General features: G+C 38.3%; 51 protein-coding genes and 2 pseudogenes (2 of these 53 running past the window's edge). All 53 read right to left on the minus strand.

The window, feature by feature from the left end; genetic code table 11:
* Positions 1-789, minus strand: the 5' portion of a protein-coding gene (ymdB, locus tag KFZ56_RS11190; protein ID WP_222642010.1) for a 2',3'-cyclic-nucleotide 2'-phosphodiesterase. Its footprint begins 9 nt before the window's first position; 789 of the gene's 798 nt are visible here — the first part of the coding sequence; it begins with the start codon at positions 787-789; the stop codon falls past the left edge of the window.
* A gap of 107 nt (positions 790-896) precedes the next feature.
* The gene (gene rny / locus KFZ56_RS11195) at positions 897-2,462 is read right to left on the minus strand and encodes a ribonuclease Y (protein WP_222642011.1); all 1,566 of its coding nucleotides are present in this window, start codon (positions 2,460-2,462) and stop codon (positions 897-899) included.
* Positions 2,463-2,710: 248 nt separating this feature from the next.
* Positions 2,711-3,766 carry a recombinase RecA gene (gene recA / locus KFZ56_RS11200; protein ID WP_222642012.1) on the minus strand — a complete coding sequence of 352 codons (1,056 nt, stop codon included), beginning with the start codon at positions 3,764-3,766 and terminating at the stop codon, positions 2,711-2,713.
* Between the two features lie 176 nt (positions 3,767-3,942).
* On the minus strand, positions 3,943-5,187 hold the full coding sequence (locus tag KFZ56_RS11205; protein WP_222642013.1) for a competence/damage-inducible protein A: 1,245 nt from the start codon (positions 5,185-5,187) through the stop codon (positions 3,943-3,945).
* A complete protein-coding gene (pgsA, locus tag KFZ56_RS11210) occupies positions 5,187-5,765 on the minus strand; it encodes a CDP-diacylglycerol--glycerol-3-phosphate 3-phosphatidyltransferase (RefSeq protein WP_222642014.1) in 579 nt (192 codons plus the stop codon). The genes KFZ56_RS11205 and pgsA overlap by 1 nt, the downstream gene beginning before the upstream one ends.
* Before the next feature lie 80 nt (positions 5,766-5,845).
* The gene (locus KFZ56_RS11215) at positions 5,846-6,763 is read right to left on the minus strand and encodes a helix-turn-helix domain-containing protein (protein WP_222642015.1); all 918 of its coding nucleotides are present in this window, start codon (positions 6,761-6,763) and stop codon (positions 5,846-5,848) included.
* 17 nt (positions 6,764-6,780) lie between these two features.
* Entirely contained in the window at positions 6,781-7,575 is a 795-nt protein-coding gene (locus KFZ56_RS11220; RefSeq protein WP_222642016.1) for a YmfK family protein, read from the minus strand.
* Positions 7,576-7,745: 170 nt separating this feature from the next.
* Positions 7,746-8,006 (minus strand): DUF3243 domain-containing protein, encoded by a 261-nt coding sequence (locus tag KFZ56_RS11225; protein ID WP_222642017.1) that lies wholly within the window; start codon positions 8,004-8,006, stop codon positions 7,746-7,748.
* Positions 8,007-8,105: 99 nt separating this feature from the next.
* A pseudogene (locus tag KFZ56_RS11230) lies at positions 8,106-8,804 on the minus strand (SDR family oxidoreductase); the annotation flags it as partial.
* Positions 8,805-8,813: 9 nt separating this feature from the next.
* Positions 8,814-10,097, minus strand: coding sequence for an EF-P 5-aminopentanol modification-associated protein YfmH (yfmH, locus tag KFZ56_RS11235; RefSeq protein WP_222642018.1), 1,284 nt, complete (start codon positions 10,095-10,097; stop codon positions 8,814-8,816).
* The gene (gene yfmF / locus KFZ56_RS11240) at positions 10,090-11,376 is read right to left on the minus strand and encodes an EF-P 5-aminopentanol modification-associated protein YfmF (RefSeq protein ID WP_222642019.1); all 1,287 of its coding nucleotides are present in this window, start codon (positions 11,374-11,376) and stop codon (positions 10,090-10,092) included. Before yfmF ends, yfmH begins: the two co-directional genes overlap by 8 nt.
* A 121-nt stretch (positions 11,377-11,497) precedes the next feature.
* Positions 11,498-12,457 carry an ABC transporter permease gene (locus KFZ56_RS11245; protein ID WP_222642020.1) on the minus strand — a complete coding sequence of 320 codons (960 nt, stop codon included), beginning with the start codon at positions 12,455-12,457 and terminating at the stop codon, positions 11,498-11,500.
* The gene (locus tag KFZ56_RS11250) at positions 12,394-13,503 is read right to left on the minus strand and encodes an ABC transporter permease (protein ID WP_222642021.1); all 1,110 of its coding nucleotides are present in this window, start codon (positions 13,501-13,503) and stop codon (positions 12,394-12,396) included. The genes KFZ56_RS11245 and KFZ56_RS11250 overlap by 64 nt, the downstream gene beginning before the upstream one ends.
* Positions 13,504-15,032 (minus strand): annotated as a pseudogene (locus KFZ56_RS11255) (ABC transporter ATP-binding protein). It abuts the gene before it with no gap.
* A gap of 106 nt (positions 15,033-15,138) precedes the next feature.
* The gene (locus KFZ56_RS11260) at positions 15,139-16,251 is read right to left on the minus strand and encodes a BMP family lipoprotein (RefSeq protein ID WP_222642022.1); all 1,113 of its coding nucleotides are present in this window, start codon (positions 16,249-16,251) and stop codon (positions 15,139-15,141) included.
* A gap of 109 nt (positions 16,252-16,360) precedes the next feature.
* A complete protein-coding gene (locus tag KFZ56_RS11265; RefSeq protein WP_222643974.1) occupies positions 16,361-17,086 on the minus strand; it encodes a GntR family transcriptional regulator in 726 nt (241 codons plus the stop codon).
* A 250-nt stretch (positions 17,087-17,336) separates the two neighbouring features.
* Positions 17,337-19,637 carry a DNA translocase FtsK gene (locus KFZ56_RS11270; protein ID WP_222642023.1) on the minus strand — a complete coding sequence of 767 codons (2,301 nt, stop codon included), beginning with the start codon at positions 19,635-19,637 and terminating at the stop codon, positions 17,337-17,339.
* Between the two features lie 109 nt (positions 19,638-19,746).
* Positions 19,747-19,962 (minus strand): YlzJ-like family protein, encoded by a 216-nt coding sequence (locus tag KFZ56_RS11275; RefSeq protein ID WP_222642024.1) that lies wholly within the window; start codon positions 19,960-19,962, stop codon positions 19,747-19,749.
* Positions 19,959-20,687 carry a ClpP family protease gene (locus tag KFZ56_RS11280; RefSeq protein WP_222642025.1) on the minus strand — a complete coding sequence of 243 codons (729 nt, stop codon included), beginning with the start codon at positions 20,685-20,687 and terminating at the stop codon, positions 19,959-19,961. Before KFZ56_RS11280 ends, KFZ56_RS11275 begins: the two co-directional genes overlap by 4 nt.
* A 271-nt stretch (positions 20,688-20,958) precedes the next feature.
* Complete coding sequence (gene dapA, locus KFZ56_RS11285) at positions 20,959-21,825, minus strand: 4-hydroxy-tetrahydrodipicolinate synthase (protein WP_222642026.1); 867 nt, start codon at positions 21,823-21,825, stop codon at positions 20,959-20,961.
* A 6-nt stretch (positions 21,826-21,831) separates the two neighbouring features.
* On the minus strand, positions 21,832-23,064 hold the full coding sequence (gene dapG, locus KFZ56_RS11290) for an aspartate kinase (protein WP_222642027.1): 1,233 nt from the start codon (positions 23,062-23,064) through the stop codon (positions 21,832-21,834).
* Between the two features lie 12 nt (positions 23,065-23,076).
* Positions 23,077-24,123 carry an aspartate-semialdehyde dehydrogenase gene (gene asd, locus KFZ56_RS11295; protein WP_222642028.1) on the minus strand — a complete coding sequence of 349 codons (1,047 nt, stop codon included), beginning with the start codon at positions 24,121-24,123 and terminating at the stop codon, positions 23,077-23,079.
* Between the two features lie 66 nt (positions 24,124-24,189).
* The gene (gene dpaB / locus KFZ56_RS11300) at positions 24,190-24,780 is read right to left on the minus strand and encodes a dipicolinate synthase subunit B (protein WP_222642029.1); all 591 of its coding nucleotides are present in this window, start codon (positions 24,778-24,780) and stop codon (positions 24,190-24,192) included.
* A 1-nt stretch (position 24,781) separates the two neighbouring features.
* Positions 24,782-25,657 (minus strand): dipicolinic acid synthetase subunit A, encoded by an 876-nt coding sequence (gene dpaA / locus KFZ56_RS11305; RefSeq protein ID WP_222643975.1) that lies wholly within the window; start codon positions 25,655-25,657, stop codon positions 24,782-24,784.
* A 145-nt stretch (positions 25,658-25,802) separates the two neighbouring features.
* Entirely contained in the window at positions 25,803-26,039 is a 237-nt protein-coding gene (locus KFZ56_RS11310; protein WP_222642030.1) for a YlmC/YmxH family sporulation protein, read from the minus strand.
* A 70-nt stretch (positions 26,040-26,109) separates the two neighbouring features.
* Positions 26,110-27,333, minus strand: a complete 1,224-nt coding sequence (locus tag KFZ56_RS11315) for a M16 family metallopeptidase (RefSeq protein WP_222642031.1) — start codon at positions 27,331-27,333, stop codon at positions 26,110-26,112.
* Between the two features lie 32 nt (positions 27,334-27,365).
* Positions 27,366-28,307 carry a polysaccharide deacetylase family protein gene (locus KFZ56_RS11320; protein ID WP_222642032.1) on the minus strand — a complete coding sequence of 314 codons (942 nt, stop codon included), beginning with the start codon at positions 28,305-28,307 and terminating at the stop codon, positions 27,366-27,368.
* Positions 28,308-28,587: 280 nt separating this feature from the next.
* The gene (gene ltrA / locus KFZ56_RS11325; protein WP_222640737.1) at positions 28,588-29,847 is read right to left on the minus strand and encodes a group II intron reverse transcriptase/maturase; all 1,260 of its coding nucleotides are present in this window, start codon (positions 29,845-29,847) and stop codon (positions 28,588-28,590) included.
* Positions 29,848-30,438: 591 nt separating this feature from the next.
* Positions 30,439-32,553, minus strand: a complete 2,115-nt coding sequence (pnp, locus tag KFZ56_RS11330) for a polyribonucleotide nucleotidyltransferase (RefSeq protein ID WP_222642033.1) — start codon at positions 32,551-32,553, stop codon at positions 30,439-30,441.
* 483 nt (positions 32,554-33,036) lie between these two features.
* Positions 33,037-33,306 carry a 30S ribosomal protein S15 gene (gene rpsO, locus KFZ56_RS11335; RefSeq protein WP_222642034.1) on the minus strand — a complete coding sequence of 90 codons (270 nt, stop codon included), beginning with the start codon at positions 33,304-33,306 and terminating at the stop codon, positions 33,037-33,039.
* A 144-nt stretch (positions 33,307-33,450) separates the two neighbouring features.
* Positions 33,451-34,395 (minus strand): bifunctional riboflavin kinase/FAD synthetase, encoded by a 945-nt coding sequence (locus KFZ56_RS11340; protein ID WP_222642035.1) that lies wholly within the window; start codon positions 34,393-34,395, stop codon positions 33,451-33,453.
* A gap of 22 nt (positions 34,396-34,417) precedes the next feature.
* On the minus strand, positions 34,418-35,320 hold the full coding sequence (gene truB, locus KFZ56_RS11345; RefSeq protein WP_222642036.1) for a tRNA pseudouridine(55) synthase TruB: 903 nt from the start codon (positions 35,318-35,320) through the stop codon (positions 34,418-34,420).
* An 82-nt stretch (positions 35,321-35,402) separates the two neighbouring features.
* Positions 35,403-35,744 carry a 30S ribosome-binding factor RbfA gene (gene rbfA / locus KFZ56_RS11350; protein WP_222642037.1) on the minus strand — a complete coding sequence of 114 codons (342 nt, stop codon included), beginning with the start codon at positions 35,742-35,744 and terminating at the stop codon, positions 35,403-35,405.
* Positions 35,745-35,796: 52 nt separating this feature from the next.
* Positions 35,797-36,075, minus strand: a complete 279-nt coding sequence (locus KFZ56_RS11355; protein WP_222642038.1) for a DUF503 domain-containing protein — start codon at positions 36,073-36,075, stop codon at positions 35,797-35,799.
* Entirely contained in the window at positions 36,072-38,186 is a 2,115-nt protein-coding gene (gene infB / locus KFZ56_RS11360) for a translation initiation factor IF-2 (protein WP_222642039.1), read from the minus strand. Before infB ends, KFZ56_RS11355 begins: the two co-directional genes overlap by 4 nt.
* Before the next feature lie 20 nt (positions 38,187-38,206).
* Complete coding sequence (locus KFZ56_RS11365; RefSeq protein WP_222642040.1) at positions 38,207-38,506, minus strand: L7Ae/L30e/S12e/Gadd45 family ribosomal protein; 300 nt, start codon at positions 38,504-38,506, stop codon at positions 38,207-38,209.
* Positions 38,496-38,780, minus strand: coding sequence for an RNase P modulator RnpM (gene rnpM, locus KFZ56_RS11370; protein ID WP_222642041.1), 285 nt, complete (start codon positions 38,778-38,780; stop codon positions 38,496-38,498). Before rnpM ends, KFZ56_RS11365 begins: the two co-directional genes overlap by 11 nt.
* A gap of 12 nt (positions 38,781-38,792) precedes the next feature.
* Complete coding sequence (gene nusA, locus KFZ56_RS11375) at positions 38,793-39,905, minus strand: transcription termination factor NusA (protein ID WP_222642042.1); 1,113 nt, start codon at positions 39,903-39,905, stop codon at positions 38,793-38,795.
* Between the two features lie 16 nt (positions 39,906-39,921).
* Positions 39,922-40,392: a ribosome maturation factor RimP gene (gene rimP / locus KFZ56_RS11380; RefSeq protein ID WP_222642043.1), complete on the minus strand. Its 471-nt coding sequence runs from the start codon at positions 40,390-40,392 to the stop codon at positions 39,922-39,924.
* A 756-nt stretch (positions 40,393-41,148) separates the two neighbouring features.
* Complete coding sequence (locus KFZ56_RS11385) at positions 41,149-45,438, minus strand: PolC-type DNA polymerase III (protein WP_222642044.1); 4,290 nt, start codon at positions 45,436-45,438, stop codon at positions 41,149-41,151.
* 103 nt (positions 45,439-45,541) lie between these two features.
* The gene (gene rseP / locus KFZ56_RS11390; RefSeq protein WP_222642045.1) at positions 45,542-46,804 is read right to left on the minus strand and encodes an RIP metalloprotease RseP; all 1,263 of its coding nucleotides are present in this window, start codon (positions 46,802-46,804) and stop codon (positions 45,542-45,544) included.
* Positions 46,805-46,937: 133 nt separating this feature from the next.
* The gene (locus tag KFZ56_RS11395; RefSeq protein WP_222642046.1) at positions 46,938-47,729 is read right to left on the minus strand and encodes a phosphatidate cytidylyltransferase; all 792 of its coding nucleotides are present in this window, start codon (positions 47,727-47,729) and stop codon (positions 46,938-46,940) included.
* 15 nt (positions 47,730-47,744) lie between these two features.
* Positions 47,745-48,506: an undecaprenyl pyrophosphate synthase gene (gene uppS / locus KFZ56_RS11400; protein ID WP_222642047.1), complete on the minus strand. Its 762-nt coding sequence runs from the start codon at positions 48,504-48,506 to the stop codon at positions 47,745-47,747.
* Positions 48,507-48,754: 248 nt separating this feature from the next.
* Complete coding sequence (frr, locus tag KFZ56_RS11405; protein ID WP_222642048.1) at positions 48,755-49,312, minus strand: ribosome recycling factor; 558 nt, start codon at positions 49,310-49,312, stop codon at positions 48,755-48,757.
* 2 nt (positions 49,313-49,314) lie between these two features.
* The gene (gene pyrH / locus KFZ56_RS11410) at positions 49,315-50,037 is read right to left on the minus strand and encodes a UMP kinase (protein WP_222642049.1); all 723 of its coding nucleotides are present in this window, start codon (positions 50,035-50,037) and stop codon (positions 49,315-49,317) included.
* Positions 50,038-50,104: 67 nt separating this feature from the next.
* Complete coding sequence (gene tsf, locus KFZ56_RS11415) at positions 50,105-50,992, minus strand: translation elongation factor Ts (RefSeq protein ID WP_222642050.1); 888 nt, start codon at positions 50,990-50,992, stop codon at positions 50,105-50,107.
* A gap of 86 nt (positions 50,993-51,078) precedes the next feature.
* Positions 51,079-51,888, minus strand: a complete 810-nt coding sequence (gene rpsB / locus KFZ56_RS11420; RefSeq protein ID WP_222642051.1) for a 30S ribosomal protein S2 — start codon at positions 51,886-51,888, stop codon at positions 51,079-51,081.
* Positions 51,889-52,730: 842 nt separating this feature from the next.
* Positions 52,731-53,510 carry a GTP-sensing pleiotropic transcriptional regulator CodY gene (gene codY / locus KFZ56_RS11425; RefSeq protein ID WP_222642052.1) on the minus strand — a complete coding sequence of 260 codons (780 nt, stop codon included), beginning with the start codon at positions 53,508-53,510 and terminating at the stop codon, positions 52,731-52,733.
* A 32-nt stretch (positions 53,511-53,542) separates the two neighbouring features.
* A complete protein-coding gene (gene hslU / locus KFZ56_RS11430) occupies positions 53,543-54,937 on the minus strand; it encodes an ATP-dependent protease ATPase subunit HslU (protein ID WP_222642053.1) in 1,395 nt (464 codons plus the stop codon).
* A 19-nt stretch (positions 54,938-54,956) separates the two neighbouring features.
* Entirely contained in the window at positions 54,957-55,502 is a 546-nt protein-coding gene (hslV, locus tag KFZ56_RS11435) for an ATP-dependent protease subunit HslV (protein ID WP_222642054.1), read from the minus strand.
* 20 nt (positions 55,503-55,522) lie between these two features.
* A complete protein-coding gene (xerC, locus tag KFZ56_RS11440) occupies positions 55,523-56,461 on the minus strand; it encodes a tyrosine recombinase XerC (RefSeq protein ID WP_222642055.1) in 939 nt (312 codons plus the stop codon).
* A gap of 314 nt (positions 56,462-56,775) precedes the next feature.
* Complete coding sequence (locus tag KFZ56_RS11445) at positions 56,776-57,090, minus strand: hypothetical protein (RefSeq protein WP_255585127.1); 315 nt, start codon at positions 57,088-57,090, stop codon at positions 56,776-56,778.
* 88 nt (positions 57,091-57,178) lie between these two features.
* Positions 57,179-57,671, minus strand: partial view of a type I DNA topoisomerase gene (gene topA / locus KFZ56_RS11450; protein ID WP_222642057.1) — the 3' portion only. The gene runs 1,589 nt beyond the window's last position; only the last 493 of its 2,082 coding nucleotides appear in the window; its start codon lies off the right edge, out of view — the gene reads right to left on this strand; its stop codon occupies positions 57,179-57,181.

Below are 57,671 nucleotides of genomic sequence, written 5' to 3' on the forward strand. Positions count from 1 at the left end.
GAATGGGTGATCATCATTTATTAAAATACGTTCTACTTTCATTGCCTTTCCGCTATTTTTATCAATAGAAACGATAAAGCCATTTAGTTGTTTTCTACCCTTTTTATTAATTTCAAAACGTACCGGTAAAGACGTTAAAAAGCGTTTCAACACTGCTTCTCTCTCCATACCCAATATGCCATCATAGGAACCCGTCATCCCCACATCTGAAATATATGCAGTTCCTTCTGGTAAAATACGTTCATCCGCTGTTTGAGTGTGCGTATGTGTACCGACAACTGCACTCACTCTTCCATCTGTATACCAACCCATTGCCTGTTTTTCACTTGTTGCTTCCCCGTGAAAATCAATAAAAATAATATTTGTGCGTTTTTTGGCTTCATCGATCAGCTTATCCACTTTGCGAAATGGATCATCAATGGCCGGAAGGAATGTGCGTCCCTGCAGATTGATAACAGCTATTTCTACCCCGTTTATATTTACAAATACCAACCCTTTGCCAGGAGTTCCCTCAGGAAAATTTGCCGGTCTGATCATGTACGTTGCATCTTCAATAAATTCAAAAATCTCTTTTTTATCCCATGTATGATTTCCCATTGTAATTACTTGAGCACCCGACTCTAAAAATTGCTTATAGATTTTCTCTGTTATTCCTTTTCCGGACGCTGCATTTTCTCCATTAATAATTGTCATGTGCGGACGGTACTTTTCTTTTAATTTTGGTAAATAATCTTGCACCATATCCCTGCCTGGGGAACCGACCACATCTCCTATGAATAAAATTTTCATTGGTTCGATCATCCTTCTCTTTTATTATAATATTAGTTTTTCATAATGCTTATGTATTGTCAAAAAACATTCCTTAATAAAAATAAAAGCGATCAAAATGATCGCTTTTATTTCGCATATTCAACTGATCTTGTTTCTCTTATAACGGTTACTTTAATATGACCTGGATAATCAAGTTCTCCTTCAATCCGTTTTCGAATATCCCGAGCAATGCTTACGGATTCAATATCATCGATTTCATCAGGTTTAACCATAATTCGGATCTCTCTTCCAGCTTGAATTGCAAAGGATTTCTCTACCCCTGCAAAGGACTCCGAAATTTCTTCAAGCTTTTCCAAACGTTTAACGTAATTTTCCAATGTCTCACTTCTTGCACCAGGACGTGCAGCAGATAATGCATCAGCTGCAGCTACCAATACAGAAATGACGGAAGTTGCTTCCTCATCGCCATGGTGAGAAGCGATGGCATTAATAACTACCTCATGCTCCTTGTACTTTATTCCAAGCTCTTTACCGATTTCAACATGACTGCCTTCCACTTCATGATCAATTGCTTTTCCTATATCATGAAGTAAGCCGGCTCTTTTTGCTAACGTTATATCTTCACCTAATTCAGCAGCCAGTAAACCAGAGAGGTAGGCAACCTCTGTTGAGTGCTTCAGGACATTTTGGCCATAACTTGTACGATATTTTAGACGACCGAGTATTTTGATTAAGTCTGGATGCAGACCATGTATTCCAACCTCGAATGTTGTTTCTTCTCCAGTTTCCCGTATATATTCATCAACCTCACGTCTGGCTTTATCCACCATTTCCTCAATTCTGGCTGGGTGTATTCTGCCATCTTGTACCAGTTTTTCCAATGCCATACGAGCAGTTTCCCGTCGTATCGGATCAAAACCAGATAAAATTACCGCTTCCGGTGTATCATCAATAATTAAATCAATACCAGTTAAGGTTTCCAGCGTTCGTATATTACGTCCTTCACGTCCGATGATACGACCTTTCATCTCATCGTTAGGAAGGTTTACTACTGATACTGTTGTTTCAGCAACGTGGTCTGCAGCACAACGCTGTAAGGCTAGCGAAAGAATGTCTTTTGCCTTTTTGTCAGCCTCTTCTTTGGCACGGTTTTCAGCTTCCTTAACCATTAATGCTGACTCATGTGTCACTTCTTTTTCGATCCGCTCTAAAATAACTTGTTTTGCTTGGTCCGTCGTATATCCTGAAATGCGCTCAAGCTCAGTTTGCTGCTCTTGTTTCATAGCTTCCACTTTGCTTTCCATTTCTTCAATTTGTTGTTGTTTTTCTGTTAGTGATTGTTCCTTTTTCTCTAACAAGAGCTCACGCTCGTCCAGTGTTTCACTTTTTCTGTCCAAATTTTCTTCTTTTTGCATCAGACGATTTTCTTGCTTTTGTGTTTCTGAACGTCTTTCACGTAATTCTTCTTCTGTTTGCTGGCGAAGTTTATGATTTTCATCTTTCGCCTCAAGAAGTGCCTCCTTTTTAGAGGTATCTGCGTTTCGATGCGCCTCATCAACTATTTGTTTTGCTAAATTTTCCGCACTGGAAATCTTAGCTTCCGCAATAGATTTACGAATCAGATAACCAACAACAATACCGACGATTAGGATTAGAGCAAGCAAAATGGAGATGATTAAAGGATTGTCCATGATTTCACCTCCTATTGCTATAAAGTTGTACAATTCATTATTTGTCGGCATGTACCATGATCAATGCATAAATAATTAATATATCTTATAATAGAAATTATAAAATTATACATGTTAATTTTAATTGTCTACATGACTATTGTCAAGGAAACGTCACAAGTAATCTTACAAGAATTACGCGAACGAAGATCAAAAATCAATCCTCTACCGGATACCAGTAAAGGATTGATTACTCACTTCGACAACTATTATATGTCCATACTTTCCTGTCCTTCTTCTTGTTGCTCATTTCCTTCTTGTTTTTCTTCTTTTTCCGTACCATCTAAATTATAATATTCTCGAATGGCTTCATGAACTTCTGCCATCATCTCCTGATGGTCTTTAAAATATTGTTTGGAATTTTCTCGGCCTTGACCTAGTCTTTCTCCATTATAGGAATACCATGCACCACTTTTTTGAACAATATCCAAGTCAGAGCCAATATCAAGAATTTCCCCTTCTTTTGAAATTCCCTGTCCATACATGATATCTACTTCCGCTTGCTTGAATGGCGGCGCTACTTTATTTTTAACTACTTTTATTCTAGCCCTATTTCCCATAATTTCATTACCCTGTTTTAGCGTTTCAGCGCGACGAACTTCCAAACGAACAGATGCATAGAATTTCAGCGCACGTCCACCAGGCGTTGTCTCCGGATTGCCAAACATAACACCTACTTTTTCACGTATCTGATTAATGAATACAGCAGTCGTATGGGATTTATTAATGGACCCTGAAAGCTTTCTTAGAGCTTGAGACATAAGACGTGCTTGTAAACCTACATGTGCATCACCCATATCTCCTTCAATCTCCGCTTTTGGAACTAATGCCGCTACGGAATCCACAACAACTATATCAACCGCACCACTTCGAACAAGCGCCTCAGCAATTTCAAGTGCCTGCTCACCCGTATCAGGTTGTGATAGGAGTAATTCTTCAATATCTACACCCAATGCTCTTGCATATGTTGGATCAAGCGCATGTTCAGCATCGATAAAAGCTGCCTGTCCACCTTTTCGCTGTGCTTCTGCAATAGCATGTAAAGCTACAGTCGTCTTACCCGATGATTCAGGGCCATATATTTCTACTACTCTACCTCTAGGATATCCGCCTATTCCCAGTGCTACGTCTAGAGCTAGTGATCCGCTTGGAATTGTTGCTACCTTTTGTGCAGCCTGTTCCCCGAGTTTCATAATTGACCCTTTGCCAAATTGCTTTTCTATTTGCTTTAGCGCCATGTCTAATGCCTGTTTTTTATCACTCAACGTATTTGCCTCCTTTTAGTACCTATTTACATCATACATCGTTTTTAAAGATTTGCCAAGAAAAAATCGAATAAATGTTCTCTGATTTTATCCGTATTTTTCAGTGAAAAATAGAATTATAAAGTAAAACAGGGAACGTAAAAAATGAATTTCAACAAAAAAATCCCCTAATTTTATCATTTTAAATAATTAAAAAGAATTTCAAGCCCTTTTAGTGTTGCTCTCTTTCTAACTGCATTACGAGTGCCTTGAAAAGTGAATTTTTCAATCGTTTGGTCGCCTGCATCTTGAGCAATGGCAATATAAACCGTCCCTGTCGGTTTTCCTTCTACTTCATCTGGTCCAGCTACTCCCGTAAAACTTATTCCAATAGAAGCATCCAATTTTCTGCGTACATGATCAGCCATTTCAAGAGCACATTCTGCACTCACTACGCCTTTCTTTTCTATGACCGCATTAGAAACATCAAGCACATCCTGTTTTACTTTGGTGTCATAACAGACAATACCGCCACGACAAACGGAAGAGGCACCCTCCACGGTAATAAGTTTATCTGTAAACATACCACCTGTTAAACTCTCAGCTGCTGCAATACGTTTGTTTTGTTTTTTTAAAAGAGAAATAACCTGATTTTCTAATCTTTCATTATCAACACCATAAAAATGAGAACCAACTTTTGCTAAAATTTGCTGCTTCATATTCTCAAGTAAATCATTCACTTTTTCCTCGGATCTTTCTTTTGCTGTGAGACGAATGACCACACCCTCATCTTGTGCCAATGGCGCAATCGTTGGATTACTTTGATGTTGAATGATATCACGTAATTCATGCTCGAGAGCTGATTCACCAATACCGATGAATTTTAGAACCGTTGATTTAATAATTTCTTCATTTCCAATCAACTTTTGAAGGTAAGGAAATACATCATTTGTAACAAGTTGTTTCATTTCTCTCGGGACACCAGGCAGGAAGATCCAGGTTGTACTACCATGTGTGATAATCATTCCCGGTGCCATCCCAACCTGATTATTAAGTACATAAGCGTCTTTAAAGACCCGCGCTTGCTTTCGATTATTTGGTGTCATCACTGATTCTTGCTTTGCAAAGAATGTTTCTATTTTTTTCATAGAAGGTGGGTGCTCCACCAGTTCCAAATGACTTATACGCTGGAATGCCTCACGGGTTAAGTCATCTTCGGTTGGTCCAAGTCCTCCTGTGACTATGACAATATCTGAACGATCATGCGCTTGGGAAAAAGCATCTTCCACACGTTGTAGATTATCCCCTACTACTGTATGATTGTAGACATTAATCCCGTATAGTGCGAGACGCTCCGACAGCCATTGCGCATTTGTATTTGCAATTTGCCCTAATAACAATTCTGTACCTACTGCAATAATTTCCGACTTTACATTTTTCATTATTTAGAATCCCTCATAACATGCCAATTTTTCACAAAATAATCATAACCAGAATATACTGTAAAGAATAATGCAATATAAAGCATTACCTGAGCGAATGGAAACCCAATATAAGCAAACGGAAAATTATGGAGCAGTAAAGCTGCGATTGCAACGATTTGTGTCACTGTTTTTAATTTACCCATATTGCTCGCCGCAAGCACTATTCCTTCACCAGCAGCAACTAATCTGAGTCCTGTTACAGCAAGCTCTCTGCTGATAATAAGAATAACAACCCATGCTGGTGCTAGTCCCATTTCTACTAGCAAAATGAATGCTGCTGTAACGAGTAATTTATCTGCCAGGGGGTCCAGGAACTTCCCTAAATTTGTTACAAGGTTGTACTTCCTAGCGTAATAGCCGTCGACCCAATCCGTTGTCGAGGCGATGATGAAAAGTAAAGCTGCTGCGAAGTGAGAAACAGGGAGCTGACTGCCGCCAATATTCCATTCTCCCCAATCAAAAGGAACGCTTAATAAAATAATAAATATAGGGATTAAAAAAATACGTGAAATGGTGATCTTATTTGGTATATTCATGACTCTTCCCTTCCTCCTAGTATCATGTCAGGTATAAAACCCTTCCACATCACATAAAGGGAAGGGTCTATACTGATTATTTATGTTTCGCTATCCATATTGATCCATATTTTTTGAAATACTTCTTCATCGGGGTCAATTGGATATTCTAGTTCTGTCCCATTAATCGTCACCGTAAGATCAGACACATTTCCGATACTTAAATAAATTCTTTCCTCATCGGACATATCGAATTCCATCGGTGATTCATCTTCAGAAAATTCCTGGCTGTAAAAAGATTCACCATCTCCATTTTGAACATCAAGCCACGTATTGCCGCTGGACTCCAATGTAAGAGTAATTTCTTCGCCAGTATCTGTGAAATCAAATGTAGATTCAGGTGGACTGCCCGTCCCTTCTTCAGCTAAAGATAATTCTGCTTCTGACTCTGCTTCTGCATCCTCTTCCTCTGATGCATCCTCTTCCGCGTCTTCTTCCGTCGCTTCGTTTGATTCATCCGCCGCATCTTCTTCACTGTTGTCCTGATCATCATCCGGATTATTAATTATAATTTCTTCATTATCATTTTGATCTTCCTGCGAATCAGCTTCATCACTACCGGAAGTTGACTGCATATAGAAAAACCAAGCTGCTAGGATAATACCAATGACTAATAGTATAACAATTATCGTAGGCAAACGCGAAAAAATAGCCGGGCTTTTTTCTGCGTTGCTTTCTTTTCGGGTACGCTGTATTCGCGTATATGGTGCATCATTTTCTTCTTCCGTTTTAGGCACCTCTTCTTTGTATTCTTCCAACAATTCATTTGGATCTAAACCTACAGCATTAGCATATTCTTTAATAAATGCTCTAGCGTAGAATTTGCCTGGGAGAATATGGAAATTCCCCTCTTCAATAGCAACTAAATACCTTTTCTGTATCTTCGTTGTTTCCTGTAAACTGTCCAAAGATAGATCTTTTGTTTCTCTAGCTTCCCTTAGCCTTTCTCCTATTTCCATAAATAACACCATCCATTTCAAAAATCAAACATAGAAAATCCGTCACTTTGTCTGAATTGCTGCCTTTCAATAGGTTCATATGTAATCTCTTCATTTTCATCACTACGCAATTCAATAATATAATCAAAATCATCCATCGTATACGCTGTTGTCTGTACAAAAACATCTGGATGCTCTACTATTTTTATAGAAGGAAGCTGCATAATTTCCCGAATTAGTTGCCAATGTTTTTCATCTTCCGAGCGCCTACTGGAAACAACCCCATCAATAATATAGATATTATCTGGATTGTATTCACCTTCAATCAATTGGCTGCGCACGGTTTGTTTCAAAAGTGTACTGGACACAAATAACCAGCGCTTATTTGCAGAGACACTTGCAGCAACGATCGACTCTGTTTTACCAACGCGAGGCATTCCGCGAATACCGATTAATTTATGCTCTTCCTTTTTACATAGCTCTGCCATAAAGTCCACCAATATTCCTAATTCGTCACGTACGAAACGGATTGTCTTCCGATCATTGGTATCCCTCTGAATATATTTTCCATGCCGTACAGCCAATTTATCCCGAAGCTTTGGCTTGCGTATTTTCATTACTTTGATTGTATCCATTGTATCCAATATAGACTTTAAACGGGTAATATTTTCATCATATTGGGAAAGAATTAATATTCCTCTTTTGGAATCCTCTATTCCATTGATGGTTATAATATTAATAGATAACATCCCTAATAAAGAAGATATATCACCAAGTAGTCCAGGACGGTTGTATTGAATTTCGTATTCAAGGTACCATTCTGTTTTCCCCATAATTAGCTCCTTTAAACGCATACTCTATCCTATAATAACATAAAAAAACAATAAATATGTCTATATCATAAATGATTTTAATGTAGGTGAAAAGAGTTCCATAAAAGCTTCATTAATAAAGAAAGAAGCTATATATATAATTATACAGCTTCTCCTTCAATCATGCAGCTTTAATTTGTATTTTCTTGATTTTTCACCATTTTTATCATGGTATTGGCAATCGCCTTTTGTTCGTCTTCTGAAGCAGCATTCCACAATTCTCTTAACACTGCTTCTTCTTCATTTTTTGCTTCCACATTGCTGGCAAGATAATCTCCAACCTCACCAGCTACGTTGGTAATTGTTTGCTCACTCATTCCTTGTTGCTCTGCCTGCTCAAGTCTGCTGGCCAAAAAGCCCTTCCATGAATCAAAATTATCCAGTACTGACATACAAAAGCCTCCTTCCATTTTTCATGTATAGTATTTGAATTTTTTTATCGTTTATACATGATGAAAGAAATCAATCGTTTTACTTCCAGGCCCCATTTACATGAATGATTTCACCTTGAATATAATTCGACTGCTTATCCAATAAGAAACTAACGGTATGAGCAATTTCACTAGGTAAACCGGCACGATTGATCGGAATCTCGGCAATAAGTGCTGCTTTCTCATTTTCGGTTAAATGATTGTTCATTTTTGTTTCAATATAACCTGGGCTAATAGCATTAACGGAGATCCCACTAGGTGCAACCTCTTTGGCTAAGGACTTCACAAAGCTATTTTGTGCTCCTTTTACCGAAGAATAAACAACTTCATCGCTTGCACCAATATCCCCCACAGGGATGTTATGAAAATGATGTTACCGGACTTTCGTTGAATCATTTCAGGTAATAAGTGATGTGTAATCATCCATGGTGCCTTCACATGCAGGGTGAGCATTTCATCCATTATTTGCTCTGTGATATCCTGGAAAATGCCGAAATGCGCTGCACCGCCAGCAAAAATAATAGAATCCACCGGGAATACAAGCTTGTTTAGAAAATCTTTTATCATGGTATCATTTTTTAAATCTGCTTGTATGACAGTGAGCAGGCTTTCTTTATCAACCTTTTTGCTAAAATCATCAATTACTTTTTTATTTTTATTATAATGCAGCAGTAGTTGGTATCCGTCATTTGCCAATCGTTCAGCTATTGATACACCAATATCTCCACTCGCACCGATAATTAATACATTCCCCTCCATGTTGTCTCCTTACTCCGCAGCTATAGTACATACAGATATACGATCTTCCTTGATCCAATCTTGTACGAAGTCATTTACTTCCTGAAGTGTTATGGATTGTAGGGTAGGAATCACTTCAAATAAATCGATATCCAGCGTATGATAATGAATATATTGATTTGCAATAAATTCCAACGAATTCATTGCACGTAATAATTGACCGATTTGTTTTTTCTTCATACGCTCCAATTCTTCCATTGTAATCGATGCGGTATTTGTTGACAATAATAGTTCTTTCACCTTCCCTGCGAATTCATCCGGTCGATCCGTATTACTTCCTATTAAAGAATATCCGAAATTCTTCTCTAAATTGGTCTCAAAAAAGAAACTGCCATCAATAAGCGCTTCATTATATAACATTTGATAAAATGTCCCGCCTTTGGAAAAGTAATGATCCATAATCATACCTTGCAGTAAATCCTTTTTCAAAAATGCCTCTCCTTTTAATGCAGTGGATAATTCCTTAATTCCAATGGTACATTTCGGAATAGATACCGGCATGACAAGTTTATTTTCTTTCATAGCAACTTCTGTTGGCTCATCCGGAAATTCTCTTTCTATATGATCCATCTTCTTAAACTCTTTTGCTTGTTGATTTGATTGAATCAAATTCATCATACTATCAGCATCAAAATTTCCAGCAATAAATAATGTCATATTCTCCGGATGATAAAACGTGTTATAACAAGTATACAAATCATCTTTTGTAATCGTGTTAATGGAATCCACCGTACCTGCTATATCTATATTTACAGGATGATTTTGAAACAGGGCTTTCATTGTCCCCATGAATGATTGTGAATCCGGCTGATCATCATACATCTTGATTTCTTGTGCAATAATTCCTTTTTCCTTTTCAACGGATTCCTCTGAAAAATAGGGATCCTGAACGAAATCAATTAATGTCTCTACATTTTTTTCAATATGATTGGTAGCAGCAAATAAATAAGCTGTTTTCGTAAATGAGGTATAGGCATTTGGAGAAGCGGCTTGTTTTCCAAAATCTGCAAAAACATCTCTGTCCTCTTTTTCAAATAATTTATGCTCTAAAAAATGAGCGACTCCTTCTGGAACTGTAATTTTTCCACTTTCTCCAATTGGAGTAAACGTCTGATCAATGGACCCATAATTTGTTGAGAATACGCCGTATGTTTTAGCCATCTCATGTTTTGGCAATAAATAAACGGATAACCCATTCTCCAATTTTGCTGCATATAAGGTTTCCGAAATATCACTGTACGTTTGTTTATGCATCGGACTTTCCTCCCTCACTTGTTAATAGGTAAACTGTATCTTCTTCTATTTTATTCGCAACTTCCACAACATTGTCTTTGGTTACTGTTTTAATAGTTGCAATTAATTCCTCTGGATTCAATTCTTTCTCTCCCAGCACTTGTTGATACAGAAGTTCAATTAAACCCTGTGGATTATCCATTGTTTCCAATAACTGATTAACGATTAATTCTTTCGTTTCATTTATTTCAGTTTCCGTAAAATTGCCATCTTTCATTTCCTTCATTTGCAGTTTTATAATATCTCTGGCCTTTTCAAAGTCATTTGGAGCAATCCCGCTTAAAACAAATAATAGACCTTTATGGCTTTCAAATCGAGAGGCAGCATAGTAAGCTAGACTGTTTTTTTCTCTCACATTGATAAATAATTTCGAACTAGGAAACCCACCAAAAATACCATTAAAAACATGAAGGGCGAAATAATCTTCATCATGAAATGTCGTATTTGTTCGGTAACCTATATGCAATTTTGCCTGTTGAATATTTTGCTCTTCGATGATTTCTTTCGGCTTCGTATTATTCTTCGTTATTATTTCTTGCTGCGGTTTGGAATCTGACGTATGTCGTTTCATGGATTCGGTAATTTTTTTCTTCACTTTTGCTTCGTCAAAATCACCGAGTACGTAGATATCCAACTGATCTTCTCTGAGCATCGATTGATAATAGTCATATAATGATTCTTTCGTTATCGCATTTAAGTCCTCTTCATATCCATGTACATGGATATGATAGGGTTCCCCTTCACACATTTCGTCAATTAAACGCATATTGGCATAGCTCATTTTATTATCCTTAATGGAATTCATTCTTTGTCTTAAGGTGTCTTTTTCCCGATTAAACGTTTTCGGTTCAAAGGAATGATTGGACGCATTCGGATGAAATAAAAGTTCACTCATTAACGCAATTCCTTCATCCATAATAGATGATTCTTCCGGGATAAACTTTTCATTTGCCACCTCCAGACGAATACTAATAACATGATTTTCGCCTTTTTTGGCTCCATCAATGGAAAGGACTGCTCCATATAACGCATCTAATTTCAATTGAAGTTCCTTTCTGCTCGGATACGTTTTTGTCCCTTGTTTCAGAATATAGGGTAGTAATGCTCTATTGGTTATCGTCTCACGTGTTAATGGTGCTTTTAATTTAACCACAATATTCATTGTTTTAAACTTTTTACTTTGAATAAAATGGAGATTCAATCCATTTTCATTGACTTTTCTTTCTTCAACCTTATTCATTAAACATCCTCCAATACGATGTAGTCACCTTTATTCTGCACATATTTACCATTCGTCATCCATTATAACAAAAAAACACTGACTTGCTATCGATAACAAGTCAGTGTCATGGTTGATTATATTATCTGCTGCCTTTAATATACGGTTCTCCATTTGCCCCTGGAGCTTCAGCACGACCGATAAAGCCTGCTAAAGCAAGAATAGTAAGGACATATGGTGCAATTAGCAAAAACACCTGTGGCACATCGGCAAGAAGCGGAATTCCCCCACCAATCACACTCAAACTTTGAGCAAAGCCAAAAAATAATGCTGCACCCATTGCGCCCAGTGGATGCCACTTCCCAAAAATAACTGCCGCAAGTGCCATGAATCCCTGACCAACAATCGTAGCGTGAGAAAAGTTTAAAGCGATCGTAAGCGCGAATACAGATCCGCCTAATCCTCCCATTGCACCTGAAACAATAACTGCAATGTAGCGCATTTTGGAAACATTAATACCATTTGTATCTGCTGCCATTGGATGCTCTCCCACAGCACGTAAACGTAAGCCAAATGGTGTCTTATATAATATATACCAGGCTACAATTGCGAGTATAATGGCAAGATAGGATGATACATATATATTTTGGAACAATATAGGACCGATAATTGGGATATTAGCCAACAAGGGAATATCCGTCGTATAAAATGGTTGGGATACCATATCAGTCTGTCCCTTTCCAAACCATTGTTTTGTTAAGAAAACACCTAGACCTAACGCTAAGAAATTGATTGCTACACCGCTTACTACTTGATTAGCCCTAAAAGAAACAGCAGCCACCGCATGAATAATGGAAAATAGCGCTGAAATAATGGTAGCAATAATAATGGATACCCACGGGGTCCAGACGCCAAAAACATCAGCAAATGCTAAATTAAATACAATTCCCACGAAGGCTCCCATTACCATTAAACCTTCTAAACCAATGTTTACTACGCCTGATCTTTCACTAAATACGCCACCTAGTGCTGTAAATATCAGAGGGGCTGAAAAGAAAAGTGCCGGTGGAATAATCGATTGTAAAAGTTCAACGAATCCCATTTACTTCCCCCCTTTTTAAAGCGAAGTACAACCAGGCGAATGATATAACTTGATGCAATCGAGAAAATAATTAATGCAATGATGATATCTACTAATTCAGTAGGTACGCCGGCTTCTGTTGGCATGTTTAAAGCACCAACCTTTAGTGCACCGAATAAAAAAGCTGCCAGCACCACACCAAAAGCGGTATTTGCACCCAATAACGCAACAGCTATCCCATCAAATCCTAAGTTTGTAAAGCCATTTTGAACAGCCATATGTTGAAATGTTCCCAAACCTTCCATGGAACCAGCCAATCCTGCAAAAGCTCCAGAAACAATCATAGCCAATATAATATTCCTTTTTACACTCATACCAGCATACTTGGATGCATGTTGGTTAAAGCCAACAGATTTAAGCTCGTACCCGATTGTTGTCCGTTCGATTATAAACCACATCAATGCTGCCATAAGTAAAGCTATCAAAATCCCATAATGCATACGTGAAAAATACGTTAATCCTTGCAACCATTCCGAAGCGAGTGAGGCAGAAGCAGCAATATTATCAGTTCTATCTTCATGATTCGATAGTACACTTCTTACGATAGCGTTTGAACTATACAATGCTACATAATTCAACATAATGGTTACAATAACCTCATGAACACCTAAGGTTGCCTTCAGAAGACCAGGTATAAATCCCCACAAGGCCCCTGCAAGTGCTGCAACTATTATAGCGACAGGTAAGTGAATATAGATCGGCGCATCCATAGAGATGCCAATCCAGATCGCTACCAGCCAACCGACAATAACTTGTCCTTCTGCACCAATATTAAACAAACCTGCTCGAAAGGCAAACGCCACCGCAAGACCGGTTAATAACAGTGGTGTTACTTGTCGAATTGTTTCCCCCATAAAATATAGGTCTCCAAAAGCACCTTGCCATAATGCCATATAACCCTCAATCGGATTATAACCGAAGATAAGCATGATAATAGCACCTGCGAAAAGGCCAATAAATACAGATATAATCGGAACAAGTATGTTAAACGCTTTATTTGAAGTCATTTACCCTCCACCCGCCTTTTCTTTCTTGCTACTTCCGGCCATTAATAACCCTAACTCTTGCTCATCTGTTTCCGCTGGTTTTAGATCAGCAACAACCTTACCATCAAAAATCACAGCGATACGATCACTTACATCCAATATTTCATCTAATTCAAAAGAGATTAATAAAACAGCCCTTCCTTTATCTCGTTCTTCAATTAGTTTTTTATGAATGAATTCGATGGCTCCAACATCCAACCCCCTTGTTGGTTGTGAGGCTATTAATAAATCAGGTGAACGATCTACTTCACGACTAATAATCGCCTTTTGTTGATTACCGCCTGATAGAGACCTGGCAGGTGTATATGTATTTGGTGTCCGAATATCATATTCTTCTATAAGTTTGTTGGCTTTTTCATCTATTTTTTATAATTCAACACTTTATTTCTAGAAAATGGTTGCTGATAGTATGTTTGCAGGACCATATTCTCTCCAATAGGAAAATCAAGTACCAGTCCAAACTTATGACGGTCTTGTGGAATATGAGCGACACCGCTTTCTGTTATTTTACGCGGTGATAAATTTTTAATATTCTTATCATTCAATTGGATAGATCCCGATTCAGATTTTGTTAACCCGGTTATCGCCTCTACTAATTCCGACTGGCCATTCCCATCAACGCCAGCAATTCCTACTATTTCACCAGCACGTACTTCCAGATTTAACCCCTTTAACCTATCTATCTTTCGGGAATCTTTCACAACTAGATTATCAATTTTAAGAACCGCTTCTTTCGGATTAGCAGGTTTCTTTTCTAATTCAAAACTAACTTCACGGCCAACCATAAGGGACGATAATTCATGAACGGTTGTAGTTGCTACATCCAGGGTATCGATCCCCTTCCCTTTACGAATAACTGTACACCGGTCGCATATTCGCATAATCTCCTTTAGTTTATGTGTGATTAAAATAATGGATTTACCTTCTGCAATTAATGAACTCATTATATCCATTAATTCCGTGATTTCCTGGGGTGTTAAAACAGCAGTAGGTTCATCAAGAATTACTATATCCGCTCCCCGATAAAGCGTTTTCAAAATTTCTGCACGTTGTTGCATTCCGACAGAAATGTCACTTATTTTTGCGCTTGCATTAACCTTAAGTCCATACTTATCGGATAACGCTTGTACTTCTTTTTCTGCTTTCTTAACATTAACCTTCCCCTTATTAGTAGGTTCATTTCCAAGAATGATGTTTTGAGTTACGGTGAATGGTTCAACTAACATGAAATGCTGGTGAACCATTCCTATCCCAAGGTCATTTGCAACATTAGGGTCGGTAATATGCACCTTCTCCCCTTTCATTCGAATTTCACCTTTATCAGGTTGATATAAACCAAAAAGTATATTCATTAATGTAGATTTACCAGCACCATTTTCTCCTAACAACGCATGAATCTCACCCTTTTTTAATTGTATTGTTATGTCATCATTAGCAATAACACTAGGGAATTCCTTACGTATGTTTAGCATTTCAATAACGTAATCCACCATTTCCCCCTCCTTTAATGAAAAGCTTCCGTATCCAGTGGAACTTTGGGTAGAAAAAAACAGATAAAGAGGTGAAAAAGGCCGGCATTTCCGGCCATTTTCAGTTTTACAATGTCTCCAAATAAGATTCCAGATCATCATGCGTTTGTGGCACTTCTACGTCACCACTCTTAATTTTCTCTTCCCACTCTTCCACTTCTGCTAAAATATCCTCCGTAAGTGCTTCTTCATTTGTAGTGGCAATGCTTACACCTTCGTCTTCTAATCCGAATTCGACTACTTCACCACCTGGAAATTTACCATTAAGCCCTAGATTACTAACTTGTTGTACAGAAGTATCAACGCGTTTAATCATCGAGGTAAACGTAACATTATAGTCTCCGATTGAACCTTCATCATACTGGTCACGGTCAGCCCCAATTACCCATACTTCACGGTCAGGATCGTTTTGTTTCAAATCTTTTCCCTGTGCAAATACGCCATTACCTGCAGCGCCAGCAGAATGATAAATAATATCAGCGCCATCATTATACATCCGAGTTGCAATTAATTTCCCATCATCGGAGGAACTAAAATCACCTACATATTGTGCGTCTACTTCAATATCCGGATTAATAGATTTGATTCCGGCGATAAAGCCTGTTTCAAATTTATTTATTAAATCCGAATCAACACCACCAATAAATCCTATCTGATCGGTATTTGTTTTTAACGCAGCAGCAACGCCCGCAAGAAACGATCCTTCATGCTCAGCAAATGTAATACTCGCTACATTTGGCGCATCCACAACGGTATCAACAATTGCAAAGTCTGTATCAGGGTTTTGTTCAGCTACTTGGCTAATGGCATCCTCTAATAAGAAACCGATACCAAAAACTAGATCATAGTCGTTTCGCACCAGGCGAGTCAAGTTTGGTAAATAGTCTGAAGCCTCATTGGATTGTGCGTATTCATATCCTTCACCTTCAGCAAGACCATGCTCTTCTCCCCATGCCTCAAGCCCTTCCCACGCTGATTGGTTAAATGATTTATCATCAACTCCACCTTCATCGGTAACCAAACCTGCAGTATAGTCAGATGATTCATCTCCCGTAGCTTCGCCTTCCTCCGCATCATTTCCGGATCCTGAGGCATCTTCATCGTTTCCTCCACATGCAACTAAAACCACCATAAGACTTAAGATTAAAGCAAACAATAACATTATTTTCCGTTTGTCCATTCAATATGCCCCCTCATTTTTCACTAATTAAAACGCATGATATAGGTTGCAGGTAATACATCCGCTTGGTTATATTACTGGATCACCTCCTCCACATAATTGAAAGCCTTTACAACCTTTTTCTTAAAACATGAAAACTAAATACATCGGACCGGAAGTAATTTGCGGAATAAAGAACCGGTTCATCTTCCTCGGTATAATGCATTTGCTTTAGCAGTAACAAGGACTCTTCAGGGTCACAATTTAAAATTTCATAAATTCGATCGTGATATCCAATGGGTTCAATATAGGTGACTGCATAACTGATATAGGTGCCGGTATATGCTTCCATAAGTTTGAACAAAGAATCATTTTTATGCAATTCATCGATTGGTACCAAGCCTGCCGGAATTTTGTCAATACAAAAAACGACCGGCTTTTTATCTGCAGTTCGAATTCGTTCGATTTTTGCAAGCTTTTGTATGTCCTTTGGGGCAAATCTTTCTCGATCATCTTCTGTGGGTTCAAGCAATTCCGTTGTTAAATATTGGGATCCGGCCTTTCTCCCTGACTGCTCTATCATATAGGTGACGCTATTTAATTGTTCGATGCCAGAAGAGAAAATAGGCTTAGGATTCACGAATGTTCCAACTCCATGCCTTCTAGTCACAACATTATCTTCTTCTAAAATACGCAGTGCCTCTCTTAGCGTCGCACGTGACACTCCTAGGTGCTTAGATAGTTGGAATTCAGATGGTAGTTTTTCTTTCTCTTTATATTTGCCTATTTCTATTCCTCGTTTTATCTCATCAATTACTTGTAAATATAATTGACGTGCGTCCATTTTTATGGAAATGATAATCCCTCCCTATTAAATTTGTGATTTCAATTGAAAGAGATTCGACCTCAGACCTATGACTCAATCTCCGTCATAACTATACCATTTTTCAAAAAATAAATAAATAGATTCAAGACAAGTTTAGAGAAAGATTATTTATCTGTAGACATTTCGTAACAAAATCCGAGCAGCTATCTAACCATGCTAAAAAGACAGTATAGTCCAAATTTGCTTTGGCTATATACTGTCTTTGATGTAGCTAATCCTCTTATGAAGATCTTTCTTCAGTGTTTTCCTGTGAAACCAATACGGTTCTTGGCTTACTCCCTTCATATGGTCCGACAATTCCTCTGTCTTCCATTGCATCGATTAAACGTGCCGCTCTTGTATAACCGATCCGAAATCTCCGTTGTAACATGGAGACACTTGCACTTTGCATTTCTATAATAAGATGAACAGCATCATCATAAATTTCATCCTCAACCTCTTCGGAAACTTGACTTGCCTCCTCAGGAATCATTTCTTCTTGATACGCAGCTTTTTGCTGATCAATACAATGGTCAACAACTCTTTCCACTTCCGTATCGGATAAAAATGCACCTTGAACCCTAAGTGGTTTAGAGGCACCTACCGGATGGAATAACATGTCCCCACGACCTAACAGTTTGTCAGCACCGCCCGAATCCAAAATAGTACGTGAATCTGTTGCAGAAGATACACTAAAGGCAATTCGCGACGGTATATTTGCTTTAATAACACCTGTAATAACGTCAACAGATGGACGCTGTGTTGCAATGATTAGATGAATACCAGCAGCACGTGCCATTTGTGCAAGTCTAGTAATGGAATCTTCTACATCACTGGAGGCTACCATCATTAAATCTGCTAATTCGTCTACCAATACAACAATATATGGGAGATTCGGTTGTGCTTCTTCCTCCTCAACCGTTTGATTATATTTTCGGATATGTTCATTATATCCTTCAATATTACGTGTCCCTGTATCGGAAAACAAATCATACCTTCTTTCCATTTCAGCAACCACTTTTTTCAGTGCTCTTGAAGCCTTTTTCGGGTCTGTAACTACGGGTGCGAGTAAATGGGGGATGCCATTATAAACATTTAACTCTACTTTTTTCGGATCTATCATCATCATTTTAACTTCATGAGGTTTTGCCCGCATTAAAATGGTTGTTATGATACCATTTACACACACACTTTTACCACTGCCTGTTGCTCCCGCTACTAATAAATGGGGCATTTTATTTAACTCGGATACAATCGCTTCTCCCGAAATATCACGACCTAATGCGAATAATAGTTTGGAATCTCGGTTATTCATCCGGTTATCCAATACTTCTCGAAGCGATACCATTGCAATCTCTGTATTTGGAACTTCAATTCCTACAGCAGATTTACCCGGGATGGGCGCTTCTATTCGAATATCTTTTGCGGCTAATGCAAGGGCTAGGTCATCATGCAATCCAACTATTTTACTGACTTTTACCCCTTCATCCGGGTAGACTTCATACTTCGTCACAGCAGGGCCTACATGGACCCTGGTAATTCTAGCTTTCACACCGAAACTAGTAAATGTACGCTCCAGTTTCCGTACGGTGGCTTGGATCTGCGACTTCTCCTGCTGCTGTGAATTATGTGCCGGTTCGGCTAACAGATTAGGAGGGGGTAATTCATATTCATGATTTTCTGATTCCGTCATTGCCATATTCGTAATTGCTTCATCTTCATCTGCATCCTCTTCTGTTTTGCTTTCATCCATCACTGGTTCATTTGTTTCCTGCTCAGATGAAGAATAAGCTGCATCTGTAAAATCCTGAATCAACGGCTCTTCATAGGTAACATCATCCTTCTTCTCTGGGAGTACTGTTTCAAATTGTTCTTCCTCTTTACGTATATTCTTTTCCGTCCTGGTATTCTTTTCCATTCTAGCATTCTTCCAACGCGACCAATAATTGCTGAGCACTGACTTTATCTTTTTCCACAAATTAGAGAAAAAGTCTCCCAAAGATAGCTCAGTCATAAAAATAACTCCTATAATGATAGAAAACGCAGCAACAATTTGTGCCCCAGCTGAGGAAAATAAATAGTAACTAAACGTAAAAAGAAGCCCACCAACCAGACCTCCACCTGTTTGAGTTGCTGTACCTTGTCCATTTACATAAGAAATGAAATTATCCCATGTTGCCCCAAGTATGGAACTGTCTCCAACGGTCACAAGTAGACTTTCCATTGTTTGAATATGTGTTAACAATAATATTCCTGCAAATAGAATATAAAAACCAGTCATTTTCTTGTTTGCAAAATCAGGGTAACGTCTTTTTATTAATAGGATGATTCCTGTAATAAATAAAAATATGGAGGCGACAAAATACCAGATACCTAAAAACAGTCGAAATATTTGCTCCAATCCACCAGGAATTGCTCCATCACTAATAGCACTTGCTCCACTTCCAAATATAGCAAGGAATATAAATAATAATCCTAACAATTCAAATTTCACTTGTTTTTTCAGCTTGTTATTTCTTCGCTTTTTTCTTTTTTTAGCCATTTTTTCACCTCTATTATCGATAGGCTATGTATACATGAATCGTAAACCCTTGCCTAAAAAATGGCAAGGGCTACTTGATATTATATCATAAAAACTCCAATTCATAAGGTCAATTTTTTTTAGGCAAAATATTTCCCGGTGTATATTTCTCATCCAGAAAATCTTGAGGATCTGTTGACATTAACTGTAAAAGTTGATAATTTCCTTCATCCGTCTTCTCTACATATAATGACCTTCCATCATAGGAAATCACATGCCTGCTAGTGAATGAATCGGGGGATTGTGGGAAAATCTCAGCTTCTGACATAGGGGTGTATAAGATCATTGGATCACCTGGTTTTCTGTATCTTTATTTTCATTAATCAATTCGTTCACTTTTTTCATTGCTTCATTGACACCGCCAATACCATCAATCAATCCATATTCAACAGCATCTGTGCCAATCACGTTTGTACCAATATCTCTTGTTAAATTCCCTTTTGCAAACATGAGTTCTTTAAACTTTTTCTCTTTAATATTCGAATGATTGGTAACAAAATCAATCACTCTATCCTGCATTTTATCTAGGTATTCAAAAGTCTGTGGTACTCCAATCACCAGTCCATTTAAGCGAACTGGATGGATCGTCATAGTTGCTGTCGGTACAATATAGGAATAATCCGTTGCTACAGCAATCGGGACTCCTATGGAATGCCCCCCACCTAATACAATAGAGACCGTTGGTTTGGAAATAGAAGAAATCATTTCCGACAACGCCAATCCTGCCTCAACATCTCCTCCTACAGTATTTAGTAAAATCACCAGTCCTTCAATTTTGGGATTTTGTTCAATTGCAATCAATTGAGGAAGTAAATGTTCATATTTCGTCGTTTTATTTTGTGGTGGTAATTGCACGTGACCTTCCACTTGTCCAATGATTGTAAGGACATGCACATTGGTATCAGGAGCTTGGGGTACATTTGATTGTCCTAATTGCTGGATTTTTTGCACCAACTCCGACTTATTTTCTTCTTCATTTTGATCCTCTTTTTTCCCCGGTTCATTATCCATTTTCGAACACTCCTTCACGAATTTAATCATTCTATAAGTAGTATGAACGGAAATAGACAGTTACATACGAACAAAGATGGAAGTGCGTCTCCCTTTATCGTAATGGAGGAATGCGAAAGCTGGGACTGCTAATTGTGTCCCACCAAAGAGATTTAGTAGGTGGTGGACACACTGGAGAAAGATGGGCTTATTTGGTTATTGAATAACCCACGATTTAGAAAAATTAACTTCCATTAAATTAGAAATATCGGCTACTGGCAGCCGATATTTCTTAATTATCCATTGTTTCTTTTAATGCTTTCTCTTCCGCTTCCGTAAGAGGAAGAAGTGGCAATCGTACAGACCCTGTATCGATACCTTTCATTTTCAAGGCTGCTTTCACTGGTGCGGGAGATGGTACGTTGAATAACTCCCTCATAAGTGGGAGCAATTTTCGATGTTTGGAAGCTGCTTCTTCCGTCTTACCCACACGATAGGCTTTTATCATATCTTGTATTTCATTGCCCGAAATATGAGATGCAACGGAAATAACACCTTCAGCACCTATTGCAAGCAGCGGCAACGTTAACGCATCTTCTCCGCTGTATACAGTGAAACCATTATCTGTACCCTCAATCACCGCCGCAGCCAGATCCAAATCTCCGGACGCCTCCTTTAACGAAACAATGTTATCAATTTTACTCAAGCTTATAATGGTTTCTGCATTTATTGTGACAACAGAACGGCCGGGAATATTATAAAGCATAACAGGAAGTTTGGTTGCCTCAGCAATTGCCTTGAAATGTTCATACATACCGCGTTGAGATGGTTTATTATAATATGGTGCTACAATCATCACAGCATCCACGCCAACTTCTTGAGCCTCTTTTGTCAAAGCGATGGATGCCAATGTATCATTGCTGCTGGTTCCAGCTATTACTGGAACTCGTTTATTCACTACATTAACAACATGTTTAAACAAGTTGATTTTTTCTTCTATCGACAACGTTGGTGATTCACCAGTAGTACCATTGATTACAAGCCCTTCTGTACCATTAGCAAGTAAATAGTCAATTAGTAGGCTAGTTTGCTCATAATCGATGCCACCTTCTTTGCTAAATGGTGTTACCATTGCCGTCAATACACGACCAAAATTCATCTTTTATCAACTCTCTTTTGTATATATTGGTTTATTCATACTTAATTCAAACACATCGTGCAGCGCATTTACAGCTGATTTTAAATTTTCGCCATGCACAAGCACCCATATTGTCGTATGACTATCTGCTGATTGTAATATTTGTACTCCAGCATTCGTAAGTGCCTGCACAATGCTGGATACAACCCCGGGAATTCCTGTCATACCAGCGCCAACCGCAGAAACTTTAGCACATCCCTCTGTAATCTCCGGGTGAAATCCAAGCATTTCTAAAATATAGACCGCTTTTGATGTAAAGGCTTCCGGCACCGTATAAACAACGCCACTTGGTGAAATATTGATAAAGTCGACTGAAATTCCCGCTTCAGCCATTGCTTTAAACACCTCTGACTGCATACGATATGCTTTTTCTTTTGTTTGAATTTTTATTTGTGTAATGGAGGTCATATGAGCGATACCGGTTACCTTTTGATCCGTAATATCCGTACCCGTTCTAGAAGAAGTAATTAATGTCCCTGCATCTTGCAAGTAAGTTGGCCTCACCCGCATCGGAATACCAGCCTGCATGGCAATTTCCACTGCACGTGGATGGACCACTTTTGCCCCCTGATATGCCAAGTTACAAATTTCAGTATACGTAATAGAATCCAATTGCCGTGCGGAATCCACAACGTGTGGGTCCGCAGTCATAATACCATTTACGTCTGTGAATATTTCCACGCGTTCAGCCAGTAATGCAGTGCCAAGCGCTGCTGCAGTCGTATCACTACCACCACGACCAATTGTCGTTATCTCACCTGACTGTGTTTGTCCTTGGAACCCTGCAACAACGACAACATCATTATTCTCCAATTCATTTAGAATACGGGTTTGATTTACTTTCTTTATTTTTGCTTGATTAAAATCATCTGTAGTCAAAAATCCAGCTTGTGCTCCGGTTAATGCTGTTGCAGTTATATGATGTTTTTTCAATTCATTGGATAAAACTACTGCAGAAATGACCTCGCCGCATGACATTAGCATATCAAGTTCGCGACTTGAGGGTTGGTTTGCAGGAAAGTCAACGAGACTTAATAATGTATCTGTTGCATATGGATCAGGCTTTTTCCCAAGTGCTGATACAACAACCACGAGTTTATAATCCATCATTAATGCATTCTTAATATGTTTGACTACATGCCCTCTGTTTTCCTTGGTTCCTACAGAAGTTCCACCAAATTTTTGAATCAATATCTGCATTGTAACCCTACCTTACAACCATTTATTTTGAATTAATGCAGCTGCTATTTGTATAGTATTCCATGCAGCTCCTTTCAATAGATTATCGGAAACGACCCACATATGGAATCCTTTATCATTATCTAAATCCTTTCTTACACGACCAACAAAAACATCTTCCTTGTCTGTTGCATGTAAAGGTGTTGGATAAATTTGCATTGTAGGATCATCTTCCAATACAACCCCATCCGCATGATTTAGAACTTTCCAAAGATCAGGAACAGTTAAACCTTCCTTTTCCACCTCGATATATATGCTTTCTGCATGCGATCTAAAAATAGGCAGTCGAACACAAGTTGCCGCAATCGCAAGTTCGGGTTCATGCATAATTTTCTTTGTTTCGTTAATCATTTTCATCTCTTCAAACGTATACCCATTTTCCTGAAACACATCGATTTGCGGAAGCGCATTAAATGCAATCGGATAGTGCTTTTCATCCCCTTTTACGGGCAATAATTCTGCTGTCATTTCTTCATTGGCTGTGTATTGATTAATTTGTGCATCTAATTCGTTATTTGCCTTTTCCCCGGAACCTGAGACTGCTTGATATGTTGATACTATCACACGCTCCATCCCATAAGCATCGTGAAGCGGTTTTAATGCTGCTACCATCTGAATGGTAGAACAATTTGGATTCGCAATTATTCCTTGATGGTTTTGAATATCGGATTGATTAACCTCTGGTACCACAAGTGGTACATCTGGATCCATTCGATAAGCGCTTGTATTATCAACAACGACAGAACCATGTTTTACTGCTTCAGGAACCAATTGCTTCGAAACAGACCCACCAGCAGAAAATAAGGCAATATCCACTCCGGCAAAACTATCAGGAACTGCCGCCTCTACCGTTATCTCTTTTCCTTTAAATGGTATCTTCTTTCCAGCTGATCTTTCTGAAGATAAGAATGTTATTTCGTTTATCGGGAGATCTTTATTTTCTAAAATTTGTATTATTTTTTGCCCCACCGCACCGGTTGCTCCTACAACTGCTATATTGTATGCTGTTTTTTCTGCCATTTACATAACTCCCCTTCACCAATAGTAAAATTAGTACTATTCCCTTAAGGTTTTATTTTATCATAATTAATCCATATGAGGAATAATAACCGGTTGGATTTGTGAAGAATGCAGTGCAGATTCTACGGTAGGAATTAAATAATCCATATTGGATACCAAAGAATTTGGCTTTTTATATGGACTATCCTGGCCATACGGAATAAAATAGATATATTTTGTGGCCATTAATCGCATTAGGTTTACCCCGTTTAGCCCCAGTGCATCATTTGTTGACACACCTAAGACGACAGGACTTTGGTTTCGTATTGTTGATTTTGCCGCCATTAATACTGGTGTATCAGTAATGGCATTGGCAAACTTACTTAAAGAATTTCCGGTTAAAGGAGCGATTACCATACAATCTAATGGATTTTTTGGACCAAGGGGCTCAGCTTCCGGAATAGTTGAGATGATACTTTTTCCGGTAATCGATTCTATTTTTTCAATTCTTTCTTTTGCCTTTCCATGTTTCGTATCTGTATTTTTCACCGTATAGGACACTATTGGAATAACTTCCGCTCCCACAGTCATCAACTTCTCCAACTGTGGAAAAACTTTTTCATACATATGATGCGAACCTGTAAAACCAATACCAATTCGCTTTCCTTCTAAGCTCATGTTAATCTCCTTTCACCACTGATTGTTTAATAACATCCGCTAAAATCCTTCCAGCAGTTTTAGGGGCCACAATACCTGGCAGGCTTCTCGATAAAATAGCCGTAATCCCCCTTTGCTTTGCGTAAACAAAATCTGTTCCACCAGGATTGGAAGCAAGGTCTACTATTAACGCATGCGGCGGGAGGTTTTGAATAGAATCTTTTGTCACAACTCGTGCAGGAATCGTATTTATTAATAAGTCACATTCATTTGTATATGCAGGAAGATCGGCTAACGGAACAGCTGTTAAACCCATCTCGGTAATTCTAGCCAATTCTTTGATACTACTGGCACTTACGGATACTTTGGCACCGAGCGCTGCAAATTTGTTTGCTACTGTATTCCCAACCCGGCCAAAGCCAACTACATTGACTCGAGAAGAATGAATCGTATAATCCGTATGTTCAATTGCCATCATAATTGCTCCTTCTGCAGTTGGTATGGAGTTATAAATGGCAACATCATCTCGGTCTAATAAAGGGATTAACGAGATATTTGCTTCTTTTGTCACGGTTGATAAATAATCATTTGTGATGCCCGTAAAGATCAGTGCCGTTTTCTTCAATTGCTTAAACCATTGCTTTGATAATTGAATGGGATGATCTGAAAAGACAGTTTCAACTCCACCTTTTTCGTCTGTTCCGGTAATCGGCAAAACAACCGCATCTAATTTTTCCAGCTCTAGCTCATCTACTTCCATTTGCGTTAATCCCATAAATCCCTGTTCTAAGTTATCAAAACCTACAAGAATAATGGTTGTCTCCGGCAACATATTGAGCTGTCGAATTAACTCCAAGTAGCGCTCGTCGCCACCAATCACAGCGATTAATCGATTCATTACGATAAATAACCTCCAAACTACATTTCCTAAGATCATTTCCTTATAGCTTATGCCTTTGGCACCTGTTAGTGATAGTACTTTTAAAAAATAAAACAAAAAAGCTGATATTACAATTGTAATACCAGCTAGAAGAGAATTTGTCTTATTCATCCAATTCAATCATAATCATATCTTCACCAATTGTTTTAATGGAACTCCAACGGATTTTCTGCTCCTCTCCTTCCTTTTTTAGACCAAACCATTTATAATTTGGAATGATGAAAGATTCAATTTGTCCAGATTTCTCATTAATTTCCAAATCAGTTTGCCCTAATATTCCCAATCTGGCCCCTTGATTGACATTGACAATTTCTTTTCCGCTAATATCTTTATAACGCATTTCAACCCCCCATTAAGTTAAGCTTCTACATATATATGCCAAAAAAAATAGCCTATGTATAAGACATAGGCTAACTGGACACCTCAGGGGCAATGACAGCTGTAGAAGAAGGCTGGTTAAATAGCTTTTCAATTACTTTTTGTATGGAGTCATGATTAACTGCGTCAATCTCACGAATCATTTCATCAAGTGTACGATGCCGATGAAGGAGCATTTCATTTCTCCCGTTACGACTCATTCGACTATTTGTACTTTCAAGACTTAACATTAAGTTTCCTTTTAATTGTTCTTTACTGTTGATTAATTCTTTATCCGTTAATCCACTTTTCATCAGTGTTTCTACTGTTTTATCAATGGTATCGCGTAGTAAAGGAAGTTGATCTTTCCCCGTACCTGCATAAATGGTTAATAATCCGTTATCCAAAAAAGATGAGTGGTAGGAGAAAACAGAATAAGCTAATCCCTGTTTTTCCCGTACTTCCTGAAATAATCTTGAACTCATACTTCCACCAAGTACGTTATTCATGATAATTAAACTATACGTATTTTCATCGCCAACAGGTAATCCGTCATAACCTAAACATAAATGCGCCTGTTCTGTGTCTTTATTCCGTTCAATTTTCCCTGCTAAAAAAGTTGGCCTCACAATGGGTGAAGGTTCATGATCTGCATAGTAAGACCCGAAATAATCTTCAATTTTTGCCATAAAAGAATCGTCGGTATTGCCTGCAACGGATATAACGACGTTTTCCGGTATGTATTGCTCTTTCATATAATTTCGGAGTGTGTCAGCATTAAATCCCTTGAGATGTTCTTCTGTACCCAGAATAGGATATCCTAATGGATGTACGCCATAGGAAGCTTGCGCCAATAAATCATGTACAATATCATCTGGGGTATCTTCATACATTTTTATTTCTTCATAAATCACTTTCTTCTCCCGTTCCATCTCTTCTTCATCAAACGAGGAATGAAAGAACATATCTGCCAGAATTTCAAGTGCATACGCTTTATGTGTATCCAATACTTTGGCAAACAAACAAGTATACTCTTTAGATGTAAATGCATTTACTTGTCCGCCGATGGAATCAAACGCCTCTGCAATATCCTGTGGCGACCTGTTTTTTGTACCCTTAAAAAACATATGCTCTAAAAAGTGAGAAATTCCATTATTCATTGTTGTTTCATTTCGTGATCCGGTTAATATCCAAATCCCAATTGTAACAGAACGGACTGCAGGAATATTTTCCAGTACAATACGAAGCCCGTTTTTACTTGTGTGTTTCTCTATCATGCTTTTCCTCCTGTCAATTCCAGTGTCAATTCTTACCTTTCTTCATTTAACAGTTTATCTAATGTGCCAATCCGGTAACCATTTTCCTTAATGTCTTTAATTAATGGGTCAAGCCCTTCTGCAATTGATTCAGTCGGGTGCATTAACACCGTGGCACCAGGGTGAAGTTTCTCATTTACTCGATTTATCATAACAGAAACAGAAGGATTCTTCCAATCAATTGTATCTACAGTCCAAAGAATCGTTTCCATGTGCAAATCATCTGCAACTTGAACAACCTGATCTGTATAATCTCCACTGGGGGGAGCAAACCATTTTGGAGCATCGCCAGTGATTGCTTTAATTATTTCATTCGTTTGATTGATTTGCCTAGTATTTTCCTGCTGAGATAACCTGGACATATTTGGATGATTATATGCATGATTCCCAATAGTGTGGCCTTGTTCATCAATCATTTCCACGAATTCAGCATTTTCCTGAGCCCATTGTCCTTCAAGAAAAAATGTTGCTTTGACATTATGTTCTTTTAGGATGTTCAATATATCCGGAATATGTTCCGTTCCCCACGACACATTTATTAAAAATGCTACCATATCTTTTTCCGGATGGCCCCGGTATATAGGGGATACGTCTAAATCATTCAATCTTATTTCCGGAGGTATTTGTTCATACACAAGTAACGATTCATGAAATACACCTTCTTTTTTCATTTTTTCGTATGATGCGTCGATATTAACTTTCAAACCATTTCTTCCAGGTGTTTTTTTCCAAACAGTGTCAATATATGCATTTTGAGGAGGTAATGAGTAGTCGGAGCTTTTCGCTTGTATTTCTTGGTATAGGGTGTCGTTCGTTTTCATCACCTCAAATGTGTTTACTTCTGATATAAAAAAAGGATTATCATTCGGATTAAAAGCTAAAGCAACGATTAGAATAAATACACAAAAGTTAACAGCTCTCTTGTAATGATGCATACCAATCCCCCCTGCGCTCCATTATATGACTGATAGGGACAGGGTATGATAAACGAATAGGATGGTTTGTCCCTATAAGGAACAAAAGCGCAGGAGTGTCTGTTTAAAAACGTAGAGATGAAAGCAATGGAACGGAGATTAGATGAATGGGACTTATCTCCAATAATCTTGATAAGTCAACGTGAATCTTATACGCAGAAAGAAAATCGAGTAGGAGGAGGTGACTAACCTCCGACCTCTCACACCACCATACGTACGGTTCCGTATACGGCGGTTTCATTTATGTCCAACGCTTCGTTAGATAGCTATTAGTTAGACTCTTCAAGCCTTGTTCTGACCAGTATTGGTCACCAAGTGCTCTATGCAAGATAGGGCTATTGGCGGTTCGCCAATAGCTCTTTCTTGTGTTTGCCCATTCCCACGCTTTTCCTTTCTTGATTCCTTGTTTCACAAGATTCTTGTGTTTCGTTTTCACTTTCTTCCACTCTTTCCAACGTATCATTCGTAGACGTCTTCGAATCCATCCGTCGAGTTCCTTGAATATCGTAGGTGTTTCTGCTAACTGGTAGTATCCCAGCCAGCCTGCGAGATATTGATTCAGTTTCTCGATTCTGTCCCCCATATTCATGGATTTCTTTCGAGACGTTAATTCTCGGATTCGTCGCTTGAAACGTTTGATGCTCTCTTTCGCAATCCGTATCTTGGGATTTTCCTTATGAAAGGTGAATGAGAATCCAAGGAATTTACGTTTCCATGGGCGGTCTACCGCACTTTTCTCTTTATTGACTTCCAATTTCATCTTCTTCTCTATAAAGTTGGTGATACTTTCCATTATTCGGTGTCCTGCCCTTTTCGAACGGACATAAATATGAAAGTCATCCGCATAGCGCACGAAATGGAGTCCTCTTTTCTCTAACTCTTTGTCCAGTTCATCCAGGACAATGTTTGAGAGAAGCGGACTTAACGGTCCGCCCTGAGACGCTCCTTCTGTATTCGGATGTACCACTCCGTCTTCCATGATTCCTGCTTGCAGGAATCTGCGGATAAGCTGAAGGACTTTCGGGTCTTTGACCCTCCGACTTAGCGTCCGCATCAAACGGTCGTGGTTTACTTTATCGAAGAATTTCTCTAAATCCATATCAATCACCCAGCGATATCCGTCCTTCATGTATGCCCTAGCTTTCCTTACAGCGTCGTGACCTCGACGCTTTGGGCGGAAGCCATAGCTATTTTCCGAGAAGGTCGGGTCATATATCGTGGTGAGCACTTGTGCGATGGCTTGTTGGATAAATCGGTCTAACACGGTGGGAATACCCAGTTTCCTCATACCGCCGCCTTCTTTACGGATTTTGTAATGGCGGACAGGCTGAGGATAGTAGGTTCCTGTTTCCAGTTGTTCCCGAATAGAAGCCCAGTGTTCAACGATATGCGCTCGTAAGTTTTGTACGGGCATTCCATCAACTCCGTGACTTCCTTTATTGCGCTCTACACGATGCAGAGCTGTCATTAAGTTTTCCCGTGATAGGATTTGTTCCAACATGTTATCTAACTCCTGCGTGAATTGTCCTTTCTTCTTGTGTGGCAATGTCTCTCAGCCCTTCTAATGTCCCCGCGGGATTCACCGCTTCTTCCATTAGGAAGGTTTTCATGTTTCTGCTTCTTCGAGTATTGCGTACGCAAAGTGGCAATTCTCCTTAAATGATTCAGCCCTTCCCAGATATTCTAGAAGTATCTGGTACTACGGCTTCGGCTGACTTCTGATAGTTCAGTGAACATTCGCATGTTCAGTTACGGCATGTGTACCGCGTTTCTATCAGACCTCCCAGGGTAAGTACACACTCTTCCTCCCCATATCCCTTCTTCATTTACTCTATGCACCCTTTGGCAGTAAGGGCTTTGACTTGTTATGCAGTCTCACCCAAGTACATCTAGCCTTCTATGAAGTTCGTGTTCCTAAGGGCGGGGATTTGCCGCCGACTTCCTTCAGATTCTGGGTCACCCCAGACACCCTTGTCTTGAGCTAACCACTACTACTGCCTTCGTGATTCGGGACTTTAACCCTAGAGAATGTGCACATGCCTGGCACACATAAAAAAGAAACTGGTTTGCCAGCTTCTTGTTTCATTTAATCTTATGATTTTGCTTCTTGCTGTTTTTCCTTTTCTTCTTTTAGAACTGCTTTTCGAGAAAGGTTTATCCGTCCCTGATTATCAATTTCTTTTACCTTCACCATTATTTCATCCCCGATGGAAACAACATCTTCTACTTTGTTTGTTCTTTCTTCCTGTAGTTCGGAGATATGAACGAGACCGTCTTTGCCTTTAAACAATTCTACAAAAGCCCCGAATTTTTCAATGCGTTTTACTGTACCTAAATACATTTCACCAACTTCAACTTCTCTCACAAGGTCGTCAATAATCTGTTTCGCCTTCTCATTCATAGAGGCATCTGTTGATGAAATAAAGACACCGCCGTCCTGTTCAATATCAATTTTAACCCCGGTTTCCTCAATAATTTTATTAATTTGTTTACCGCTTGGTCCAATAACAGATCGAATCTTATCTGGATTAATATGCATGGTTAAAATTTTAGGTGCATATTGGGAGAGTTCAGTTTTAGGTTGTTTAATTGTAGCCAACATTGATTCTAGAATATGCATGCGGCCTATTTTCGCTTGGTGTAATGCTTCTTTTAAAATCTCTTTAGAAAGGCCTTCAATTTTAATATCCATTTGTAATGCAGTAACACCTTGTTCAGTACCGGCAACTTTAAAGTCCATATCACCTAAAGCATCTTCCATACCTTGAATATCCGATAATATAGAATAGTCATCTCCAGATTTAACAAGCCCCATTGCAATCCCGGCGACTGGTGCTTTAATAGGCACACCTGCATCCATCATAGCAAGCGTACTTGCACAAATACTTGCCTGTGATGTAGAACCATTGGATTCCAATACCTCTGACACCAAGCGAATGGTATATGGAAATTCCTTTTCGGACGGAACAACTTTTTCAAGTGCCCTTTCTCCCAACGCTCCATGTCCAATTTCACGGCGACCAGGGCCCCTAATAGGTCCGGTTTCACCAACACTGTATTGCGGAAAATTATAATGGTGCATGAACCGTTTGGACTCTTCCAAATCCAGTCCATCCAATATTTGAACATCTCCTAATGCTCCAAGGGTACAAATACTCAGTGCCTGGGTTTGTCCGCGTGTAAAAAGACCGGAACCATGAGTTCTCGGAAGAACTTTAATCCGTGATGACAATGGGCGAATTTCATCAAGTTTACGACCATCCGGACGTATCTTTTCTTTCGTTATTAGACGACGTACCTCTTCTTTGACTATTTTATCAAGAGCAGATTTCACTTGTGAAATAATTTCAGGTTCTTCTTCCTCATATTTCTCAAGAACTTCATCTTTCACTACATCTATTGCTTCTTCTCTTGCGTGTTTCTCTTGCACTTGAATTGCTGCAACCATTTTTTCCTTTGCTTCAGCCTCTACTTTTGCAACAATTTCTTCATCTGATTCAAATAAGGAAACCTCTGATTTTGGCGCACCTGCAGCCTCTATGATATCTTCTTGAAATGCAACCAAACGTTGAATTTCCTTATGACCATACATAATTGCTTCAAGCATTGTCTCTTCAGGAACTTCCTCTGCTCCAGCCTCTACCATATTAATTGCATCTTTCGTTCCAGCTACTGTTAAGTCAATATCGCTTTTTTCTTCCTGCTCCACACTGGGATTGATAATAAACTCCCCATCAACCCGTCCGATTTTAACACCTGCAATTGGTTCGGCGAATGGGATATCTGAAATACTTAACGCAATGGATGAGCCAGTCATTGCTGCCATTTCAGACGAACAATCCTGATCAACACTCATTACCGTTGAAATAACTTGGACCTCATTTCTGAACCCATCCGGAAATAATGGACGTATAGGACGGTCGATTAGTCGAGAAGTTAAGGTTGCCTTCTCACTAGGCCTCCCCTCTCGTTTGATAAATCCTCCAGGAATTTTGCCCACTGCATACAAACGTTCTTCATAGTTTACCGTTAATGGGAAAAATGGAAGATCCTTTGGTTGTTTTGATGCTGTTGCTGCAGTTAATACTGAGGTGTCTCCATAATGAATCATACATGCTCCATTTGCTTGTTTAGCCAGCTCTCCTATTTCGACAGTAAACGGTTTACCTGCAATCTCTGTAGAAAAAACTTGTTTTTCTTCTGACATTCGTTATGATACTCCTTTCACTAAACATTCTTCTCTATTTTATAGTTTATAAGCAGGAATGTAAATTTTATGTAGTTAAAATATAAACAAAGGCGGAAACGCCCGGTTAGCAACGTACAAACTGAAGCATTCCGCAGAGATTAGATGAACCTGACTTATCACACCAATAATGGCGAAATTCCAAGTGAATCTTACGCTTGGAAAGCGAAAAGGAAACATCCCCCTGCATCAAGGGACCGTGAGTTGGCTGGCAAGGCCGTTCTTAGTCGGCCTTCCTTTACCAAGGAACCGATGCCCGCTTATCGTAATGAAAGATGCACAAATTTAGGGCTGCGCTAACGCTCGTCCCACCAAAAACATCTGCTAGTTGCTGGGCGCTGGAGCCAGACGCGGCTTAGATAGTTACTGAATTATCTACAACCACAAAATTCTATACTTTCCTAGGCTACAAAAAAAGCAGGATTCCTCCTGCTTTTGTAACTATTATCGACGTAATCCCAGATTTTTAATTAAATCACGATAACGGATAATGTCTTTATTACGCAGATAATTTAATAAATTACGACGTTTACCGACCATTTTCAAAAGACCGCGACGTGAATGATGATCTTTTTTATGAACACGTAAATGTTCATTTAATTTGGTTATTTCTTCAGTAAGCACTGCAATTTGTACTTCTGGAGAACCAGTGTCATTTTCATGAACTTTATATTCATTAATAATTTCATTCTTGCGTTCTTGTGTGATAGCCATCTGGCTCACCTCCTAATCATAAATTATATCCCCAGTTCCCTAGCAAACGCCGGAGTTACGATTTGCCAAGCAATGGTTTTACGTTGATAATCATAACGCTTTTTCGTAGAAATTGCAAGTAAAAATGAGAATAATCCTTTGAATTTAGCCTTTTTCTGAGAAAAAAGCTCGTATATTCTTTTCATCCGTAGCCATTTGATTAATTAGAGTTGCGGCACCATCAAATTTCTCTTCATCCCGAATGTACTTATGCCATTCTATCTGTAATGTTTCACCATAAAGGTTATTGTCATAGTCAAATATATGCACTTCAACAGACAAATCCTTTCGATCTGCAGTAAAGGTTGGATTTGTACCAATACTAGCCATTCCGTCATAGAACTCATTGTTATGACAGATTCTAACTGCATATACGCCGATTTTTGGTAATAAAGCATCCGTATTAATCCGTAAATTAGCGGTAGGATAGCCGATCTCTCGCCCGCGGTGATCACCTTTGACAACAGTACCGTAAAATGCAAGGGGTCTGCCTAACAATGTATGTACCCCTTGGACATTTCCGGCTTTAAGTAGATTTCTTATGTGGGTTGAGCTGATCTTCTCTTCATTCAACATTACTTTATCGACTGTGGTGTACGTAAACATCCCCCTGGTATGCTCATGAAGATTGCCCATGTTCCCTTGTCCTTTATGGCCATAGGAATAATCGAAGCCTGCAACTAAATGTTTTATATTTAACCCGATGATAAAATGATCAATAAACGCTTGGGGGGATAAAGAAGATAATTCTTTATTAAATTCAATTATAAAAAGTCGATCGACACCAAGTCCTTGCAAAATCTTTTTCTTTTCTCTTAATGGTGTAATATATTTCACGTGTTGTGTACCCTTTTTTAATACAACAGAGGGATGTGGGTGAAACGTAATCACTGCACTTTCCATACCCTTTTGTTTTGCCTCTTCGACTGCTGTTTCAATTACTTTTTGATGTCCCTTATGTACACCATCAAAAAATCCAATCGCACTAACCATACGAGGTAATTCATCTAATCCCAGTGTGTGAGGGTATGTTAGTTGAATCGTTCTCATAAGTATTCACCTACGCTTTTTCTCATCCATGAAAGACGCGAACTGGTTTCATTTGTTCCGGCTTTTGGGGATGTATTTGATAGATTGCTAATAGCTGCTGATCATGCATAACGACAAAAGGATCTGTAGTTAATTTATGGTTTGACTTTGATATTTTTTGGCCATGGTAAACGCGACGTTTTGTTTCTTCGCCTACATATAGAATATCCAAGTGATCCAGTCCTTTAATCATAGGCAATAATAATTGATCTTGTCGATTATGTTTTGCAGCTTCTTCAATAATAGAAAACGTTACTGTATGCTTCTTTGTAAATGAAGCAGATGTTGTTCGTACTAAATCTGACATATGTGCAGGATATCCTAGACACTTCCCAATATCAACACATAATGTCCGTATATACGTGCCTTTTGAGCAAACTATTTCTATGCTAAATCGGTTTTTTTCTTTTTCTTCTGCTTTTAAAGGTAATTGGTTTAATTCATAGATGATAATTTCTCTTACAGGCCGTTTAATTTCTTCACCTGCTCTTGCATATTCATACAGTTTTTTACCATTTACTTTTACAGCAGAATACATTGGCGGAACTTGCTTAATTGTTCCTCTAAATGATTGTAGCACATTTTCTATTCTTTTTTCAGAAGGAAAGTCAATTACTGATTTTTTATCAACTATAGACCCATGTCTATCCTCTGTATCTGTTGATTGGCCCAACGCTACTTTTGCAACATAGCCTTTCTTTGTTTCGGTTAAATATGGGACAATTTTGGTTGCCTCTCCAATACATATAGGAAGTACCCCTTCAACTTCAGGGTCCAGGGTGCCAGTGTGACCGACTTTTTTTGTTTTAAAAATCTTTCGTATTTGCACAACGCAATCATGTGACGTCAAGCCCTTTGGCTTCCATAATGGTAATATACCATTCATTTCTTAAAACCTCCAAAACGCATTTACGTGTATGGAAAAAACCTGACTCACTTAAGTTTGAGTCAGATTTTTTGGAAAGTGACTATTTATTTAGCTCACGCAGAATCGTTTCTATACGATTACCATGATCAAAAGCTTCATCAAACTCAAACATTAATTCAGGTGTTTTACGTAATCGGATTCGCTGCCCGATTTCCGAACGGATAAATCCTTTCGCCTTTGAAAGACCTAAAAGGGTATCATGTTTTTGCTGTTCATCACCAAGCACAGATATAAATATTGTTGCTTGCTGGAGGTCACCTGTTACTTCAACATCCATAACGGTAACAAATCCGATTCGCGGATCTTTTAACTTTTGGGTGAAAATTTCACCTAACTCTTTCTTCATTTGCTCTGCTACGCGATTTGCACGTACATCTGACATTTCATTCACCTCGCTCTTAAGGAAAAGCTTTTATCGCTAGTGTAACCTGAACTTACACACGCTCTACATCTGTAATAGTACGTTCCAGTTCTGCATACGAATCAATGACGCGCAGCACTTCCTGTATTGTCTGTTCGGCATGTGTATGGCTGGTAGAGATTGTAACAATCCCAAGTTTCGTTCGTTGCCATAAATCATGATAATCCAATTCTGTAATGGCTACATTAAAATTATTTCGTAGTTTAGCCATTAAACGCTTGATAATTGATCGTTTCGATTTAAGCGAATGGCCTTCATACATCATACATTCGACTTCCGCATACATCATCATTTACGTTCAATTTCTTCCATAACAAATGCTTCCATAACATCGCCTTCTTTAATGTCATTGAAATTTTTAATGGTAATCCCGCATTCATAATTTTGAGCGACTTCTTTTACGTCATCTTTAAAACGTTTTAATGCGGCAATTTCACCTTCAAATTGAACAACGCCGTCACGGATGACTCTTATACCGGAATCTCTTGTCACTTTTCCATCGGTTACATAGCTACCCGCTATTGTCCCTATTCTAGAAACCTTGAATATTTCGCGAACTTCTATTTGTCCGATGACTTTTTCTTCATACTCCGGATCAAGCATGCCTTTCATAGCTGCTTCAATTTCTTCAATAGCAGTATATATGACGCGATGGAGACGGACATCTACTTTTTCAGTATCGGCTGCTTTCTTTGCATTAACATCAGGACGAACATTAAACCCGATTACAATTGCATTAGAAGCTGACGCTAAAATTATATCTGATTCCGAAATTGCTCCTACTCCTGTATGAATAATTTTGATATTCACACCTTCAACATTTATTTTTCCAAGAGATCCTGCCAGCGCTTCTGCGGAGCCTTGAACATCTGCTTTAATAATAATATTAATTTCTTTCATTTCTCCTTGCTTGATTTGCTCAAACAAGTCATCCAGACTAACTTTGGATTGTTCGCTACGATTTTCAACAATATATTGTTGTGCCCGTGCTTCACCAATATGACGCGCTTTTTTCTCATCTTTGAATACCATGAATTGATCTCCTGCTTGAGGTACATGGTTTAAACCAGTAATCTCCACAGGTGTTGATGGTCCGGCTTTTTTAACACGTGCTCCTACATCGTTAACCATTGCTCTTACACGTCCATACGTATTGCCCACAACGATTGAATCGCCAACATTTAATTGACCATTCTCAATGAGTAATGTTGCAACTGGCCCACGGCCTTTATCTAGCTTGGCATCAATTACTGTACCGGATGCACTTGCATTTGGATTAGCTTTTAATTCCTCAACTTCTGAGACGAGTAATATCATTTCCAATAAATCGTCAATACCTTCAGCCTTTGTCGCTGTTACATTCACAAAAATCGTACTGCCGCCCCAAGCTTCCGGAATAAGTTCATATTCTGTTAATTCCTGCATCACACGGTCCGGATTGGCACCTTCTTTGTCCATTTTATTTACAGCTACAATAATTGGAACCTCAGCAGCTTTTGCATGATTGATAGCTTCCACCGTCTGGGGCATAACACCATCATCAGCAGCAACGACCAAAATTGCAATATCCGTTACCTGTGCTCCTCGAGAACGCATACTTGTGAATGCGGCGTGTCCCGGTGTATCAAGAAATGTAACTTTCTTCCCTTGATCTTCTACTTGATACGCCCCAATATGTTGAGTGATCCCTCCAGCTTCTCCAGCTGTTACTTTCGTATGACGAATGGAATCGAGTAGTGTTGTTTTACCATGGTCGACATGCCCCATAATAGTAACAACGGCAGGTCTTTCAATAAGATCGGCTTCATTTTCTTCTACTCTATACTTTTCAAAATCCGTATCATCCAGTATAATTTCTTTTTCAACCTCAACGTTAAATTCAGCGCAAAGCAACTCAATCGTATCGTCATCAAGGTCCTGATTTTTCGTTGCCATTACACCTAGGTTCATTAATTTCTTTATTATTTCTGCCGCTTGCATATGAAGTTTACTTGCCAATTCACTCACAGTCAACGTATCATTGTACGTAATACGCTCAGGAATTTTATTTACCGTGGACTGTTTATTTGTCGCAGATTTATTCTCTTTTCCCTTTTTGCCTTTTTGATTTCTATTTTGTTTGTTCGGCTGTGAATTCTTTTTCTGTCCGGTTTTATTGTTCTTTCCTTTATTGCCTGTTTTATTCATTGGCTGCTTGTTTTGGCTGGATGAAGGTTCTGTTTGTTGTTTTGTATGACTAGTAGAACCAGCTTTAAATTTTTCATCTAATTTCGATGCTGTATCAGATGAAATTGTTGACATATGATTGGAAACCTCTATATTTAGGTTATTTAGATGATTAATCACATCTTTACTTGTTACATTATTCTGTTTTGCATATTCATATACACGCATTTTACTCATACGTTCACCCCCGAATTTTATTACCCGAGTAGCGATTTAATCTTAGCAGCAAATCCTGCATCTAAAATAGCAATAGCTACCCTTTGGGATTTTCCGATAGCGTTTGACATTGTTTCTCTATCATCTACTACCCGAAGTGGAATTTCATACGTCTTACATTTATTTGTTAATTTCTTATATGTCTGTGGACCAATATCATTTGCCAAGAGTACTAACTTAGCCTTGTTTTTTTGAATATCTTTTACGATTGTTTCTTCGCCTAACGAACATTTCCCAGCACGATACGCAAGCCCCAGTATATTTAAATAACTATTTGTCATTATCGTTACCATCAATGAATTGTTTTAGTTCATCATAAATGGATGTATCTACTTCCACATTGAATTGACGATGTAATATATTCGTTTCTTCTGCTTTTGCAATGACTTCGTGGTCACGAGATAAATAGGCGCCTCGGCCATTCTTCTTACCGGTCGGATCAACAAAGACTTCTCCTTCTTTGTTCCTTACGACACGAATCAGCTCTTTTTTGGGCTTCATTTCATTTGTAACGATACATTTACGTTGCGGTATCTTCTTTTTCTTTTGTGCCACCGGATTCCCTCCTTATTGGAACAAATCTTCATCTCTGTTTGGGTCTTCTTCATCGTCTTCTTCATTGTCCTCATCTGTTAAAAGGCCTTCTGCCCTAGCATCTGTTTCGCTCTTAATATCGATTTTCCAACCTGTTAACTTAGCCGCAAGTCTTGCATTTTGACCACGCTTTCCAATGGCCAGCGATAATTGATAGTCTGGCACGATTACAGTGGTTGCTTTCTCTTCCTCATCCACTAAAACCTCAATAACTTTTGATGGACTCAATGCATTTGTTACATACACAATCGGATCCTCTGACCATTCTACAATATCAATTTTTTCCCCTTTTAATTCATTCACAATTGCCTGAACGCGTTGTCCCTTTTGTCCAACGCATGAACCAACAGGATCTATTTCCGGGTCAGGAGCATGAACAGAAATTTTAGATCTGTCTCCTGCTTCTCTTGAAACAGATTTAATTTCAACAATGCCATCATAAATTTCCGGAACTTCCATTTCAAATAATCGTTTCAAGAGACCGGGATGAGATCTGGAAATAAAAATTTGTGGCCCTTTACTCGTATTTTCTACTTTGGTCACAAATACTTTTAAACGGTCGTGAACATAATAGTTTTCTGTAGGCATTTGTTCAGCCTCAGCTAGTTTTGCCTCAACCTTGCCTAAATTGACATAAACAAAACGTGAGTCTGTGCGCTGAATAATCCCTGTCATTACATCCTCTTCGCGATCTTGATACTCACTGAATATAACCCCTCGCTCAGCTTCTCTCACACGTTGTGTAACAACCTGCTTGGCTGCCTGAGCAGCTATTCGGCCAAAGTCCTTTGGTGTTACTTCCACCTCAATAACATCCTCTAATTCATAATTCGGATCTATTTCCCTGGCCTCTTCCAGTGAAATATCCTGTTGTGTATCTTCTATTTCTTCAACTACGGTTTTTCTTGAAAAAACTCCCATTTTACCTGTTTCTTCATTGAGTTCTACGCGCACATTTGACGCGGATTTAAAATTTTTCTTATAGGCTGATATTAAAGCTGCTTCCAATGCCTCCATTAGAATATCCTTATCTATCCCTTTTTCCTCTGCCAAATAATCAATCGCATTAAACAACTGACTGCTCACTTTTCCTTTCCCCCTTTTAAAACATTACAGCAAGTCTTGCTTTTGCTATTTTGTCATATGGAATTTCAACCTGTTTTTTTTGTGTTTTTACGTTGTACTCTATCGTTACCAAATGATTCGTAAAGCTTTTCAGCGTGCCCTCATATTCCTTTGACCCATCAATTGGTTCATATAATTTAACAAAAATATTTTTATGCAAATTATTTTGGAAATCTTCCTTTGTTTTTAATGGTCGTTCAACACCCGGAGAAGACACTTCCAGAAAATAAGCTTCTTTGATAGGATCTGTTTCATCCAATTTTTCACTTAATTCTTCTGACACATCTCCACATTCTGAGATATCTACGCCACCAGTTTTATCAATATATATCCGAAGGAACCAATTTTTACCTTCTTTTTCATAGTTAATATCAACCAATTCCAATTCTCTTTTCTCTAAAATAGGTTGCAGTAATTGTTCGGTTGTTTTTACTACCTGGGAACTCAAACTTTTATCCTCCTTTATTCAATTGTCATTATTCCTTATTATGAACAAACTACCCTATTTTCATTTAAGTACTCCAGATTCAATATAAAACCCCTGCCGGAAGATGTGGCAAGGGGAAGCATAACTTAAAATCGAATAGAAGTATGAAGAAAGAGTGGGCATTTACCCACTCTTTTAACCGTTCGTATCATTTCTTACCAAAAACAGTATATCACATGAACACGGAGGATGCAAGGCGAGCAAATAATTATTTCACAACTTAGCTACCATTTAAAATTGCTCTTTCATAAACATCGTTGCTATTCTTCGCCATTGATAGAAACTGCAACGTAGTGTGCCATACTCTTTCCAAGCATTGGTTGAGAGCGTAGGGATACCGCTACGGAAACACATTCCGCGCACCTTAGGGGGCTGATGAGCCACCTCCTGCTAGCGCACTTCGGCGTCTCATCTAGGCCTTTAGCTCCCGCAGGAGTCTTCATGTGTTTCCTTCGCTGGTGGTCCAATTCCTACCGTTAAACTGCATTTGTAATGCATATCAAACATATTGAAGCTCTCTTACCAGTTCGGTGTTGAATACGAATGAAATTTAGCGACAGAAACTGTGACATTTCCGTAGCCGAATGCCTACGCTCAACTATCATTAGAACGAGAACTTTCTCATAAAGTTACTTTCACTACGTCGCTGTTTCTATCTTTCCTGTCATGAGTAACAAATGTTTTTGGTGGACGGATCTTTGGCACAGTCGCCATCCTTTAAAATAAGGATAGTTGATTTTTTTCCGCCATTCCATCTAAACACCCATGATTATCCAGGTACTCCAAAACAGTCTTGGAAATTCTACTCCGCTCACGAAGATCCTCTTTGGATAAAAACTCACCTTCTTCACGTGCTTTTACGATATTAATGGCTGCGTTTGTCCCTAATCCATCAACGGCATTAAATGGTGGAATAAGTGCATTTTCATCAACAATAAATTCAGTCGCACTGGATTTATAAAGATCAACTTTCTTAAATGAAAATCCACGTTCACACATTTCCAATGATACTTCCAATACAGTTAACAAACTTTTTTCTTTCGGTGGAGCATCATTTCCTTTTGCTGTTATACTTTCGATTCGCTGTCTGATTGCCTGAGAACCTTTAATCATCGTATCTAATTCAAAGTCACCTGCTCTTACCGTAAAATATGCAGCATAAAATAAAATAGGATAATGGACCTTGAAATAAGCGATCCTGACTGCCATTAATACATAGGCTGCAGCATGAGCCTTCGGGAACATATATTTAATCTTCTTACAGGATTCAATATACCAGTCCGGCACGCCATGCTTTTTCATTTCTACAATCCAATCATCCTGCAATCCTTTTCCTTTCCGAACAAATTCCATAATTTTAAAGGCAAGAGAAGCTTCCAACCCCTTATGCATTAAGTAAACCATAATATCATCACGGCAACCAATAACATCAGGTAGCTCACACACACCGTCATTAATTAATTCTTGTGCATTCCCTAACCAGACGTCCGTACCATGTGACAGTCCCGAAATAATGAGAAGTTCGGAGAATGTTGAAGGTTTTGTGTCTTCAAGCATTTGTCTAACAAAATTTGTTCCGAATTCAGGGACACCTAGTGTACCGGTTTTACAATTAATTTGCTCTGGAGTAACTCCAATTGCATCTGTACCTGAAAATATTTTCATCACTTCAGCATCATCAGTTGGAATGGTTTTCGGATCAATGCCACTTAAATCCTGAAGCATACGGATGACGGTTGGATCATCATGTCCCAGTATATCCAATTTTAACAGATTACTATCAATGGAATGGAAATCAAAATGCGTCGTTCTCCATTCGCTACTGCGATCATCTGCAGGGTATTGAATTGGTGTGAAATCATAAATCTCCTTATCCTCTGGAACAACAACGATTCCACCAGGATGCTGCCCAGTATTTCGTTTAACACCTTGACTTCCTTGTACTAGGCGATCCACTTCTGCTTTTTTTAAGACCAGTTGTTTATCCGATGCGTATCCTTTCACATATCCGTAGGCTGTTTTTTCTGCTACTGTCCCAATTGTTCCAGCACGATAAACATTGTCCTCACCAAAAATTTCCTTCGTAAAATTATGGGCTACAGGTTGATAATCTCCTGAAAAATTCAAGTCAATATCAGGTACCTTATCACCCTTAAATCCAAGAAAAGTCTCAAATGGTATGTCCTGTCCATCCTTCGTTAATGGACTATCGCAATGCGGGCAATTTTTATCAGGCAGATCAAAGCCGCTACCAGCAGTACCATCTGTAATAAACTCACTATAATGACAGTGTGGGCAAACATAGTGTGGTGGCAGTGGATTTACTTCAGAAATCTCCGTCATTGTAGCCACAAAGGAGGAACCCACTGAACCACGTGACCCAACCAAATAACCATCCGTCAATGATTTTTTGACCAGTTTCTGTGAAATTAAATAGATGACAGCAAATCCATTTCCAATAATACTCTCCAATTCTTTTTCAAGTCGTTCAGTAACGATTTCCGGTACTTCTTCACCGTATATCTGTCTCGCCCGGTTATAACAGAGATCTCTTATTTCCTGTTCAGCACCTTCTATTTTTGGTGTAAACAAGCCATCTCGAACTGGTGAAACGTCTTCTATTTCATCTGCTAACGCGTTGGTATTGTCAACAATAATTTCATATGCTTTTTCTTCGCCTAAAAAGCTAAAGCTCTCCAGCATCTCATTTGTTGTACGATATGGTGTGTCCGGTAATGTTTGCCGGCTTAATGGATTACCAGCCTGAGAGGCAATTAGAATCTGACGATATAATTTTTCATGCTTTTCGATATAATGTACGTTTCCCGTCGCAACTACGCGTTTATTCATACGTTTACCCATTTCAACCAATTTTGTAATAATATCAAGGACCTGTGCTTCATTTTGAACAAGGTCTTTTTCAATTAAATGTGTATAATTAGCTGGTGGCTGAACTTCGATGTAATCATAAAACGCTGCTACATTTTCTGCCTCTTCTACTGATTTTTGCATCATCGTTTCAAAAACTTCTCCCTGATCACAGCCTGACCCAACAAGAATACCATCTCTAAACCTTTGCAAAAGGGAACGCGGAATGCGTGGAACACGATAAAAATAATTAACATGTGCATAAGAGACCAACTTGTATAAATTCTTTAAGCCTTCTTGCGTTTTTGCAAGTATGGTGCAATGATATGGACGTGAACGCTGATACGCATTCCCTTCACCCATATGATTATTTAATTGGTGATGGTTCGTAATTTCTTCTTTCAGCAGGCGCTGAACCAATTTCCATAGCAAATACCCTGTAGCTTCAGCATCATAGATGGCCCTGTGATGTTGCGTGAGCTCAATATCCAAGTATTTACATAACGTATTCAGACGGTGGTTTTTTAATTCTGGGAATAAAAATCTAGCAAGTTCTAATGTGTCTATAACAGGATTTGTTGCTTTCTCATAATCAATCTTTTTGAAACCTTGATTCAGAAAGCCCATATCAAAGCTTGCATTATGTGCTACCAGAATACTATCTTCCATCCATTCATAAAAATCTTTTAATACATCATCAATTTCTGGTGCATCTTTCACCATATCATCCGTTATACCGGTTAAATCAGTCGTCGTTTGCGACAAAGCATGATGGGGATTCGCGAAAGACTCAAAACGATCAACAATCTCCCCGTCTAAAACTTTAACACCAGCAAGCTCAATGATAGTGTCATAGACTGCTGATAATCCAGTCGTTTCAACGTCAAAAACAACATAGCTAGCTGTCTTCAAATCAACATCTGTTTCGTTATAAGCAATTGGTACACCATCGTCCACTAAATTGGCTTCAACACCATACAATACTTTTATATCGTTCTTTTGACTTGCTGCATGTGCCTCTGGAAATCCTTGTACACCAGCATGATCTGTAATAGCAACAGCCTTATGTCCCCATTTTGCGGCTTGCTTTACAAGGGCAGACGGCGAAACAACTGCATCCATTTGACTCATCGTAGTATGTGCATGTAATTCCACCCTTTTATTATCATTCGAAGCCTCATCCATACGAGCTTCTACTTTTACTTCATGAATGTCACCTGCCATCATAGCCAGTTCATTTGTATACATATCTGTTTGTATACTTCCTCTTGCTTTTACCCACATCCCTTCTTTCACAGCTTCGAATTTCGCCGCATCTTCATCCCCTTTGGAGAACATTTTAATTTCTAGGGAATCGGTATAATCCGTTGCTTTAATAATTAATAGACTTCTTCCGGAACGTAATTGGCGGACCTCTACTGCAAATATATATCCCTGAACAGTTACGCGACGCTCCTCTTCCTGAATTTCTTCCATTTGCATAACATCATCTTGAATTTTATATCCAATCATAAATGGCTTATTGTCAGGCTGTGATTTATCTTTATCGCGTTTTTCTTTTTCCTGGACTGTTTTCAAGACCACTTGCTGATCCTCTAAGGCCGTTTGTTCTTTGAATTTTTGAATCGTCTCTGTTTCCGTTTTTACGGTGATTTCCATCGAATAACGCATAGCACCAATTTTCGTGCAATATGCTTGGAAACTTTCCTCCAAGCGTTTCTTTAAAGCCGTTGCTTCCGCTTCATTCCTTGAAGTTAACATAATCTTATTATTGTTTACTTGTGGGATTTGTGTTTGAACTAAATCTTTATACGCTGGTGATAGCTTGGTTAAATTCTGTATGAAATTTTTCCAATAATCACGAATAATGGAAGGATCACAGTTTTTTTCCTCTGTGTAAATCGTTACATCCAAGTTGGCGAATTGCTGAAATGTCTCCTGTAATTTCGTTGTTAATAATAAATAGATATGTAATGGCAATACACGCTTTACATGGATGTGAAAATGCCAGGTACGTGTTTGTTTATACACTTCTAACTTGTCTAAATAGCTTTCCAAAAAATAATCATTACTATATTCTTCCGGCATTTGTAGTTGACTAAGTAGTACATTCATTTTCTCTCGTTTTGATATATCCATCTATTCCCCTCCTCATACTCTGACCTCCGGGCCATAATGATGGAAACCCTTGCCGAAAGTAAAAGACAAGGGTTTTCACGTCAAGTTAAATCATTATCCTATGCTACAAGAAGAGCCGTTGTATATCATTCCATGTAACGACAATCATTAGCAGCATTAACAGTGCAAACCCCACAAAATGGAAGATTCCTTCTTTTTCAGGGGAAACTGGTTTGCCGCGTATTGCTTCTATGCCAACAAACATTAATCGTCCTCCGTCAAGTGCAGGCAGTGGTACCAAATTTACAATACCCAGGTTAACACTTAAAATAGCGGTAAACATGATGAAATTCATCAAACCGGTCTGAACAACTTGATCTGTCGCATCATATATACCAACAGGACCAGACAATAATTCAATGGAAACTTGCCCGGTAATCAACATACCCAAGTTCGTTAAAATCGTTCTGGTTGTCTCATATGTCTGGGTAAATCCATATTCAAAGGTACCTAAGAAAGATTTTTCAAACGCCCTTTGAACTCCAGCTTGTCCAATTGATTGTCCCTCTACCTGCGTTTCAATCTCGTCTGGAACGACCGTCACCGTTTGTTCTTCTCCATTACGATCGATTGTCATATCTAATTCTTCTCCCGGGTTTTCTTGTACAATAGCAGTAAAGTCTTCCCATGTCGCTATAGAATTTCCTTCAATCTCTATAATTTCATCATTCGCCTGTAACCCTGCTTCCTCTGCCGGACTTCCTTCTACAACTTCACTCATTTTAGCCTCATCCACAGGCACACCCTGAATCATTCCTAAAATAAGAAAAAGCACAATCGCCAGCAGAAAGTTCATCATGGGACCTGCAAACAACTGCATTGCTCTTTTTCCGGGGCTCTTAGAAGCAAATTGGCGGTCATATGGGGCAATTTGTGTTTCTCGCTCGTCCATGATAAAGAACGCCTTCGGATCTACATCAAAGCGTAACTTCTCTTCTTCATCTATCTCATAGCCTTCTATAATTAATTCATGATCCAGATCTGCATGTTCGACTTCAATAACACGGGCATTTGGATGTTTTGATTTATTGTTAACAATAATTTTATCAATTTTTCCTGCATCATTAAACTCAAGTCCAATATGATGACCAGGTTTTAATTCAATAATCTCGGGATCTTCACCCGCAACACGTACATAGCCACCAGCCGGGATCAAACGTATCGTATATAACGTTTCATTTCTGGTAAATGAAAAAACCTTTGGTCCAAAGCCAATAGCAAATTCACGTGCCAGCATTCCAGCACGTTTTGCAAAGATTAAATGACCCCACTCATGAATAAACACCAATAGGCCAAACATGAATACAAAAGCTATAACTGTTGTCAAAAAAAGCACCTTCCTTTGCTCAGATAAATCCACGCCTGTATGATAGTAATCATCATAACACAGCATTGGCCCTGATGGAACTATGATAATTGTTACACCTAAAATGTTAGCAACACGCGCATTATAAGTATATTTATATAAATCCTATAAAATGCAACAATGGCAAAACAAAAAGCAAGCTATCGAAACGGTCTAATATTCCACCGTGTCCCGGCAAAATATTTCCTGAATCCTTTACATTGTAATGCCGTTTAAACGCTGATTCCACTAAATCACCAATTTGTCCAAAAATAGATGCCACAATTGTTGCTCCAACTACAACAAGCATAGAAAAAGGAAATGGATAGGTAAGCTGAAATACAATTGAAACTATACAAGCCAAGAGCACACCGCCTAATGCTCCTTCAATTGTCTTCTTTGGACTTATTTTGGGCCAAAGCTTTCTCTTGCCCAATAAGCGTCCAAATACATAAGCACCTGTATCTGTTGCCCAGACAATAAATAATGCATAAAAAATATAATTAAGACCTGCATTACGTGTTTCAATTAAATAATAGAATCCCATTCCTATATATATAACGGCTAAAAGTATAAATCCGGCATCATCAAACGTAAATTTATTCTTTACTAATACGGTGTAAGAAAGCAACAACAATACAAAAACCGTTACTACTTCCGTTTGTGTTAAGTCCGTGATCCCAATATAACCAGATGCGCTATGTATAGGAAATAGGGTTATCCATAAAAATACTATTGCTAATATAGACGGTAGTGAATACATGTCTATTTTATGCATTCTCATAAGTTCCATTAATCCGATTGTAGCTATTACATAAACAAAAAGTGTAAAAGGCAGGCCTCCATAGATGACAAATGGAAGAAGCACAATTATTGCTAAAATCGCTGTTAGAGTTCGTTGCATCATATCCTATTCATCACCCTAAATACCTCCATATCGCCTTTTTCGTAGTTGATATTCATGAATAGCCTGCTGGAAAGTTTCCTCATTAAAATCCGGCCATAATACATCTGTAAACCAAAATTCGGTATAGGCTAACTGCCATAACAAAAAATTACTTAACCGCTGTTCTCCACTGGTACGTATTAATAAATCAGGGTCACTAATTCCTTGTGTATATAAGTATTTTGAAAATATTTCTTCATCAACTGCTTCTACGGATAATTTTGAGCCATCTATGTCTGTCATTATTTGCTTAATTGCCTGCATAATTTCGAATCTACTACCATAGTTTAAAGCAAAATTTAATAATAATCCATCATTATTCTTTGTTTTATCTTTCGCATACTGGATTACTTTTTTTGTATCTTTAGGTAATGCTTCCACTTCACCAATCGTATCAAGCCTTACATTGTTTTCGATGAGTTCCGGCAGGTAAACATCCAGAAATTCTTTTGGAAGCTTCATGATAAAATCGACCTCGGATTTTGGTCGCTTCCAGTTTTCTGTTGAAAATGTGTACAGTGTAAGAATTTGTACGTTATGATTAGAAGCTGTCTTTACAATATCTTTAACAACCCTTACTCCTTCTCTATGACCAGCAATACGTGGAAGCCCACGTTTCTTTGCCCATCTGCCATTTCCATCCATAATAATTGCCACATGGTCCGGGGTGTTTTCTAAATCACTTGGTTGGGTTTCCTTTTTCTGTTTATTATTTATAAAAGGAAGTTTCATTGACATAGTTTTGTCCTCCAAATATTGTTGATTATCCATTTACAATCCTTTAACTATAATCAATATGAAGGAAAAAGAATTATAATACTATACGATCAGGATGAATCATCATTATATCATTAAAATCAATGTTTATTACAATTTTTATGTAAGAAGAATACGAAAGCCCCCTTAAACAAGAGGGCTACCTGCATCTTATTTTACACTTTATTGAAGCAATAATAAAGATTTCAAGTAATAAAATTTTAGAAAGACTATACTTCCATAATATCATTTTCTTTGTCTTTAGCAATTTGATCAATTTTTGCGGTTTGCGTATCTGTTTCTTTTTGCACCCTGTCCTGCAGGCCACGTAGATCATCTTCGGTGAGTTCATTATTCTTTTCAGCCTTTTTCAACTGATCATTTGCTTCACGACGAATATTCCGTACTTGGACACGTGCTTCTTCCGCATATTTACCTACCACTTTCACTAAATCTTTCCGTCTTTCTTCCGTTAAAGCCGGTATGTTTATACGTATAACATTTCCATCATTTGTTGGTGAAACGCCAAGATCAGCTTTTTGAATTGCTTTTTCAACATCAGAAAGTGATGATTTATCATATGGTGAAATGACCAGTAATCTTGCCTCTGGTACGGAAATAGAGGATAGTTGGTTTAGTGGTGTTGTTGCACCATAGTAATCTACATAAACATTATCCAGTAAGTTCGCGCTTGCTCTACCCGCTCTTACAGTTGCCAGTGTCTTAGAGAATGCCTGTACCGCTTGTTCCATTTTTTCCTGCATCTCTTTAACGATCTTGTCCGACATAACTATTTCCCCCTTAATATTGTTCCAATGGTTTCGCCAGCAACAACACGTTTTATATTGCCTTCTTCCATAATGGAAAATACAATTAATTGAATATCATTATCCATACATAAGGATGACGCTGTTGAATCCATAACGCCGAGATCCTCATTCAACATTTCCAGAAATGTTAAACTTTCATACTTCTGGGCAGATTTATTGGTTTTCGGATCATCCGTATATACACCATCTACATTATTCTTGGCCATCAGAATTACTTCTGCCTCAATCTCTGCAGCCCGTAATGCTGCAGTTGTATCTGTAGAAAAGTAAGGATTTCCGGTACCTGCAGCGAAGATAACAACACGTTTCTTTTCTAAATGACGAATTGCTTTTCTTCTAATATAAGGCTCAGCTACCTGACGCATTTCAATTGATGTTTGTACACGAGTTGGAATATCAATGGTTTCCAGAGCATCCTGGAGTGCAAGAGAATTCATGATCGTTGCTAACATTCCCATATAATCAGCTGTTGCGCGATCCATTCCCATTTCGCTGCCGACTTTTCCACGCCATATATTTCCTCCACCCACAACGATGGCGATTTCAACCCCAAGTTCTGCCACTTCTTTTACTTGGCTTGCGATGGATTGAATGACTTTAGGTTCAATGCCATTTCCATGTTCGCCACTTAAAGCTTCTCCACTTAATTTGAGTACAATTCTACGGTAACGAGCAGTTGTCATAAATACCTCCATCGATGAACTTATATCCTGGGTAGGGAACCTGTCACGTTCCCTATATCAGGTTACATTATTTTTTAATCTGATTCATAACTTCTTCAGCAAAGTTCTCTTCACGTTTCTCCATACCTTCGCCTACTTCATAGCGTACAAATGAGTTGACGCTCGCACCTTTATCTGCTACATATTTTTTTACTTTTTGATCTGGATCTTTCACAAAATCCTGTTCCAACAAGCAAATTTCTCCAAAGAATTTGCCGAGACGTCCTTCGACCATTTTTTCAACAATGTTTTCGGGTTTTCCCTCATTTAAAGCTTGTGTTTTCAACACTTCGCGCTCTTGGTTAACCTCTTCTTCCGGAACTTCGTCACGTGACACATAACGAGGATTAGATGCTGCAATATGCATAGCTATATCCTTCGCAAGTTGTCCGTCCTGTGTACCTTCAACAAGTGACAGTACACCAATATTTCCACCCATATGCAGATAAGATCCAAATGTATCATTATCTGTTTTATTTAATAATGTAAATCGACGCAATGAAATTTTTTCACCAATTTTTGCAATTGTTGCATTGATATAATCCTCCACTGTTTCACTACCGTTTCCATGTAACGGTTGCTTCATTACCGTGTCCATATCAGCAGGCTGTTGTTTTACAATATGCTCTCCAAGTTCTGATAATAATTGTTGGAACTGATCGTTTTTTGTCACAAAGTCCGTTTCACAATTGACTTCTAATAGAACTGCGGAATTACCATCTGTTTCAATATAAGTAGCACCTTCTGCAGCAACCCGATCAGCCTTTTTAGCGGCTTTAGAGATCCCTTTCTCACGCAAATAGTTAATGGCTTTATCCATATCTCCATCTGTTTCCTGTAGTGCTTTTTTACAATCCATCATACCTGCACCAGTTCTTTCACGTAATTCTTTCACCATTTTAGCATCAATAGCCATTTCATATATCCTCCTTTGAATATTCTTTTTAAAAAAGGTGATAAAAGGCTCTTATCCTCTTATCACCTCACCTTTTCTACTATTAATTACACTTGTTTAGATTCAGCATTCGTGTCTGTTTCAACTTCAGCGTCCGTTTCTTCTACAGTTGCTTCTTCGCTTCCTTCTTCATTCGCTTCTGATTGTACGTTTTCTGGTACCTCTTCTGTTTCTTCACCTTGTTTCACTTCCAGAATAGCGTCAGCGATTTTGGAAGTCAATAGTTTCACCGCACGAATGGCATCATCATTTGCTGGAATAACATAATCAATTTCATCCGGATCACAATTTGTATCCACCATTGCAATGATTGGAATGTTTAACTTATGTGCCTCAGCAATTGCAATCCGCTCTTTACGTGGATCAATAACGAACATAGCATCCGGTAATTTATCCATTTCTTTAATTCCGCCTAAGAATTTCATTAAGCGATCTTTTTCTTTTAATACATCAACAACTTCTTTTTTGGGTAGCACTTCAAATGTTCCATCTTCTTCCATCCGTTCAATATCTTTAAGGCGGGTAATACGTTTACGAATGGTTTGGAAGTTTGTAAGTGTACCTCCTAACCAGCGCTGGTTAATATAGAACATTCCTGAACGTACTGCCTCATCACGAACAGACTCTTGTGCTTGTTTTTTCGTACCAACGAAAAGAATCGAACCACCATTTGATGCGATTTCTTTTACATATTTGTATGCTTCATCAACCTTTTTAACTGTTTTTTGAAGGTCAATGATGTAAATGCCGTTACGTTCTGTGAAGATGTATTTCTTCATCTTTGGATTCCAACGGCGCGTCTGATGCCCAAAATGTACACCAGCTTCCAATAATTGTTTCATTGATATTGCTGCCATAAAAAATTCCTCCTAATTGGTTTTTTTCCTCCGCTTAGATCATTTTTGGATAAAGACCATGATTGAACTGGCACCTTCTATTCAAATTACTAAACGTGTGTGATGAAACTTGCTCATCGTATGAACATAGTACTTACACCAAAAGTTACTATATCACATAGGGGGCATGTAATCAAGCATTAACTTATTTTTCTATGCATATAATTTAATCATAAGTGAGGCCTCAGTTTTGCCGCAGTTTATACTCCCGGGAAATTTCAGATTCTGAAAATCCTTCCATATGTAGCTAGAGGGGTCTTGCTTGTAGTGATGTTTTTTCGACCGTCTAGGATATGTAAAATAATGATCAGTAAAAATAATATCTTTACATTAAACGACCTTTACTATTGTTTACCAAAATAAGAATCATTCATAAACGCATTTCTATGTTTTTGCATCTGCTCATTCATGATAGATAATGCCTGTATTCTTTAGTTTTTTTCTTCACTTAAAAATAACTTTTTATGTATTTGTGAAATGCTTAGCATAGTTAAATCAAACGCGTTAGCAAGCTCTACCAACGTTCATTTATAAAATAAACGAAGCATCATGAAAATAGAATACAAATCCCTTCTACTAATATAGTAAAACCATCATCTAAAGCAAAGCTGTTGGCTAAGCCCCCAAATCTTTTCGACAAACAGAACTATTTCCATGTCCTCCGCCTAAACGATAATGATGTGTGTAGCTTCTTTTGGATCAATTCTCTTGATAGCGAAACGAGTGTTTCAAAGATCTTTTCTTAATAGGATATAAAAGAAAAAAAGCTAGAGCACGCTAGCTTTTTTATCTACCTATTTCCATTATCTTGAACGTAATTTTTCCAGTTCCACAAGGAATTTACTATTTAGTACTTTTATAAATGTTCCTTTCATTCCTAGAGAACGCGATTCGATGACTCCTGCACTTTCAAGTTTTCTTAATGCATTTACAATCACAGATCTTGTAATACCTACTCTATCTGCAATTTTACTTGCTACGAGCAGACCTTCCATTCCGTTTAACTCTTCAAAGATATGGTCAATTGCCTCTAACTCACTGTATGACAATGAACTAATAGCCATTTGTACCACGGCTTTACTTCTTGCTTCTACTTCGATTTCTTCCGTTTTTTCTTGCAAAATCTCCATTCCTACAACAGTTGCTCCATACTCTGCGAGCAGTAAATCATCGTTATTAAAGCTATCTGTTAGTCTTCCTAAGATAAGCGTACCAAGTCGGTCTCCCCCACCAACAATAGGTACAATCGTTGTTAGACCATTTTGGAATAATTCTCGATTTTCAACAGGAAAAACCGTAAGCTGATTATCAATATCGATATTCGCAGTAGTTTCTCTAATGCTGAATAATCCTTCTGTATACTCTTCCGGAAATTGCTTTTCTTCCAGCATACTCTTCATACGTTCATTTTCAATCTCCTGATTAATAGCAAATCCGAGTAATTTACCTCTTCTGCTCAAAATAAATACATTTCCTTTAATAACATCTCTGAGCGTTGCAGACATATCATTGAAATTCACCGATTTTCCTGCAGATTTTTGTAACATAGCATTAATTTTTCTTGCGCGATCTAATAGTTCCATAATTATTATCCTCCATTCAATTCTTTTAAATTTTATAGTATAAACTGGCTCAAATCTTTATTTTTTACAATGGTACTTAATTTTTCATCGACATAAGCAGGCGTGATTTCCACTGTATCCATATTTATATCTGGTGCTTCATACGATAAGTCTTCCAGCAATTTCTCTAATATGGTATGCAGTCTTCTTGCCCCAATATTATCTGTGTCCTGATTCACTTCATATGCTACTTCTGCTAGTCTTGTAATAGCTTCGTCAGTAAAAATAACATTTATACCTTCTGTTTTTAATAAAGCTTGATATTGCTTTAATAAAGCATTTGATGGTTCATTTAAGATCCGTTTAAAATCTTCAACGGTTAATTTTTCTAATTCTACTCGTATTGGGAATCGGCCTTGCAGTTCTGGAATTAAATCAGATGGCTTTGCCATATGAAATGCTCCAGCAGCTATAAAAAGCATATGATCTGTTTGTACCGGGCCATGTTTCGTGACAACTGTAGAACCTTCTACGATAGGAAGGATATCTCTTTGGACACCTTCTCTTGAGACATTCGCTGAATTATCCTGTTTGACAGCAACTTTATCAATTTCATCAATAAACAAGATCCCGGATTGTTCTGCAAGCTGAATGGCTTCTTGCGCAACTTCTTCCATATCGACCAGCTTCCCGGCTTCCTGTTGGGTTAAAACGTTTCTTGCTTCGGATACAGGCAGCTTTCGACTCTTTTTCTTTTTTGGCATAAATTGACTAAATGCATCTTGCATATTCATACCCATCTGTTCCATTCCCGATCCTTGCAACATATCAAACATAGATGGTGGCGTTTCTTCTATTTCTACCGTAACCATATTATCTTCTAGTTCACCTAAAGCTAAATTATGCTCGATACGTTTTCGTTTATTTTTTATTTCTTCGTCCTTTTCACTTTCCTTACTTTCATCCTCATCATCTGACTGGCCGGAAAAGAGCATTTCTAATGGGTTTTTCATGTTATTTTGCTTTTTGGCTTGTGGAACTAACAGGTTAACTAGCTTTTTATTAGCTTCAACTTCAGCCTTACCCATCACTTCATTCATTTTCTCATTCTTAACCATTCGTATAGACATTTCCACAAGATCACGAACCATGGACTCAACATCGCGTCCAACGTATCCAACCTCTGTATATTTTGTCGCTTCTACTTTCACGAATGGAGCACCGACCAAGTTAGCTAATCTTCTTGCTATTTCGGTTTTCCCCACCCCTGTAGGACCAATCATTAAAATATTCTTAGGAACAATCTCATCCTTGATCGTTTCATCAAGTCGCACCCGTCGATAACGATTTCTAAGCGCCACGGCTACTGATTTTTTTGCTTGTTGCTGTCCTATTATATATTTATCTAATTGACCCACAATTTGCTTTGGAGTGTAATCTATTCCCATACTTTCAGAAAGCCTCCTTTTATTCAAGCACCTCTAAAGTAATATGATCATTCGTATATATACATATTTCGCCAGCAATTTCCAGTGCCCTGTGTGCTATTTCTTTGGCAGATAACTGAGTAGCATGTCTCGTCAAAGCTCTGCCTGCACTAAGTGCATAGTTCCCGCCGGAGCCAATAGCCAGCAATCCATCATCAGGTTCAATGACTTCCCCTGTTCCTGATACTAAAAACATTTTCTCTTTATCCATGACAATAAGCATTGCTTCTAATTTGCGTAAAACCTTGTCACTACGCCATTCTTTCGCTAATTCGACAGAAGCGCGGGAAAGATTTCCATCGAAAGCTTCCAACTTCTCTTCAAACTTTTCAAATAATGTAAAAGCGTCAGCAACAGATCCTGCAAACCCTGCTAAGACCTTTCCCTTGAATAAAGTTCGGACTTTCTTTGCTTTATGTTTCATAACAACAGCATTACCTAAAGTAACTTGACCATCTCCGCTCATTGCACATTGACCGTTGTGTCTTACCGCAAAAATAGTTGTGGCATGCATTTCATTCCCCACCATCATCACCTCTGTTTCCGTTATTGGTCATTAGCCCGAGGATGGCTGTTCATATAAACATCACGTAAATGATTTTTTGTTACATGTGTGTAAATTTGTGTAGAGGATAAATTTTCATGTCCTAGTAGTTCCTGCACAGTACGAAGATCAGCACCTTCATTAAGCATATGTGTAGCAAATGTGTGGCGCAATTTATGCGGGTGAACATGGATAGTTAAAGCAGCTCGATCAACCATTTTATTAAGTATTAGCCGCATTCCTCTTACAGTTAACGGTGATCCCCGAGCATTTAAAAAGACTGAATCGGATGTTGTTTTAGCTTTTTCCAATAACTTATTCCTACCTTCAGTTATATACGTTTCCAAGGCAATCTCAGCAAATCTGCCAAATGGAATGTAGCGTTCCCTCCTGCCTTTTCCTGTAACAAGCATTGTTCCAATTGAAAAATCAATATCGCTTAGCGTAAGTCCTTGGCATTCACTAATCCTGATGCCAGTCGCATAGAGCGTTTCGAGCAACGCTTGGTCACGTTGGCCGAGAGGGTCGGTTAAATCACTTACATCGAAAAGTTTTTCTAATTCTTCCATATATAGAAAGCCAGGTATTGGTTTATTGGTTTTTGGTAAAGTAATACGCATGAATGGATTAGTCGAAAGAGAATGCTCCCGTTCCAAAAAATTATAAAAACCTCTTAATGCGGAAACTTTTCGCGATACAGATCTTCTGCTTAATTGTTGATCATATAGTTTAGTCAAAAACAAACGTACAACACGTTGATCAACCTCGCTTAAATCATCTATACCTTCTCCTGCTAAGAAGTCAAAGAACATTTCCAGATCATTCAGATAATATTCCACAGTATATGGGGAGGCATTCTTCTCTACTTGTAAGTACTCTACAAACTCCTTACAATCCGTTGTAAAATGATGCAAATCCTCATCCCCTAAATCGTAGCGCATAAATCATATCATACTAATTTTTTTATTGCAATAAATTTAACATAATTGCAATAAAATTCTGAATCAGTCTCTACGTTAATGTTCCATATTTCACGAAATCAGTCATTCATCATTTTTAAACTTTTTACCATAACTGTTAAAATACTCGGCAAAATGTTTATCGACCACCTACTGTCAAGTAAACATCCTTACCAATGGTAAATTATATCTTTTTCAAATTAAATAGTCAACAAACATCAATTCAATTAATGAAAAGAAATAGGATTATGTGAAAAATGTGTGAATAAATGTCTACTATTGGTATAACCAAGTTTTTAATCAATTATTCCTAATTTTTTTATTTTTGATCTGGTCTCATCCGTCCCAAGAGCATATAATCGTTGATAAATACTTATTAAACGATCATCATATGTTTTCCTTTCATCATCTGCTCCCCACTCATCAAAAGGCTTTCCAATATATTTCGCAGCATTTTTTGCATTTTTATCTTTCATCCGAAATAATGCTTCTATTTCTTCTTTTTCATCATAGGTTGCAATAATTTCATACTCGATTTCATTATCAGGGATTGATACTTCCCGGATCTCTTCGGTGTCCACAGTTACGTAATAATTTTTCCTTTCTGGCAATTTGACAACCTCCTTATCCATACTATCCCCTTTTTCCACGAACATGAAACAATAAAATAAAGCTGCCCTCTACAAGAGCAGCCATAGGTCAACTTTGAATTTTTTCTTCTTTATACTCACAATTTGTGCATTGAATTTGTACTTCTTTCTTACTTTTCTTTTCAACCAGTAATGATTCGCATTTCGGACAAGGTCTGGCTATCGGTTTATCCCATGATACGAAATCGCAATCCGGAAAACGGTCACATCCATAGAAAGTTCTACGTTTCTTTGATTTTCTTTCTACTACATCTCCTTCTTTACATTTCGGACATGTAACGCCTATTTTCTTTAGAATCGGTTTCGTATTTCGGCATTCCGGAAAGTTAGAACACGCTAAAAACTTTCCATAGCGTCCCATCTTATAAACCATCTCATGCCCGCAATTTTCACAAGTTATACCAGCAGGCTCATCTCGGATTTCAATTTTTTCCATTTCTTCCTCTGCTATTTCCAAGCGCTTATGGAAATCTTGATAAAAATCGTCAATAACGTTTACCCACTCCGTTTTTCCTTCTTCAATAGAGTCTAAGTCACTTTCC

The organism is Virgibacillus sp. NKC19-3, from assembly GCF_019837165.1.
GTDB lineage: Bacteria > Bacillota > Bacilli > Bacillales > Amphibacillaceae > Virgibacillus_L > Virgibacillus_L saliphilus.

Coding starts and splice junctions, on each gene's coding strand:
- rny (WP_222642011.1), bottom strand. CDS start 2,462: ATGGACAATCCTTTAATCATCTCCATTTTGCTTGCTCTAATCCTAATC.
- KFZ56_RS11205 (WP_222642013.1), bottom strand. CDS start 5,187: ATGAAAAATGTAAAGTCGGAAATTATTGCAGTAGGTACAGAATTGTTA.
- pgsA (WP_222642014.1), bottom strand. CDS start 5,765: ATGAATATACCAAATAAGATCACCATTTCACGTATTTTTTTAATCCCT.
- KFZ56_RS11215 (WP_222642015.1), bottom strand. CDS start 6,763: ATGGAAATAGGAGAAAGGCTAAGGGAAGCTAGAGAAACAAAAGATCTA.
- KFZ56_RS11220 (WP_222642016.1), bottom strand. CDS start 7,575: ATGGGGAAAACAGAATGGTACCTTGAATACGAAATTCAATACAACCGT.
- KFZ56_RS11225 (WP_222642017.1), bottom strand. CDS start 8,006: ATGTCAGTACTGGATAATTTTGATTCATGGAAGGGCTTTTTGGCCAGC.
- yfmH (WP_222642018.1), bottom strand. CDS start 10,097: ATGCATAAACAAACGTACAGTGATATTTCGGAAACCTTATATGCAGCA.
- yfmF (WP_222642019.1), bottom strand. CDS start 11,376: ATGAATAAGGTTGAAGAAAGAAAAGTCAATGAAAATGGATTGAATCTC.
- KFZ56_RS11245 (WP_222642020.1), bottom strand. CDS start 12,457: ATGGGATTCGTTGAACTTTTACAATCGATTATTCCACCGGCACTTTTC.
- KFZ56_RS11250 (WP_222642021.1), bottom strand. CDS start 13,503: ATGACTTCAAATAAAGCGTTTAACATACTTGTTCCGATTATATCTGTA.
- KFZ56_RS11260 (WP_222642022.1), bottom strand. CDS start 16,251: ATGGACAAACGGAAAATAATGTTATTGTTTGCTTTAATCTTAAGTCTT.
- KFZ56_RS11270 (WP_222642023.1), bottom strand. CDS start 19,637: ATGGCTAAAAAAAGAAAAAAGCGAAGAAATAACAAGCTGAAAAAACAA.
- KFZ56_RS11275 (WP_222642024.1), bottom strand. CDS start 19,962: ATGATCTTATACACCCCTATGTCAGAAGCTGAGATTTTCCCACAATCC.
- KFZ56_RS11280 (WP_222642025.1), bottom strand. CDS start 20,687: ATGGATAATGAACCGGGGAAAAAAGAGGATCAAAATGAAGAAGAAAAT.
- dapA (WP_222642026.1), bottom strand. CDS start 21,825: ATGAATTTTGGTCGTGTATTGACGGCAATGGTAACACCATTTAGCAAA.
- dapG (WP_222642027.1), bottom strand. CDS start 23,064: ATGCAGATATTGATTCAAAAATTTGGTGGAACTTCTGTAGGAACCAAG.
- asd (WP_222642028.1), bottom strand. CDS start 24,123: ATGGCAGAAAAAACAGCATACAATATAGCAGTTGTAGGAGCAACCGGT.
- dpaB (WP_222642029.1), bottom strand. CDS start 24,780: ATGAGCTTAGAAGGAAAGCGAATTGGTATTGGTTTTACAGGTTCGCAT.
- dpaA (WP_222643975.1), bottom strand. CDS start 25,657: ATGAATCGATTAATCGCTGTGATTGGTGGCGACGAGCGCTACTTGGAG.
- KFZ56_RS11310 (WP_222642030.1), bottom strand. CDS start 26,039: ATGCGTTATAAAGATATTAGCGGAAAAGAAATTGTCAATGTCAATCAA.
- KFZ56_RS11315 (WP_222642031.1), bottom strand. CDS start 27,333: ATGATAGAGAAACACACAAGTAAAAACGGGCTTCGTATTGTACTGGAA.
- KFZ56_RS11320 (WP_222642032.1), bottom strand. CDS start 28,307: ATGCATCATTACAAGAGAGCTGTTAACTTTTGTGTATTTATTCTAATC.
- ltrA (WP_222640737.1), bottom strand. CDS start 29,847: ATGTTGGAACAAATCCTATCACGGGAAAACTTAATGACAGCTCTGCAT.
- pnp (WP_222642033.1), bottom strand. CDS start 32,553: ATGTCAGAAGAAAAACAAGTTTTTTCTACAGAGATTGCAGGTAAACCG.
- rpsO (WP_222642034.1), bottom strand. CDS start 33,306: ATGGCTATCACACAAGAACGCAAGAATGAAATTATTAATGAATATAAA.
- KFZ56_RS11340 (WP_222642035.1), bottom strand. CDS start 34,395: ATGAGAACGATTCAACTAACATACCCTCACACACTGGGATTAGATGAA.
- truB (WP_222642036.1), bottom strand. CDS start 35,320: ATGAATGGTATATTACCATTATGGAAGCCAAAGGGCTTGACGTCACAT.
- rbfA (WP_222642037.1), bottom strand. CDS start 35,744: ATGTCAGATGTACGTGCAAATCGCGTAGCAGAGCAAATGAAGAAAGAG.
- KFZ56_RS11355 (WP_222642038.1), bottom strand. CDS start 36,075: ATGATGATGTATGCGGAAGTCGAATGTATGATGTATGAAGGCCATTCG.
- infB (WP_222642039.1), bottom strand. CDS start 38,186: ATGAGTAAAATGCGTGTATATGAATATGCAAAACAGAATAATGTAACA.
- KFZ56_RS11365 (WP_222642040.1), bottom strand. CDS start 38,506: ATGACAAATAGTTATTTAAATATACTGGGGCTTGCGTATCGTGCTGGG.
- KFZ56_RS11385 (WP_222642044.1), bottom strand. CDS start 45,438: ATGGATATATCAAAACGAGAGAAAATGAATGTACTACTTAGTCAACTA.
- KFZ56_RS11395 (WP_222642046.1), bottom strand. CDS start 47,729: ATGATGCAACGAACTCTAACAGCGATTTTAGCAATAATTGTGCTTCTT.
- uppS (WP_222642047.1), bottom strand. CDS start 48,506: ATGTCAATGAAACTTCCTTTTATAAATAATAAACAGAAAAAGGAAACC.
- frr (WP_222642048.1), bottom strand. CDS start 49,312: ATGTCGGACAAGATCGTTAAAGAGATGCAGGAAAAAATGGAACAAGCG.
- pyrH (WP_222642049.1), bottom strand. CDS start 50,037: ATGACAACTGCTCGTTACCGTAGAATTGTACTCAAATTAAGTGGAGAA.
- tsf (WP_222642050.1), bottom strand. CDS start 50,992: ATGGCTATTGATGCTAAAATGGTGAAAGAATTACGTGAAAGAACTGGT.
- rpsB (WP_222642051.1), bottom strand. CDS start 51,888: ATGGCAGCAATATCAATGAAACAATTATTGGAAGCTGGTGTACATTTT.
- codY (WP_222642052.1), bottom strand. CDS start 53,510: ATGGAACTATTAGATCGCGCAAGAAAAATTAATGCTATGTTACAAAAA.
- hslU (WP_222642053.1), bottom strand. CDS start 54,937: ATGGGAATAGATTACACTCCAAAGCAAATTGTGGGTCAATTAGATAAA.
- xerC (WP_222642055.1), bottom strand. CDS start 56,461: ATGCGCTACGATTTAGGGGATGAGGATTTGCATCATTTTACAACGGAT.